Here is a 54118-nt window from a genome sequence, read left to right as displayed (position 1 = left end):
GAACCCTCCGGTGCTGAACCCTGTGCCGTCATCAGCCACCCCTGCCATGCTCCCCACATGACCACCGACACTCCCCAGACCCTCCCCGACGGCCGGCCCATCCCCCTCATGACCGGCGACGAACTCCCCATGCTGGAGAGCTGGCTCGAGTTCCACCGGGCCACCTTGGCGCTGAAGTGCGCGGGGCTGGACGACACACAGGTGCGGCTGGCCCCGGCGGAGCCGTCCGCGTTGACGCTGCTCGGGCTCGTACAGCACCTCGCCGAGGTCGAACGGAACTGGTTCCAGCGGGTGATGGGGGGACTCGACGTGCCGCCGGTGTTCGAGGAGAGGACCGGGTACGCCCTCGACGCCGGGCGCGGCATCGAGGAGGCGCTCACGGTGTGGCGGCACGAGATCGCGCGGGGCCGGGAGGTGTGTGCCGGGCGGGCGCTGGACAGCGTGGGGCGGATCGGGGACGGACCGATGGCCGGGGTCGAGGTCAGTCTGCGGTGGGTGCTCATTCACATGATCGAGGAGTACGCGCGGCACAACGGCCATGCCGACATTCTGCGCGAGCGCATCGACGGAGTTACCGGAGCCTGAATTCCACGTAATTCTCGAATTCCTTTCCAAGGCAGCTTCCCATTCTCTTCTGCCCGCTTTCGCCGGACCTAAACGCAAAGATTCCGCGAACGCGAACCGGGGGAATTCGGGCAGATCTCGTGGGGGTTACACGGCTGTGACGCGTTACACATCACGCCCATTTTGTCCGGGATTACCCGGACAGAAGGTGTGATTCGCCCCCGTCTCGCGCCGCCACTCACGCCCGCGTGATAACACACCCGGCCCCCACACGTAACCCCTCAGGGCCATGCAATTTCGAATTTCCCTCGGTAAATTCAATTCGCATGACTGCCGCACAAGCAGACCTGCAAATCGACCGTCCGGCGGTGGCCGACGGGGCCGCGCTGTGGCGCATTGCCAGAGACTCCGAGGCCCTCGACCTGAACTCGTCGTACAGCTATCTGCTGTGGTGCCGCGACTTCGCCGGCACGTCGGCCGTCGCCCGCGACGAGCGCGGGGAGCCGGTCGGCTTCGTCACCGGGTACGTACGGCCGGAGCGTCCGCGCACCCTGCTCGTCTGGCAGGTGGCCGTGGACGGCGCCCAGCGCGGACGCGGGGTCGCCGCCTCGCTGCTCGACGGGCTCGTCGCACGCGTCGGTGCCGAGTACGGCGTCACCGGCGTCGAGACCACCATCACACCCGGCAACACCGCCTCCGAGCGGCTGTTCCGCTCCTTCGCCGAGCGGCACGGTGCCGCCCTGGAGCGCGAGGTGCTGTTCCCCACGAGCGTGTTCCCGGACGGGCCCCACGACCCCGAGGTCCTGTACCGCATCGGTCCCCTCTCCCTGTGACCTCCCCCACTGACTTCCCCGACTCCCCCCACGCAACGAGGAGCGATTCGTCGTGACCATCACCCAGCCCGACCTCAGCGTCTTCGAGACCCTGGAGTCCGAGGTGCGCAGCTACTGCCGCGGCTGGCCCACCGTCTTCGACCGCGCGCGCGGCAGCCGCATGTACGACGAGGACGGCCACGAGTATCTGGACTTCTTCGCCGGCGCCGGTTCGCTCAACTACGGGCACAACAACCCCGTCCTGAAACGGGCGTTGATCGACTACCTGGAGCGGGACGGCGTCACGCACGGGCTCGACATGTCCACCAGCGCCAAGCGTGCGTTCCTGGAGTCCTTCCAGAACATCGTGCTGCGGCCGCGTGACCTGCCGTACAAGGTCATGTTCCCCGGGCCCACGGGTACGAACGCCGTCGAGTCGGCGCTCAAGCTGGCCCGGAAGGTGAAGGGGCGCGAGGCCATCGTCTCGTTCACCAACGCCTTCCACGGGATGTCGCTCGGCTCGCTCGCCGTCACCGGCAACGCCTTCAAGCGGGCCGGCGCCGGGATCCCGCTCGTGCACGGCACGCCCATGCCGTTCGACAACTACTTCGACGGCACGGTCGAGGACTTCCTGTGGTTCGAGCGGCTGCTCGAGGACCAGGGGTCCGGGCTCAACAAGCCCGCCGCCGTGATCGTGGAGACCGTGCAGGGCGAGGGCGGCATCAACGTCGCCCGCCCGGAGTGGCTGCGCGCGCTCGCCGAGCTGTGCGAGCGGCAGGACATGCTGCTCATCGTCGACGACATCCAGATGGGGTGCGGTCGTACCGGTGCCTTCTTCTCCTTCGAGGAGGCGGGCATCACCCCCGACATCGTCACCGTGTCGAAGTCGATCAGCGGCTACGGACTGCCCATGTCGCTGTGCCTGTTCAAGCCCGAGCTGGACATCTGGGAGCCGGGCGAGCACAACGGCACCTTCCGCGGCAACAACCCCGCCTTCGTCACCGCCACCGCCGCCCTGGAGACGTACTGGACGGACGGGTCCGCGATGGAGAAGCAGACGCGCAAGCGCGGCGAGCAGATCGAGCAGGCGCTCATCTCCATCACCGAGGAGAACCTCGCCGACGTGAAGGAGTACCGCGGGCGCGGGCTCGTGTGGGGCCTGGAGTTCCACGACAAGGAGCGCGCCGGACGCGTCGCGCACCGCGCGTTCGAACTCGGGCTGCTCATCGAGACGTCGGGCCCCGAGAGCGAGGTCGTGAAGCTGCTTCCGGCGCTCACGATCACCCCGGAGGAGCTGGACGAGGGACTCAGTGTCCTCGCCCGTTCCGTCCGGGAGACCATCTGAAACACCACCTAGGAGGCATCGCAGCACCGTGATCGTCCGTTCGTTCAAGGACATCGAAGGAACCGACCGCCATGTGAAATCGGCGTCCGGCACCTGGGAGAGCAAGCGCATCGTCCTCGCCAAGGAGAAGGTCGGCTTCTCCCTGCACGAGACGATCCTGTACGCGGGTACGGAGACGTCGATGTGGTACGCGAACCACATCGAGGCCGTCGTCTGCGTCGAGGGCGAGGCCGAGCTGACCGACCACGAGACCGGGCGGACGCACACGATCACGCCCGGAACCATGTACCTCCTGGACGGGCACGAGAGGCACACGCTGCGGATCAAGGAGGACTTCCGCTGCCTCTGTGTCTTCAACCCGCCCGTGACCGGCCGGGAGGACCACGACGAGAACGGCGTGTACCCGCTGCTCACCGAGCCCGAGGAGGTGTGAGAAACCCATGACCACCGCCATGACCGCGAACGTCACCGATCTCTACCCCAGCCGCGGCGCCACCGAGGTGGCGACCCCGCGTCAGGACCCCGTCGTCTGGGGCTCCCCCGACACGCCCGGTCCGATCACGACCACCGACCTGCAGTCCTTCGAGCGCGACGGCTTCCTCGCCATCGACCAGCTCATCACCGAGGACGAGGTCGCGGTCTACGCGCAGGAGCTGGAGCGGCTGGTCACCGACCCGGCGATCCGTGCGGACGAGCGCTCGATCATCGAGCCGAAGTCCAAGGAGATCCGGTCCGTCTTCGAAGTGCACCGGATCAGTGAGGTGTTCGCCGCCCTCGTGCGCGACGAGCGGGTCGTCGGCCGGGCACGGCAGATCCTCGGCTCGGACGTGTACGTCCACCAGTCGCGGATCAACGTCAAGCCGGGCTTCGGGGCCAGCGGCTTCTACTGGCACTCCGACTTCGAGACCTGGCACGCCGAGGACGGTCTGCCGAACATGCGGACCGTGTCGGTCTCGATCGCGCTGACCGAGAACTACGACACCAACGGCGGGCTCATGATCATGCCCGGCTCGCACAGGACCTTCCTCGGCTGTGCGGGGGCCACGCCGAAGGACAACTACAAGAAGTCCCTGCAGATGCAGGACGCGGGCACGCCGTCCGACGAGGCGCTGACCAAGATGGCGTCCGAGTACGGCATCAAGCTCTTCACGGGCAAGGCCGGTTCGGCGACCTGGTTCGACTGCAACTGCATGCACGGCTCCGGGGACAACATCACGCCGTTCCCGCGCAGCAACGTGTTCATCGTGTTCAACAGCGTGGAGAACACGGCCGTCGAGCCCTTCGCGGCTCCGGTACGGCGGCCGGAGTTCATCGGCGCGAGGGACTTCACCCCCGTGAAGTGACCCTCACCGCCATACAGGCGACGCGGCCGCTCCCGTACGTTCCGTACGGCGGCCGCGTCGCCTGTTGCGTTCCTCGGTGTTCCCTTCGGTGTTCAGGGAGACAGGGCGTCCAGCAGCCGGTCGACGTCGTCGGGGGTGTTGTAGAGGTGGAAGGACGCGCGCAGGTTGCCCGCGCGGTCGGAGACCTCGATTCCGGCCGCGCTCAGCTCGGGCTGGCGGTGGCCGAGTCCGGGCACGGACACGATGGCCGAGCCGGGCGCGGGCACCGGTGCGTGGCCGAGGCGGGCGAGGCCGGCCCGGAAGCGGTCGGCGAGGGCGAGGTCGTGGGCGCGTACGGCGTCCACGCCGAGTTCCTCGAGGAGCTCGAGGGAGCGGCGCAGTCCGGTGAAGCTGAACAGGGCCGGGGGCAGGTCGAACCGGCGGGCGGAGTGGGCGAGTTCGGTCACCGGGCCGTAGCAGCTGTCCCAGGGCTTCTCCCCGGCGACCCAGCCGGCCAGCAGCGGCAGCAGTCCGCCGAAGTCCTCCGGCACGACGAGGAAGCCCGCGCCGTGCGGGCCCATCAGCCACTTGTAGCAGACGGTCACGGTGAAGTCGTACGCGTCGGCCTCCATCGGCAGCCAGGCGCCGGCCTGCGAGAAGTCGATGTACGTACGCGCGCCGTGCTCGCGCGCGGCCTCGCGCAGGGCGGGCAGGTCGGCGATCCGGCCGTCGGCGGACTGGGCGGCGCTGACCGCGACGAGCGCGGTGCCGGGCCGCACGGACTCGGCGAGCCGCTCCAGCGGCACGATGCGCACCTTGAGGTCGCCGCGGACGTGGAAGGGGTTCACGACGGAGGTGAAGTCGTCCTCGGCGGTGAGGACTTCGGCGCCCGCGGGCAGCGAGGCGGCGACCAGCCCGGTGTAGGCGGCGACGGACGAACCCGCCGCCACCCGCTGGACGGGGACGCCGGCCAGCCGGGCGAAGGCGGCCCGGGCGGCCTCCACGTCCGCGTGCAGCGGGCCCAGCGGCCTGCCCTCGGCCCGCATGCGCGCCGCCTCGGCGAGGGCGGCCACGGTGCGGGCCGGGAGCAGCCCGGTGCTCGCGGTGTTGAGATAGACGTTCTTCGGGGCGAACTCGGCACGGACGAGGCTCTCGAAGGTCTCCATGGCTCCACTGTGGGCCCTGGAGACCTCTCGGTCCATTGCGATTCTTTACGTGGTTTCGCTAAGCAACGCTTATAGATCCGCTGTGGACCGGCCCCGACCTGCGGACTCGCTCAGTGCTGCGGTACCGCGCACCCGTCCGGACCGCACCCGTCCGCGTCACCCTGGTCGATCAGCGTCAGCGGCGACCGCTCGCCCCACGCCTGGGTCAGCGCCTGCTGGAAGACCTCGGCGGGCTGGGCGCCGGAGACGCCGAACTTGCGGTCGAGCACGAAGAACGGCACCCCGTTGGCACCGAGCTGGGCCGCCTCGCGCTCGTCGGCGCGGACGTCGTCGGCGTAGGCCTCCGGGTCGGCGAGGACCCCCCGGACGTCGTCGGCGTCGAGCCCGGCCGCGACGGCCAGCTCCACCAGCCGCTCGTCGCCCTCGGAGAAGACGGACCGCTCCTCGGCGAAGTTCGCCCGGTAGAGGATCTGGATCAGCTCGTCCTGCTTGCCGTGCGCCTTGGCGAGGTGCAGGAGGCGGTGCATGTCGAAGGTGTTGCCGTGGTCGCGGCCCTGGGTGCGGTAGTCGAGCCCCTCCGCGGCGGCCTGCGCGCCGAGGTTCTCCTCGCCGGCCTGCGCCTGCGCCGCGCTCATGCCGTACTTCCTGGTGAGCATGGTGATCACGGGCTGGACGTCGCCCTTGGCGCGGCCGGGGTCCAGTTCGAACGAGCGGTGCACCACCTCGACCTCGTCGCGGTGCGGGAAGGCCTCCAGCGCCTTCTCGAAGCGGGCCTTGCCCACGTAGCACCAGGGGCAGGCGATGTCGCTCCAGATCTCGACGCGCATGTCTGTGGCTCTCTCCGGCTCGTACGGATGCGGAGACTCTCCCCGCTCCGGTACGTGAACGTTCAAATAGCCGCGTTCATTCCCCGCTCACGGAGAAGCGCAGGAACAGGTGGTGGTCGCCGTCGGCGGGCGGGTTCTCCGGGTCCGGGATCCAGCCCTGGCGGGCGTAGAAGGACTGGGCGCGCCGGTTGTCGACGTGCACGTCGAGGACGGCTGTGCGCTTGCCGTCCGCCCGCCACTGTTCGACGCAGGCGGTGTGCAGGGCCGTACCGACGCCGCCGCGCCAGTGATCGGGGTCGACGTGGAACTGGAAGAGCTTGACCGTGTCCGCGGAGCCGCCCTCCGGGGTGCGGAAGGAGGCCAGGGCGATGATCCGGCCCTGCTCGACCACGCACAGGACGTGTCCGTCGGGCCGCTCGACGGCGCTGCGCCAGGCGCCGTGCCAGTCGGTCCCGTCGTCCGGGACGCCGTCGGGGTAGTACGTGGCCCGGGCCCGTGCGTGCAGCGTGACGATGGACTCCACCTCGGCGGGCACGGCGGTGCGGATGACTCTGCCCGGCTTGACTCGTTCGCTGATCATGCAACGGAGGACGTGACCGCCGGCGCCCCGGTTCCGAGGCGGCTGAACTGCGCACGGTAGGCGCTGGGCGTCAGCCCCGTACGGCGGACCAGATGCCCCCGCAGCGAGTCGGCCGTGCCCAGGCCGCAGGCGCGGGCCACCTGGTCCATGGGGAGGTCGGTGGTCTCCAGCAGCTCCTTGGCGCGCTCGATGCGCTGGTGGAGCAGCCACTGCAGCGGGCTCACCCCGCTCTCGGCGTGGAAGCGGCGGGTGAGGGTGCGGACGCTGACACCGGCGTGGCGGGCCAGGTCGGTGAGGGTGAGCGGCTTGTCGAGGTTACGCATGGCCCAGCCCCGGGTGTCGGCACAGGCGGTGCCGCGCTCGGGCGGCAGCGGGGTCTGCGTGAACTGGGTCTGGCCGCCCGGCCGTACGGGCGCGACGAGGGCACGCCGGGCGACCTCGTTGGCGACGGCGGCGCCGTAGTCGGTGCGGATGATGTGCAGGCACAGGTCGATGCCGGCGGCGTAGCCGGAGGAGGTGACGTACGGCCCGTCCTGCACGTACAGCACATCGCCGCGCAGGTCGACGTGCGGGTAGCGGCGGCGCAGCTCCTCGGCGTGCGCCCAGTACGTCGTGGCCCTGCGCCCGTGCAGCAGCCCCGCCTCGGCGAGCTGGAAGGCGCCCGTGCACAGGGACGCGATCCGCCTGCCGTCGGCGGCCGCCTCCCGCACGGCGGTGACGATCCGCGACTCCGGCTCGAAAGGTTCCCCGGTCCCCGCGACGAGCACGGTGTCCGCCTCCCGTACGGCGTCGAGGCCGCGGCGCACATACAGGTCCAGGCCGCCGGTGGTGGGCACCGGCCCCGGCTCGGCCGCGCAGATGACCACGTCGTAACCGGGCCGCCCGTCCACCTCGACCTTGCCGAACAGCATCTCCGGGATGGCGAGGTTGAACATCGAGACGGGCGAGGGCGCGACGACGGCGATGCGGTGCGGGGCACGCGACTGGGGCATGGCCAGAACCTCCGGGTGCATGGCATTTCGGCCACTACTGTATGACGGCCCGGATCCGCAGCATGGAGGGCATGTCAACGAACCAGACCCTCAAGGGCGACGAACTCGCCCCCTGGAAGGGCGAGTTGGAACCCAAGAGGTCGTCCGCCGCTCTCACTCTCACCGCCGGGCTCCTCGGCTTCGCGCTGGTCTGCCTGGACGCGTCCATCGTGAACGTGGCCCTGCCCGCGATGGGTTCCTCCCTCGGCGGCGGGATGTCCGGCCTCCAGTGGGTGGTCGACGCCTACACCCTGGCCTTCGCCGCGCTGATGCTGTCCACGGGGGCGTTCTCGGACCGGGTGGGGGCGAGCCGGGCGTACGCGCTCGGCGCCGCCGTCTTCACGCTCGCCTCGGCGGCCTGCGGTCTGGCGCCGAACCTGCCGGCGCTGATCGGCGCGCGGGTGGTGCAGGGCGTGGCGGCGGCCGTCGTACTGCCGGCCTCGCTGGCGCTGGTGCGGCAGGCGTACGCCGATCCGGCGCGGCGGGCCCGGGCGGTGGCCCTGTGGGCGGCGGGCGGTTCCGCGGCGGTGGCGCTGGGTCCGGTGGCGGGCGGTGTGCTGACGACGGGCTGGGACTGGCGCGGGATCTTCTTCGTCAACCTTCCCGTCGGCGCACTGATCCTCGTGCTGCTGCTCCGGGCCCCGCGCTCGGCACGCCGCCCGGCGCCGCTCGACGTGCCCGGCCAGGTGACGGCGGTGGTGGCGCTCACGGCGCTGACGTTCGCGGTGATCGAGGGCGGGACGGCGGGGTGGGCGGCGCTGGCGGTGGCCGTGGTGGCCGCCGTCGCGTTCTTCCGGGTCGAGGCACGCGGGCCGCACCCGGTCGTCCCCCTCGGCCTCTTCCGCAACCGGACCGTCGCGGTGGCGGTGGCCGCGGGGGCGGCGGTCAGCGTGGCCTTCTACAGCATGGTGTTCGTCTTCTCGCTCTTCTTCCAGCAGGTGCAGGGCCGTTCCGCACTCCAGGCCGGGCTGATGTTCCTGCCGATGACGGGCCTGATCGCGGTGACGAACGTGGTGGCGGGCAAGCTCGCGGGCCGCTACGGCGCCCAGGTGCCCATGGTGGTGGGGCAGGGCCTGGCCGTCGTAGGACTGCTCGCGATGCTGTACGTCGACTCCGGCACGTCTCCCGCCCTGGTGGCCCTGCTCCTCGTCCCCATGGCGCTGGGCTGCGCACTGACGGTGCCGCCGCTGACCGCGGCGATGCTGGACGCCGTACCCGCCGAGCGGGCGGGGCTGGCGGCCGGTGTCCTCAACTCGGCGCGGCAGATGGCCGGGGCGCTGGGCATCGCCGCCTTCGGAGCGTTGATCTCCGACGGCTTCGTGACGGGGATGCGGCTGAGCCTGGTGATCAGCGCGGGCCTGCTGGCGGTGACGGGCCTGCTCAGCTTCCGTCTCGCAGGTCCTTCGGCCAGTTCGGCCTGAACTCGATGTGTTCGTACGTCACGACACACCCCTCCCCCATCGGCGACTGGGTCATGAAGCCGACCAGGGCGGCGTCGCTCTCCTTCTCGTCGCCGAGGGTGAAGAGGCGGACGAAGGTCCAGTGCCGGCCGTCACGGGAGGCGTGGAAGGCGAAGGCACGGCCGGTGCGGCTGACTCTGAGCCACACCGAACTCCCCTCCACGGTGAAGGAGTTGGCGTCGTCGGAGTGTCCCCGGGTGACCACCGTGCAGACGGTGGGCACATCCGGGGAGTACTCCAGGCAGAGCTTGGCCCAGGCGCGGTCGCCGACATGGACGTAGAGCACTCCGGCGTCGAAGGCGGCGGCGAACCCGACGGTGACGCGGGCGATGAGCTGGAAGTCGCCCTCGGGCGCCCCGAGGAGACGCGGCGCGTCGGAGGCGGGGTCGAGGGCCTCATCGGTGGGCGGCACGAACCGGTCCTGCCGGGGGCCGGCCCATCCGGAGAGGATGCCGTCCTCGTAGGCCCAGTGGCCGTCGGGGCCATAGGTGCGGAGGGGAAAGGGCAGTTCAGGAAGTTCCACGTCCATCCTCGGAGTCTTTCAGTTTCCCCTCCGCCATGGGGTCCTTAATTCGTTCAGCGTTCGAGCCGACCGTTGAAGCGGCGCGGCAGACCCAGCGGGTTGTCGTCGCGCAGCTCCGGCGGCAGCAGCGCCTCGGGGGCGCTCTGGTAGGCGACCGGCCGCATCCAGCGCTCGATCGCCGTACCCCCCACGGACGTCGACGTCGAGGTCGTCGCCGGGTACGGACCGCCGTGATGCTGGGCCGGCGCGACGGCGACACCCGTCGGCCACCCGTTCACCAGCACACGACCGGCGAGCGGCGTCAGCTCCGCGAGGATCTCCGCACCGCGGCCCTGCCCCGCCGCCTCCTCGGCCGACAGGTGGACCGTCGCTGTGAGGTTGCCGGGCAGCCGGGACAGCACGGCCCGCGCCTGCGCGTCGTCGTCGTAGCGGGCGACCACCGTCACCGGGCCGAAGCACTCCTCCAGGAGCAGGTCGTACGCGCCCTCGCTCGCCAGCTTCTCGGCCGCGACCGTCAGGAATCCGGCGCTGACGGTGTGCTCGCCGCCGGCGCCCGGCGTCACCGGGGTCTCCACCTCGGGCAGCTCGGCGCGCTCGGCGACCCCGGCGACGAAGTTGTCCCGCATGCGGTGGTCGAGGAGGACACCGGCGTCGGTGTCGCTGACGGCGTCCGTGAGCGACTTGACCAGGCCGTCACCCGCGGCACCGGACGGCACCAGCACCAGGCCCGGCTTCACGCAGAACTGCCCGACGCCCAGGGTCATCGACCCGGCCAGCCCCGTACCGATGGCCTCGGCCCGCTCGGCCGCCGCGGCCTCGGTGATCACGACGGGGTTCAGGGAGCCCAGCTCGCCGTGGAACGGGATCGGTACCGGCCGCGCGGCCGCCGCGTCGAAGAGGGCGCGGCCGCCCCGGATCGAACCGGTGAAGCCGGCCGCGGTGACCAGCGGGTGCTTGATCAGCTCGATGCCCGCCTCGAAGCCGTGCACGAGGCCGATGACGCCTTCGGGGATGCCGTGCTCGGCGGCGGCCCGCCGCAGGACGGCCGCGACCAGCTCCGACAGCGCCGGGTGGTCGGGGTGGGCCTTGACGACGACCGGGCAGCCCGCGCCCAGCGCGCTCGCGGTGTCACCGCCGGCGACGGAGAAGGCGAAGGGGAAGTTGGAGGCCGAGTAGACGGCGACGACGCCGAGGGGCACCTTGTAGCGGCGCAGGTCCGGGATCGGCGGGGTCGCGGTGTCGTCGGGGTGGTTGATGACGACGTCGAGGAAGGCGCCCTCGTCGACGATGTCCGCGAAGGACCGCAGCTGGTAGCAGGTGCGGGCGAGTTCGCCGGTCAGGCGGACCGGGCCGAGCGCGGTCTCCGCGTCGGCGGCCTCGACGAGCTGGTCCTTGGCCGCCTGGAGCTTGTCGGCGGCGGTGCGCAGGAAGGCCGCGCGGACCGTGCGGTCGGCCAGGGCGCCGCGCGCGTCGTGCGCGGCGCGGACGGCGGCGTCCACCTCCTGGGCTGTGGCCTCCACCGCAACCTGTTCACGCTGCTTCCCGGTTCGGGGGTCGACACTCCAGACTGGTGCTGCTGCCACCGCGGGTCCCTCCACACATGTATTGCCGCAGTACGGGGTCATCCACCAGGGTCGTTCGATATACTGAACGCTGTCTCTGATGATGAATATGCTTCGGAGACTATTTCCCGTCGAACGAAGGGGTCAAGGGCGATGTCGGCTGGCGAGACGGGCGGCGGGGCGCAGGTCAAGTCCGCGGTGCGGACGGTTGAACTGCTCGAATACTTCGCCGGACGCCCCGGCATGCACTCCCTCGCCTCGGTCCAGGAGGCCGTCGGATACCCCAAGTCCAGCCTTTACATGTTGCTGCGCACCCTCGTCGAGCTGGGCTGGGTGGAGACGGACGCGACGGGCACGCGGTACGGCATCGGCGTCCGGGCGCTGCTGGTCGGCACCTCCTACATCGACGGCGACGAGGTGGTCTCGGCGGCCCGTCCGACGCTGGACCGCCTCTCGGACGACACGACCGAGACCATCCACCTGGCCCGCCTGGACGGCACGAACGTCGTCTACCTCGCCACCCGCCAGTCCCAGCACTACCTGCGCCCCTTCACCCGGGTCGGCCGCCGACTCCCGGCCCACTCGACCTCGCTGGGCAAGGCGCTGCTGAGCACCTACACGGACGAACAGGTCCGCAAAATGCTCCCGGAGACGCTCCCCGCGCTGACCGAGAACACCATCACCGACCGCGAGAAGCTCATCGAGGAGCTCCACCAGGTCCGCGAGCAGGGCTTCGCCGTCGACCGCGAGGAGAACACGCTGGGGCTGCGCTGCTTCGGCGTCGCGATCCCGTACCGGACCCCGGCCCGCGACGCGATCAGCTGCTCGGTGCCGGTGGCCCGGCTGACCCCCGCCCACGAGCAGATGGTGAAGGACGCGCTGTTCGACGCCCGGGACAGGCTGACGCTGGCGACCCGTAGGCTCTGAGGCATGCAGATCGCCCTCCGCGAGGTTCACGACAGCGATCTGCCGGTCTTCTACCGGCAGATGAACGACCCGGAAGCCCTGCGCATGGCGGCCTTCACCGCCAAGGACCCGGCCGACTGGGACGCCTTCGCCGCGTTCTGGCAGCGGATAAGGTCCTCGGCCGACGTGGTGCGCACCGTCCTGGCCGACGGTGACGTGGTCGGCAGTACCGCGGTGTACGGCGTGCCGGGTGAGCGCGAGGTGACGTACTGGGTGGACCGGGCGTACTGGGGCCGGGGCGTGGCCACCGCCGCGCTGCGGCACCTGCTGACCGAGGTGCCGGAACGCCCGCTGTACGCCCGGGCGGCGGCGGACAACGAGGGCTCCCTGCGCGTGCTGCGCAAGTGCGGCTTCCGGGTCACGGCACAGGCCCGGGGCTTCGCGAACGCGCGGGGCGAGGAGATCGAGGAACTGGTCCTGGCCCTGGAGGGCTGAGCCCGCTCTCCCCCGTCCGGCGGAGACGGATCGTCGGCGCGCAGGACGTGGCCCCCGCCTGCCGCGCGGGAGCGTGGACGCATGACGCAGTCACTCGCTCCCGCCGCTCCCGTCACCGGTCCGGTACCGCTCAGCCGGTCACGCCGGATCCTGCGCACCGTCGCCGTCGCCTCCTGCGTGCCGTACCTCTCGCTCAAGTTCGCCTGGCTCGCCGGGAGCCGTGTCGGGATCCCCGAGGGCAGCTCGTTGCTGGAGCACCGGGCCACCATGGCCGTCGCCAACGGCGTCACGGTGCTGATGGACGGCGCCGTGATCGTGCTCGCGCTGGTGCTGACCCGGCCCTGGGGGCTGAGGGTGCCGGCGTGGCTGCTGGCGTTCCCGGTGTGGGTCGCCACCGGGCTGCTCACTCCGATCATGACCGGGTTTCCGCTGCAGCTCGTGGTGCGGGCCTTCGGGGGCACCACCACGGGCTCGCGCGCCCGCGAGCCCTTCCTCGACGAGTGGGTGTTCGCGGTCGTGTACAGCGGGTTCATCGTGCAGGGGATCGCGCTGGGGGCCCTGTTCACGCTCTACGCGCGGGACCGGTGGGGGCATCTGTGGCGGGGCCCGGTGTGGGAGTTGCCGGTCGGTGTCACCGGGCCGGCACAGCGGTTCACGGCCGTCGCCGCCGGCGCGCTGGCGCTGTTCCCGCTCACCGTGCACCTGTTGTGGGCGTGCGGTGCGACGGTGGGGTTGAGCGAGGGCCGGGTGGAGGACCGCGCCAGCGACTTCCACGTCCTGGAGAGCCTGGATGTCGTCTTCCTCCTCACCGCCGTCACCGGCGCTTTCCTGCTCGCCTTCCGCCGGGGCCGGGCCCTGCCCGTGAAGCTGCCGCTCGCCCTGGCCTGGGTCGGCTCGGGTGCCGTCACCTGCTGGGGCGGCTGGCTGGCGCTGGCGTCCCTCGGCGGGCCGGACGACATCGCCGACCGGGCCACACCGCTGATGAGCCTGACCTACGCTGGCCAGATGATCGTCGGCATCCTGGTCGCCACCGTCGGCGCCTACTTCCTGACCGAGCGATCCGCCATGAAGCGGCCGGCGTGAGCGGACATCTCCGGCTGCTGTTCGGGCGGCGGGCGCGCCGGCGCTGGATCCATCTGATCCTCGGCGGCGCGCTCGCCATGCCGTACGTCTTCGTCGGCCAGCTCGTCGTCGGGCCCGCCACCGACTCCCGGTACGTCTTCCAGGACCTGCCCCTGCAACTGCTCTCCTTCACCGTCGGGTTGCCCCTCGCAGCCCTCACCGCCGCCCTGTTCCCGCTGACCCGGTCCATGGAGGCGGGTGCCGTGCGGTCGCTGTGCGGTGTCGACGCGGGGCTGCTCGCCCACGGCCCCGCCCGGACGCGGGCGGCGAAGGGGCGTACGGCGGCCTGGTTCACGCTGCATCTCGGGTTCGGCGGGATCATCTCGGGGATGTCGCTGGCGGTGCCGCCGTTCGCCGGCTTCCTCGCCGCACTTCCGCTGATCGTCTGGCTGGGCGGCGCCGAGGCCGTCGAGTTGCCCGAACCCCTCGACCAGCCCTGGGTGTTGGCGCTCGCGCCGGTCGCGGGCGTGGCGACCCTGCTCGCGCTCGCCGCCTGCGCGGCCGTCTCCGGCGCGCTCCTCGCCCGCTGGGCGCCCGCGCTGCTCGGGCCCACCCCCGAGGACCGGCTCGCGGCGGCCGAGGCACACGCCGCCGACCTCGCCGTGCGCAACCGGCTCGCGCGCGAACTGCACGACTCCGTGGGCCACGCCCTCAGCGCCGTCACCCTCCAGGCGAGCGCGGCCCGCCGGCTCCTCGACACCGACCCGGAGTTCGTCCGCGAGGCCCTCGCCGCGATCGAGGACACCACCCGGCGCACGGTCGGCGAACTCGACGCCGTGCTCGGCGTGTTGAGAGACGGCGACGCTCCCGGTACGGCCCCGGCGCCCACCCTCGGCGCCGACCTCGACTGCCTCCTGCGCCGCACGCGCGCGGGCGGCACCCGGGTGACCGCCACGGTCGGCATCGACCCCGAGGCCCTGGCGCCCGTCCTGTCCCGCGAGGCCTACCGCATCGTGCAGGAGGGGCTGAGCAACGCCCTCAGACACGCCGGTGAGCGGGTGACCGTAACCCTGCGGATCGAGGCCGCCGACGGACACCTGGCGATCACCGTGGAGAACCCCCTGGACCGCGCCCCCGCCTGCCGCCCCGGCGGCGGTCACGGCCTGCGCGGCATAGCGGACCGGGCCCGGCTGCTGGGCGGGACTGCGCAGGCCGGCCCCGCACAGGGAAGGTGGCGCCTGCACGTACGACTGCCCCTGAAGGGACCCGCATGACGATCCGGATCGTCCTCGCCGACGACGAACGCATGGTGCGCAGCGCCCTGCGCGCCATCCTCTCCGCCGAGCCGGACATGGAGGTGGTCGGCGAGGCGGCCACCGGGGCCGAGGCCGTGACCGTCGTACGGGACCGGCGTCCCGACGTCGTCCTCATGGACGTCCGGATGCCCGAGATCGACGGCATCCGGGCCACCGAGCAGATCCTCGGCACGCTCGACGACCCGCCCCGCATTGTCGTCGTCACGACCTTCGAGAACGACTCCTACGTCTACGACGCCCTGCGCGCCGGAGCCGCCGGGTTCCTGTTGAAGCGGGCGGAGGCCGACGCGCTCGTCCAGGCCGTACGGCTGGTCTCGCGCACCGACACCCTGCTGTTCCCGTCGGCCGTCCGCAGCCTCGCGGCCGAGCACGCGCGCGCGTACCCCGCGCCGCCGCCCTGGGTGGCGAGGCTCACGGGCCGCGAGAGCGAGGTGCTGCGGCTGATGGCGCAGGGCCTGACCAACGCGGAGATCGCGCGGCGCATGGAGGTCGGGCCGGCCACGGTGAAGTCGCACGTGGCGGCGGTGCTGGCGAAGACCGGCACGCGGGACCGCACACAGGCCGTGATCGCCGCGTACGAGGCGGGCTTCATGAACGCTCGATGAGAAACAAGGCGGAAGGGAACGTTCCGTCGCATCCTGATCGTCTGCTTGAGTGGGATGAACAAGACGATCAGGCGGGCGTCCGTCTTCGCGCTGCTGCTGGTGTTCGCTCTGCTGGTCAGGGCGACCTGGGTGCAGTTCTACGAAGGCCAGGCACTCGCGGACGACAAGGACAACCGGCGGAACACGATCGCGCTGTACAGCGAGCCGCTCGGCAACATCATCGTGGGCGGCGAGGCCATCACCGGCTCGGCGCGGACGAAGAGCGGTGACCTGCTGTACAAGCGGACGTACACCGACGGCGCGCTGTACTCGGCCGTGACCGGCTACAGCTCGCAGGCGTACGGGGCCACGCAGTTGGAGGGCGTCTACCAGGACCTGCTCGACGGCAGCGACAACCGCCTGAAGAGCGTGATGGACACGGTCACCGGAAAGCGGGCCGATCCGGGCAATGTGATCACGACGATCGACCCGGATGTGCAGAAGGCGGCGTACGACGCGCTCGGCGACAACAAGGGCGCCGCCGTCGCGATCGACCCCACCACGGGGAAGATCCTCGCGGTCGTCTCCACGCCGTCGTACGACCCGTCGCGGATCACCACGGGCGACTCGGCCGCCTGGAAGCAGCTGACCAAGGACTCCGACAAGCCGATGACGAACCGCGCGCTGCGCCAGCCGCTGCCGCCGGGTTCGACGTTCAAGCTGGTGGTGGCGGCGGCCGCGCTGGAGGACGGCCTGTACTCGTCGGTGGACGAGAAGACGGACAGTCCGGACCCGTACCCGCTGCCGCAGTCCAGCGACAAGCTGACGAACGAGAACCCGTCCGCCCCGTGCGAGAACGCCTCGATCCGGGTGGCTCTGCAGTACTCGTGCAACAACGTCTTCGGAAGCATGGCCGTCGCCCTGGGCCAGGACAAGGTCCGGGCGATGGCCGAGAAGTTCGGCTTCAACGACGAGGAGCAGGATGTGCCGGTGCGGGCGTACACCAGCGTGTACCCCTCCGACATGGACGAGGCGCAGACCGCCCTGTCCGGCATCGGCCAGTTCGACGTGACCGCGACCCCGCTGCAGATGGCCATGGTGTCGGCTGCCATAGCCAACGACGGCAAGCTGGTCTCGCCGCACATGGTGTCGCAGATCACCGACGGCGGCGACGACGTCCTGGAGAACTACGACGACAACGCCGAGACCAAGGAGATCGTCAGCTCCGACACCGCCGAGCAACTCCAGTCGGCCATGCAGACGGTCGTCGAGAAGGGCACCGGCACGAACGCGCAGATCTCGGGCGCGACGGTGGGCGGCAAGACGGGCACGGCCCAGCACGGCGAGAACAACAGCAAGACGCCGTACGCCTGGTTCACGTCCTACGGGAAGGCCGACGGCAAGGAGGTCGCCGTGGCGGTGGTCGTGGAGCAGTCGAACGCGGCGCGCTCGGAGGTCAGCGGTAACGGGCTGGCCGCCCCCGTGGCCAGGAAGGTGATGGAGGCGGCGCTCAACAACTAGAGCTGCTCAGGGCTACTTGACGCCCAGGACCTGCTCGATCGGGTTGATGGCGAAGTACACGAGGAACAGCACCGAGGTCCCCCACAGCAGCCAGTGGATCTCCTTCGCCTTCCCGAGCACCACCTTGATCACGACGTAGGCGAGGAACCCCGCCCCGATGCCGTTGGTGATCGAGTACGTGAACGGCATCACGGCGATGGTCAGGAACGCCGGGATGGCGATCTCGTACTTGTCCCAGTCGATGTGCTTGACCTGGGTCATCATCAGGAAGCCGACGGCGACGAGGGCGGGGGCCGCCGCCTGGAGCGGGACGATCGTGAGCAGCGGGGTCAGGAAGAGGGCCAGGGCGAACATGCCGCCGGTGATCAGGTTGGAGAAGCCCGTGCGCGCGCCCTCGCCGACGCCCGCCGCCGACTCGATGTAGGAGGTCGCGGAGGACGACGAGGCCGCACCGCCGGCGGCCGCGGCGGCGCCGTCGATCAGCAGCACCCGGCCGAGGTTCGGCACCTTGCCCCGCTCGTCGAGGAGACCGGCCTCCGCGCTGATGCCGACGACCGTGCCCATGGTGTCGAAGAAGTCGGACAGGATCAGCGTGAAGATCAGCAGGACCACGGTGATGACCGTGGTCTCGCCGAACGCGCCGAACAGGCTGAAGTCGCCGATGAGTCCGAAGTCGGGGGTGTCGACCACCTTGTCGGGCCAGGCCGGTGTGGTCAGGCCCCAGGCCTTGATGTCGGCGATCGAGTTGATGACCATCGCGACGACCGTCATGGTGACGATGCTGATCAGGATGGCGCCCTTCACCTTGCGCGCGAGCAGGGCGATCGTCAGCAGAACTCCGAGGCAGAAGACGAGAATCGGCCACCCGGTGAGCTGGCCGGTGCCGCCCAGCTGAACCGGGACGGTGGTGTTCGCGGCGTCCGGGATGCGGCTGACGAACCCGGCGTCGACGAAGCCGATGAAGGCGATGAACAGGCCGATGCCGACGCTGATCGCCTGCTTGAGCGGCTGCGGGATGGCGTGCATGACGGCCTCCCGCAGCCCGGTGACCACGAGCACGCAGATCAGCAGGCCTTCGAGGACGACCAGGCCCATCGCGTCGTCCCAGGACATCAGCGGGGCGATCTGGAAGGCGACGACGGCGTTCAGGCCGAGGCCCGCGGCGAGGGCGAGCGGAAGGTTGCCGCCGACGCCCATGATGATCGTCATGACCGCGGCCACCAGGGCGGTGGCGGTGGTGAGTTGGACGGCATCCAACTGGTGGCCGAACTTGTCCTTCGCGCTGCCGAGGATGATGGGATTCAGGACAAGGATGTAGGCCATCGTGAAGAACGTGGCGAAGCCGCCGCGTATCTCACGGGCGAAGGTGGACCCCCGTTCGGAGATCTTGAAGAACCGGTCGACGCTGTTCACGCCTGGTGGCGGGGCACTTGGCCGGTCGGTCACCTTCTGGGATTCGGACATGGCGGTCGCTCCTTGTTGCCTGACTGATCGGTGTGCGGATGCTGGCTGGATTGTTCCCGCGTTGAACGCGTTTCAGGTTTTCTCCGTGTTACGGAATCAGGGCTGCTCACCGTACGGCCTGCCATACGGCGTTCGAAGCCTCGTACGAACCAAGCGCTCGATCACTGCTACGCTTCCGGATCTCGTCCGGATGATCTCCGGACCATCACATGTCAGACACATGACACGCACAGGTGCAGAAGGGGTCGCCCGTGGGCACAGTCGTCGACGACGCCGCCTCCGTGGAGTTCCACGCCTTCTTCGAACGCCACTACGCCGAACTGTCCCGCCTCGCCCATCTGTTGACGGGTGAGGCGGACGCCGCCGACGATCTGGCGGCGGACGCGCTGCTGGCGCTGTGGCATCGCTGGGACCGGGTACGCGCGGCCGACCATCCGGTGGCCTACGCGCGCGGGGTGGTCGCCAATCTGGCCCGCACGAAAATCCGCAGCGCGGTCCGGGAACGGCGGCGCATCGCCCTGTTCTGGTCGCAGCGCGAGGAGAAGGCGGAGAACCCGGACGTCGCGGGCGTCGTCGATGTCCAGGAGGCGTTGCGTAGACTTCCGTTCCGCAAACGCGCTTGTGTGGTACTGCGGCACGCCTTCGACCTGTCCGAGAAGGACACCGCCCTCACCCTGGGCGTCTCGGTCGGTACGGTGAAGAGCCAGACCTCGAAGGGCATGGCCGAGTTGCAGCGGCTGCTCGGGGCACAAGGAGCTCCGCTCAGGGTGCACGCGGCGATGGTGCACACCGGTGACTCCGGAGGAAGGGACCGATGACGATGCGGCGGGACGTGCACGACGAGCTGCGCGCCCGGCTGCACGAGGCGGCCGAGGCGCACGAGCCCGACCGGGAGCGGATCCTGGCCCGGATCGAGCGCGGCATGAGCGAACAGACCCGCCCCGACCACCGGGCGACCCGTCCGCCGGTCTACGGCTGGTTCCGGGTGGTGACCGCCACGGCGGCGGTCGCCGGTGTCCTCGCGGTCGGCGGGTACGCGGTCGCGTCCGCCGTGAAGGAGGACACCCCGCAGCAGACGGTGGCGACCTCGCCGACGCCCACGCCGTCACCGGACGCGACGAGCCGCGCGCCGGTGCCGCCCGTGAACCCCACGCCGGACACACCGCGGCAGACGCCCGGGCCGAGCAGGTCCCCCTCGCAGCAGCCGCCCGTGACCGCCCCGCCGCCGGCCGCCGAGGGCGAGGAGGACGGCCCGCTGTGGTCGGACGGCTCGGTAGACCCGCACAGCAACGACTTCTGGGCGCAGAGCAATCTCACCCTCAGGACGAGCGAGCAACTCACCGCGCTGACCGTGCGGTTGAAGGTCGCGCAGACCGGCGGGGTCACCTCGACCGGCGCCTGGCGCTCGCTGCCCGAGGACGACTTCACGCTGACGGTCGAGGAGAAGGACGGCTTCCTCGTCTACACCTGGGTGCTCAAGGAGGGCCGTACGGTCCGTGCGGGCGAGTGGGTGTTCGCGGGGCAGTACGACCATGAGCGCGGCGGCCGGGACGCCAAGGACGACAGCTATGCGATGACGGCGACGGCGGGCGGCGAACAGCTGTCCGTCGCGGGCGACTTCGCAGGCCACGACGGCAACGACGCGTCGGACGAAGGGGATTCGTAAAAGAATCCCGCAGATGCGGCAACCCTTCCTTCACCGGGGGCGACCAAGAGTCGCAAAGATCCCCCACGCAAGGAACGGGTCATGACAGCACGAGCCGAACAGCGCGTCAGCCACCGCCGCAAGGTCACCAAGCGACGGGCGGTGATCGCCGGAGCCGCGGCCCTGGGCATCACGGGTGCGGCGATCGTCACGACGACGATGCTGTCCACCGCCGGTGCCGCCGCGGCCTGGCCGACGGCCAAGGGCAAGCAGGCCGTGACCAGCACGATCAAGGTCTCCGGCACCCTCGACGGTGGCTACAAGGAGTACTACGGCAGCGGAGCCCTGGGCGGCAACGGCCAGGAAGAGGGCCAGGACCCGATCTTCCAGCTGGCGGACGGCGCCGTTCTGAAGAACGTGATCCTCGGCAGTCCGGCCGCCGACGGCGTGCACTGCCTGGGCAGCTGCACGCTGCAGAACGTGTGGTGGAACGACGTCGGCGAGGACGCCGCCACCTTCAAGGGCAAGTCGTCCTCGGCCGTGTACACGGTCTACGGCGGCGGCGCGAAGAACGGGTCGGACAAGGTCCTGCAGTTCAACGGCGCGGGCAAGCTGGTCGTCAGCAAGTTCCAGGTAGCCAACTCGGGTAAGTTGGTGCGCAGTTGCGGAAACTGCTCCACGCAGTACAAGCGCACGATCATCATCAACGATGTCGACGTCACCGCGCCCATGAACTCCATCGTCGGCATCAACGCCAACTACGGCGACACGGCCGCCCTGCGCAAGGTCCGTATCCACGGCGACAGCGGCAAGAAGATCAAGACCTGCGTCCGCTTCCAGGGCAACAGCAGCGGCGACGAGCCGAAGGAGATCGGCACCGGCCCGGACGGAACCTCCTGCAAGTTCTCGTCATCTGACATCACGTACCAGTGAGTGAACGTTCAAGCACCTCCCCCGGGATGTCTCCCGGGCCATCCCCCGGAGCACGACCTGTGAGCACGCACAAGAGAAGCCTCACCCGCAGGCGGGTGCTCGGGGCCTCCGCGATCGGCGTCGCCGCCACCGGCGCCGCCGTCGCGGGCGGCACCGGCCTCCTCTCCTCCGCCTCCGCCGCGACCTTCGGCTACAAGGACGACGGCTCCAACTACGTCATCGACACCGGGGCCTCGCTCGTCTTCAAGGTCTCCAAGTCGACCGGCGACCTCACGTCCCTGGCCTACCGGGGCAAGGAGTACGAGGGGTACGGCGGCAAGCACTCGCACGTCGAGTCGGGGCTCGGCGCGTCCACGGTGACGGTCAAGCAGTCGGGCTCGACGATCCTGGTGAAGGCCGTGCACGGGGCGATCACCCAGTGGTACGCGGCGCGCAGCGGCCAGAACAACGTCTACCTGTGGACGAACAAGGCCGACGCCTCCTTCACCGCGACCCGCTACCTCGTCCGCCTCAAGCCCGGGCTCTTCCCCAACGAGGGGCCGGACAGCTGGATCGAGGCCTCCGACAAGGTGATCGAGGCCGGGGACGTCTGGAAGCGCGCGGACGGTACGACCCACTCCAAGCACTACTCGGGCAAGCGCGTCATCGACTACGACTACGTCGGCTTCACCACCGGCTCGGTCGGTCTGTGGCTGGTGCGCTCCAACCACGAGAAGGCGTCGGGCGGACCGTTCTACCGCTCGCTGCTGCGCCACTCGAACGACCTCGGCGCCGGCCTCTACGAGATCCTGCACTACAACCAGGCGCAGACGGAGCCGGAGCGCTTCGGTCTCCAGGGCCCGTACGTGCTGTCCTTCACGGACGGCGGGGCACCGTCGTCGTCCCTGTTCCACGCCAAGCTCGACACCTCCTGGGTGGACGGCCTCGGCATCACCGGCTGGGTCGGCGCGTCCGGTCGCGGCAAGGTGGCGGGCGTGGGCCTGAAAGGCATGGACGCCAAGTACGCGTACACCGTGGGCTTCGCGAACAAGGACGCGCAGTACTGGGCGAGGGCCGCGGCCGGGTCGGGGGCGTTCTCCTGCAAGGGGATGCTGCCGGGGACGTACACGATGACCGTCTACAAGGGCGAACTCGCCGTGCACACCGGCACGGTGAAGGTGACCGCGGGCGCCGCCACGTCGCTGCACAGCATCACCGTCGCCCGTGACCCGTCGTCCGCCAAGGCCATCTGGCGGCTCGGGGACTGGGACGGCACGCCCCGCGGGTTCAAGAACGCCGAGCTGATGACGTACGCGCATCCGTCCGACGGCCGCGCGGCGAAGTGGACGGGGAACGTCACGATCGGCGGTGGCAGCGAGGCCGCGGCCTTCCCGGCGTACATGTGGAAGGACGTCAACGACGGCGTCCTGGTCTACTTCAAGCTGACCAAGGAGCAGGCCGCGGCGGCGCACACGCTGCGGGTCGGGGTGACGGACGCGTTCCTGAACGGCCGGCCGCGCGTCACCGTGAACGACTGGGTCTCGACCGTCCCCACAGCTCCCACACAACCCTCGACGCGTTCCCTCACCACGGGTTCCTACCGAGGGAACAACCACACGTTCGTCTTCAGCGTCCCTAGTAGTGCGTGGCAGACGGACACGACTCAGTACAACGTCCTGAGGATCAACATCGTCAGTGGTTCGAGCGGCTCGGCCCACCTCAGCCCGGGCACCTCGTTCGACTGTCTGGACCTGCTGACCTGAGCCCCCCTCGGTCAGCAGAACAGAACGCCCCGCCGGTGACGACCGGCGGGGCGTTCTCCTCTGCGCCGAAGGCTAGTTCATGGTCGAGCCGATGGTCGTGGAGCCCGTCGTGAGGAAGGTGGTCGCGGGCAGCGAGCCACTCGACCCACGGGCGCCGTACGCCGTGGTGGCGTCCTTGGACTTGAAGGCCGGGGTCGCCACCCCGCTGTCCCAGTTGTTCGCCGCGCTGACGGTCGACGACCCCAGCTTGGACGGTCCGGCCTTGTTGCTCACGGCGAGATTGCGGGCGAGGCGCGCCTTGCCGGTGGCGAAGTAGAAGCCGGACTCGGTGTTGGCGTAGGCGGTGTTGCGGTTGAGGGCGATCGCCCCGGTGTTGGAGTTCTCCGTGAAGCCGTGCAGCGTGTTGTCCCAGGCCGCGTTGTTGTTGACGACGTGCGCGACGGAGGCCCCTCCGCCGCCCAGCTTGAAGCCGTTGCCGTTGCCCTCGAAGGCGGAGTCGCCCCAGCGGTTCTTGCCGTTGCCGAAGGCCCAGGTGTGCTCGATGGTGACCGGCGAGGAGAACTGCCAGAGGTCGAGACCGTCATCGGAGTTGTTGTAGAGGCGCGCGCCGGTGAGCTTGTTGCCGGTTCCGGAGCCGAACTTGATGGCGATCCCGTCGGCGTTCTGGCCGTGCCCGGACGGGTCGTAGTTGCCGTAACTGTCCAGGTTCTGCACGAGGTTGTTCGTCGTACCGTCGCCGCGCAGGGTGAACCCGGAGTCGCCGTTGTTCGCGGTGACGAGGTTCTTGAAGACGCCGCCCACCGACGAGGTGGCGACGAAGCCCTGGGCCGGGGCGTTGACGAAGGTGAGGTTCTGGACGGTCCAGTAGTCGCCGTAGATTCCGGCCAGCCAGGAGCCGGCGGGCAGCTTCGAACCGTCGATCCTCACCTTCTCGCTGCCGTACGCCTGCAGCGTGATCCGGGCCGAACCGGTGCCGTTCGCCGTGGACTTGAGGGTGGCGGTCGGCTGGTAGGTGCCGCCGCGGACCTGGATGGTCGTACCGGCGGCGGCGTTCTTGACGGCCGACTCCAGCTGAGCGGTGGTGGACACGGTGACCGTCGTCGCGGCGGCCTCGGCACCGCCGTCGGAAAGGCCGACGTAGACGCCGCCCGCCCCCGAGGCGACGGCGATCGCCGCGGCGATGGACAGGGTGCGGGTCCTGCGGTGGCGGCCGGTGCTCAAACGCACGGAGCGTTCCTTTCCTGGGGAATGGGGGCGAAGCGGGCCGGAGGGGCCGCCCCGGCCCGCTTCTGACATCTGGTCGCCGCCGTGACCGGGAAGGTTGCCGCGCCCGTCGAAAGCGAGCGAAAGTTTCGGTCCCCGTCCGTCACCTGCGCACCGATTGACGCCCTGTCCCCCACCGATGACACTCCGAGTCAGCCGAACAAACAGAACCCCCCACCCGAACCCCCAGACTCACACAGGATGTGTCATGCGCCCCCGCACCGCCCGCACGCTCCTGACCCCCCTGATACCCCTCCTGGCTCTCCTGCTCGGCCTGCTGGCCGCACCCCCCAGTACCGCGAACTCCGGAGCACAACCCGTGACACAGCCCGCCGGCCAGCCCAAGTACGCCGGCTATCTCTTCGCCTACTTCACCGGCGAGGGCACCGCCGACGGCGAGCAGATCCGCTACGCCCTCAGCCGCGGCAATGACGCCCTGCACTGGCGCGAGCTCAACGCCGGCAAGCCGGTCCTCACCTCCACGATCGGTGAGAAGGGCCTGCGCGACCCGTTCGTGATCCGCTCCCCCGAGGGCGACAAGTTCTACATGATCGCGACCGACCTGCGGATGTACCAGAACAGCAGCGGCAGTTGGGACCAGGTCCAGCGGCACGGCAGCAAGTCGATCATGGTCTGGGAGTCCACCGACCTGGTCCACTGGACCGACCAGCGCCTGGTGAAGGTCTCCCCCGACAACGCGGGCAACACCTGGGCGCCGGAGGCGTACTGGGACGACAGCCTGGGTGAGTTCGTCGTCTTCTGGGCGTCGAAGCTGTACGCCGACGACGACCCCGACCACACCGGGTCGACGTACAACAAGATGCTGTACGCGACCACGAAGGACTTCCGCACCTTCAGCGCGCCGAAGGTCTGGGACGACCCCGGCTACTCGGTCATCGACTCGACCGTGGTCAAGCACGAGGACACCTACTACCGCTACACCAAGGACGAGCGGGACCCCAGCTCCTCCAGCCCCTGCTCGAAGTTCATCACCGCGGAGAAGTCGACGAGCCTGACCGACACGTCGTACGACTTCGTGGCCGACTGCATCGGCAGCGGCGCGATGGACCGGGGCGAGGGTCCGACGGTGTTCAAGTCGAACACCGAGGAGAAGTGGTACCTGTTCATCGACGAGTACGGCGGCCGCGGCTACGTCCCCTTCGAGACGACCGACCTCGACTCGGGCAAGTGGACCCCGTCCACCGACTACCAGCTGCCCGCCAGCCCCCGGCACGGCACGGTGATTCCGGTGACGCGGGCGGAGTACGACCGGCTGCTGGCCGCGTACCCCGCGAGCCCGGCCTCGGTCGTGGACGCGACGGCGAAGGACCAGAAGGGCTACGCGATCGTCACGGAGAGCTCCTCCAAGGTCGTGCTCCCGATGCAGCCGGACGCCGACCTCGGACGCCTCGCCCCGAAGCTGTGGGTCGGTGAGGGCGCGACGGTCAGCCCGCGCTCCGGCACCCGGCGCGACTTCCGCAAGCCCCAGACGTACACGGTGACCGCGGCCGACGGCACGAAGCGCACCTGGACGGTCGAGGCGGTACGGACCGGCAGTCCCGTCCTGCCGGGCCTCAACGCCGACCCGGACGTGCACTACCTGAACGGCGAGTACTGGATCTACCCGACGACGGACGGCTTCCAGGGCTGGAGCGGGACGAGGTTCAAGGCGTACTCGTCCAAGGACCTGGTCCACTGGAAGGACCACGGCGTGATCCTGGACCTGGGGCCGGACGTGAGCTGGGCCGACAAGTACGCCTGGGCACCGGCGATCGCCGAGCGCGACGGCAAGTACTACTTCTACTTCTGCGCCGAGCAGCAGATCGGCGTGGCGGTGGCCGACTCCCCTGCCGGCCCGTTCAAGGACGCGCTGGGCAAGCCGCTGGTCGCCAAGGGCGGTTCGCTCAAGGGCCAGATGATCGACCCGGCCGTCTTCACGGACGACGACGGAACGTCGTATCTCTACTGGGGCAACGGGCACGGGTATGTGGTCCCGCTGAACGACGACATGGTGTCGTACGACGCGGCGAAGGTGCAGGACATCACGCCCGACAACTTCCGCGAGGGCTCCTTCGTGATCAAGCGGAAGGGCACCTACTACTTCATGTGGTCCGAGGACGACACCCGCAGCGAGAACTACCACGTCGCCTATGCGACGGGACCGTCCCCGCTCGGCCCGTGGACCAAGAAGGGGACGATCCTGTCCAAGCGCCCCGAGTACGGGATCCTCGGCACGGGCCACCACTCCGTGGTGAACACCCCCGGCACCGACGACTGGTACGCCGTCTACCACCGCTTCGCCCTGAACGGCCCCGGGAGGCCGGGCGGTGACGGCATGCACCGGGAGACGACCGTCGACCGCCTGGAGTTCGCGGCCGACGGCACGATCAAGCCGGTGGTGCCGACGCTGGAGGGCATCAGGCCCGTGCGGCGCTAGCTCAGTCCATCGTCGCGCCGATGGTGGTGCTGCCCGTGGTCAGGAACGTGGTCACGGGCAGCGAGCCGTTGGACTGCCGGGCGTTGTACGTGCTCGACGCGTCCGTGGACCTGAACGCCGGGGTCGATATCCCGGAGTCCCAGTTGTTGCCCGCCGACACCACCGAGGAGCCCTTGTTCACCAGGCCCCCGCCGTTGCTCACGGCGAGGTTCTTGCCGAGCCGGGCCGCACCGGTGGCGAAGTAGTAGCCCCACTTGGCGTTGGCGTAGGCGGTGGTGCGGTTGATGACGATCGCGCCCTTGTTGCTGTTCTCGGTGAAGCCGTTGCCGGCGTTGTCCCAGGCGGCGGAGTTGTTGACGACGTGCGCGACGACCTCGCCGTCGCCGCCCAGCTTGTAGCCGTTGCCGTCGCCCGCGAAGGCGGAGTCGGACCAGCGGTTCTTGCCGTTGCCGAACGCCCAGGTGTGCTCGACGGTGACCGGCGAGGAGAAGGACCAGAAGTCCAGACCGTCGTCCGAGTTGTTGTAGAGGCGGGCCCCGGTGATCAGGTTGCCGGTGCCGGAGCCGAACTTCACGGCGATGCCGTCGGCGTTCTCGCCGTGGGTGGCGGCGTCGTAGTGGCCGTAGGAGTCGATGTTGCGGACGGTGTTGTTGACCGTGCCGTCGCCGGTGAGCGTGAAGCCGGAGTCGCCGCCGTTGATGGTCTTGATGTTGTTCCAGTTGGTGCCGGTGCAGGACTGGCAGACGACCGCGCTGTCCGGGGAGTTCTGGAAGGTCATGTTGGAGACGTTCCAGTAGTCGGCGGTCAGCTTGAAGATCCAGTCGCCGTCGGGCAGGTTCGAGCCGTCGATCTTCACGGTCTCCGAGCCGTACGCGGTGAGCGTGACCGGCGACGACGAGGTGCCGTTGGCCGTGGACTGCAGGGTGGCCGTCGGGTAGTAGGTGCCGCCGCGGACCTGGATGACGGTGCCGGCGGTGGCGTTCTTGAGGGCGTTGGACAGGTCGGTGGAGTTGCTGACGACCACGGTCGCGGCCTGGGCCTGGGTGGGGAGGACGGCCAGGCCGGCGCCCAGGGTCAGGGCGGCCAGGGCGGCGAGTGCGGTACGACGAGACATGGAGAGCGGGTCCCTTCTCGTGCGGGTGGGGGGGTGGTGCGGGTTCACAGGACGGTGTCGAGCCAGGTGAAGACCTCGTCCTGCATGCGGTCGACGAAGACATGGCCGAGGTCGGGCCAGGTCGTCAGGTGCAATCGCTCCTCGGCGTGGCGGGAGCGCCAGACGGCGCGCAGCTTGTCGTGGGCGACGCGGACGCCGTCGGCGGGGAACAGCGGATCGAGTCCGCCGTTGAGGAAGAGCATCGGCCTGGGTGCGGCGATGCTCGCCACGTCGGGGAAGTCGAGGAACCGGGGAAGCCCGGGGTGGAGCATGTAGTACGACGACTGCCCGCGCAGCGTGTTGTTGCCGGGCACCATCATCTCCTTCAGGCCGGTCATCCAGCAGACGGCGGCGGTGGCGGCGATGTGGTCGCTGAGCGCGGCGGTCTGCCAGGCGCGGTAGGCGCCCATGGAGAACCCGACGGCCGCGACCCGGCGTGCGTCCACGCGGTCGAGGCCGGCCAGGAATCCGGCGGCACGGGCGTCCTCGCGGGCCATGAGTCCGGCGAGCGAGGAGCCGAGGTTGTAGAAGTTGGAGGCCAGGGCCTGCTGCTGGTCGTAGGTGAGCGGGCCCCGGTCGCCCCAGCCGAGGGCGTCCGCGCACAGCACGACATAGCCGCGCCGGGCCAGCTCGTCGCCGACGAACCGCCCGCTGAAGTACTTCTCCGCCCAGGCCTGCGCGGAGGCGAGCCGGGTGTCGTCGTACCAGGGCCGGACGAGCTTCTCCTTGCCGATGTCGAACTTGGCACCGTGGTCGTGGAGCAGGAGGACGGCGGGGAAGGGTCCGGGTCCCTGCGGGGTGAGGAGGGCGGCGCGCACGCGCTCGTGGCGGCTGAGGGAGAGGGTGACCAACTCCCTTGTGTATCCGTCACTTTGAGGGCCTGCCGTGAACACCGGTGCGTACGGCGTCCCGTCCTGGTCGTCGACGAGGAGGTGCTCCTCGACCTTGGCGCGGGCGGCGCGCCGCCACGCCCGGAAGTCGCGGAGGGGTGAAGTGCCCCAGGCGAGCGGGAAGTTCAGCTCGTCCTTGAGGGCCTGGTGGAAGTCGGGGAGGTTGCCGCCGACGAGGTCGGCCGCCTCGGCGCTGCCGGTGCCCGCCGCGAGGGCCGCGGCGGCGGCTCCCGTCACGAACGTCCGGCGTCCCATCGCGTCAGGCACGCGGCCTCCCCGCGCCGGCATGGGTCAGGACGTAGTGCTCGACCGCCGCCCGGGACGTCAGCGGCCGGTAGGCGTACACGTCGGCCGGGTGCCAGCCGATGTCGTCGGTGAGTCCGAGGCCGTCGGCCACCGCGCTCAGCCGGGCCGGGCGGCCGTTGAACCAGGAGCCGGTGTCGTGGAAGTGCTCGCCTCCGTAGGCGGCGACGGCGAGGGACGGCTCGCCCCCCGGGTAGCCGAAGACGTTGCGCTCCGAGAAGATCGCGGACTCCACGCCGACGCCGAGCGCGTAGAGGGTGTCCTCGGCGCTCCCCCGGTACACGTTGTTGACGACGTGCACCTGCCCGAAGCGGACGCGGGGCCCGCGCTGCACGATGCCGGTGAACAGGTTCCGCACGAACGTCACCTTCAGGTGCCCGCGGTCGCGGTCGCCGCGTCCGTCGCCCGATCCGATGAGGAGCGCCTTGTCGTGGTCGTCGAAGCGGCTGTCGGAGACGGTGACGAAGTCGGAGCCGTCCTCGATGTCGAGCAGCCCGTCGTGGCGCTGGACGTGCTCGCCGTGGAAGCCGAGGGGGGCGTCGCGGTCGGGGAAGCGGCCGTCGGTGAAGGTGCAGTGGTCGATCCACAGGTGCTTGCCGGTGATGACGGTCATCGCGTCGAAGCGGGCGTTCCAGTTGCCCTGGGTGCCGTCGTCCGGTGACCAGCTGGTGAAGTGGTCGACGGGGGCTTCGAGAAGCAGGTTCCGGACGACGATGTTCGTGCCGGTGTTGACCGTCAGGAAGACCCCGAGGAGCCGGGCGTCGTCGCCGATGCCGACGAGCGTGGTGTTGCTCGGCACGGTCAGCTGGATCTGCGCCTTCTCCTTGTTCGACCCGGTCTGGCGGAGCTGACGCTGCTGTTTGCAGTAGTCGTGGCGGGTGTCGGACCAGGTGGCGCCGTCCTCGCCGAAGCAGGACATGTACTTGGCGAGGTCGTAGCCGGGCGCGTAGTCCTGCTCGCCGAGCAGTGAACCGTCGTCCGCCTCATGGCCGCTGATGTCGCCGACGACCCGGATCACCTTGGCCGCGGTGGGGGCGCCGGAGTTGGCCAGGGCCTCCTTGAGCTCGGCGCGGGTGCGCACCGTCCAGGTGGTGCCGCCCGCCCCGCCGGTGGTGCCGGGGCCGGTGGCGGCCCAGCCGACAGGGCCGCGCTGCTCGGCGGCGGAGACGGCGGTGGCGGCCCCGGGCGCCCAGAGCAGGCACGCCCAGGCGAGCAGGACGGCGGCGGCCCTACGCACCGGGCCGCCAGTCGCCGAGATACGTCCGCTTGGTGTGCGCCTCGGCTTCCTGCACCGTCAGTTGCGGCCGGTTCTCCGGAACCGGGATCACCGCACCCGGCCCGGAGTTGCGGTACTCCCGGAACCGCATGGTCTGCCAGGGGTACTGCTCCCGCATGTTGGTGTACGGCGCCACCGGATCGATGCCGGGCCCGATCCGGGTGTCCCGCACGACGAGGGACGGCCAGGCGGTCGTCTCGTACGTCGGCACCCACGGCCGGGCCAGCTTGTACGCCGCGTTCTCGGCGCCGGAGGTGATGCGGGAGCGGACGGCGAGGATGCCGTACGGGTTGGCTCGGGCGGTGGACGGGGCGAAGACCATGCCCTTGGGCGTGAAGTCCACGTTGCGTTGCAGTGTGTGGAAGTGGCAGTCGTCGAAGACCGCCGTGGCCCGCCCGAAGACGAAGTCGACGTCGCCCTCAATGTAGCAGCAGTGGAAGTACTGCCGGTCGAAGGCGTCCAGCGCGCTCGTGTCGACGAAGAGGGTGTCCTGGTGGGCGAGGAAGCGGACGTTATCGAAGGACGACCGGTCACCGGTGATGTACGCGGCCACCGCCTGGGTGCCGGAGATGTCGGGGTGGTCGGCGCGCAGCCAGTCGTTGGCCAGGGTCAGGTCGCGGACGGTCAGCCCCGGGGCGGCCGAGGTGAAGGTGGCGGAGCCCGCGGTGCCGTACGTGGTGCCGTCGGGCTTCTTCGTGCCGTTGGCGTTGTCGTACACGATCACGGTGTCGCGCGGGTCGCGGGTGGCGCCGCGCAGGGTCAACCCCGCCTTCTCCGCCGGGACTCTCACCACCTCGCGATACGTCCCCGGGTGCACGACGATCGTCCAGCCCGGCCCGTCCACAGCGTCCACGGCCGCCTGCGCGGAGTCGCCAGGGCGGACATGCAGGACGCGACCGCGGGCGCCGGCGACGGCGGGGGTGGTGCCGGCGGCCACCAGGCCGCCGGCGATGCCGGTCATTCCGGCGAGCAGCGTGCGCCGCCGCATCTCAGCAGTCCTTCCACGGCGCCCAGTCGCCGAGGTAGGCCTCGCGGGTGTGCGCCGCGGCCTCCTCGTCCGTCAGCTGGGGCCGGTTCTCGGGGACGGTGATCTCGGCGCCGGCGCCGAAGTTGCCGTACTCGGCGAAGCGCTGGTCCTGCCAGGGGTGCTCGGCGCGCATGTTGGCGTAGGGCGCGACCGCGTCGATGCCGGGGCCCAGCCAGGTCTCCCGGACGGTGAGCATCGGGCGGGTGGTGGTGCTGGAGCTGGGCACCCAGGGGCGGGCCACCTTGTAGTAGGCGTCGGGAGCCTCGCTGGTCACCCGGCCGCGCAGGACCAGGTAGCCGTGCGGGTTGGCCCGTTCCGTCGAGGGGGCGAAGACGAAGCCGAACGGGGCCGAGGACGCGTCCGTGCGGTTGAGCGTGCGGAAGTGGCAGTGCTCGTAGACGGCCGTGGCCCGGCCGAAGACGAAGTCGACGTCGCCCTCGACGTAGCAGTGGGAGAAGTACTGGCGGGCGAAGAGAGTGGCGGAGTTGGAGTCGGCGTAGAGGGTGTCCTGGTGGCCGAGGAAGCGGCAGTGGTGGAAGGCGGAGCGGTCGCCCTGCACCTTGATGGCGACGGCCTGGGTGCCGCTGATCCCAGGGTGCTCTTCGCGCAGGAAGTCGTTGGCGAAGGTGATCCGGTGAGCGGTGAAGCCGTCTCCCCGGACGGTGGTGGTGGCCGAGCCGGTGGTGCCGTAGTTGCCGGAGCCGTCGGGCTTCGGGGTGCCGGCCGCGTTGTCGTAGACGATGACGACGTCGCGCGGGTCGTCGCCGGCGCCGAGCCAGGTCATTTCCGTACGGGTGCGGTCGACGGCGACCGTCTCCCGGTACGTCCCCGGGGCGATGACCAGCGTCCAGCCGCTGCCGGTGGCGGCGGTCACGGCGGCCTGGACGGAGGTGTGGTCGCCCCGGCCGGCGGCGTCGACGTAGAGGGTCTGCGGGGTCAGGCGGGCGGCCGGGGAACCGTAGCGGCCGAAGGGTGGGCGTGGCCGGGCGGCGGCCTGTGCGGGACCGGAGGCGAGGGTGAGCGCGGCGCCCGCTGCGGCGCTCGCGGCGAGGAAGGCCCTGCGGGAGAGGGGACGGTGGGGTTGCGAGAGCATGCGACGGCTCCTTCGCGGTGCGGCAGGTGCGGCTGGTGCGAGGTGCGAGGTGAGGGGTGCCCAGGTCAGGCAGGGTTCTGGGGGACCGGGTCGGGCGCACCTCGTGGTGTGGGCCCGACCCGGCCCGTTCCAGGGAGGGGGCGTCAGCAGATGCGGCCGGCGCCCGCGCGGTGGTCGACGATGCCGGGGATCGCCTTGGGCGGGTCGACCTTGGCGCGCAGGGTCGGCGTCCACCCGGCGCCCGACCGGAGGGTCTCCTCGGGGATCTCCGCGTTGTGGACGGCGATCAGGTCGACGCGCTTCCCGTTGACGTAGTTGTCGGCGGCGGTGAGCGGCGAGTCGATCCACCTCTTGAGGATCTTCGCCGGGCTGATCCCGGCCGGCAGTGTGAAGGCGTTGTGCTCGGCGACGAGCTGGGACTCCTTGCCGATGCCGTAGCTGTAGACGTAGTTCTGGCCGACCACGAAGTGGTTGTTGTACGAGTCGACCTGCCCGAAGCGGACGCGCGGCGCGCGCTCGAGGACGTTGCGGAACTGGTTGTGGTGGAGCGTCACCTTGAGCTTGCCCCGGTCGATGACGGCCGTCGACTCGCTGTCGCTGTTGCCGATCATGAGCGTCTTGTCGTGGTCGGCGAAGACGTTCCAGGAGGCGGTGACGTAGTTGGAGCCCTTGATGATGTCCAGCTGACCGTCGTGCTGCTGGAACACGGTGCCGAAGTAGGTCGGTGCCTCGCTGTCGGGGTGGCTGCCGTCGGTGAAGGTGTTGTGGTCCATCCAGACATGGGTGGAGCCGTTGATGACGGCGGTGTCGTACTCGGAGTTCCAGGCGCCTGTGTCGGTGTCCGTCGGATCCCACTGCGGGAAGCAGTCCAGGGGGCTCTCGAAGGTGAGGTTGCGGATGATGACGTTGTCGACGCCCTGGATCTGGAGGCTGGCGCCCTTGAAGCCGGCGTTCCTGCCGACCCCGATGATGGTGGTGTTGGCGGGCACCTTGGCCTTGATGGCCTCGTCCTGGTTGTCGGAGGAGAGGCGCCGCAGTCCCTCGGGGCTGTCGGCGGGTTCGTCGCTCAGGTCCTTGTCCATGCCCCAGGTCTCGGGGGCGTACTTCTTCAGGTAGGCGTCGAAGTCGTAGCCGGGGGCGGCGAAGGCGTCGCACCCTTCCGAGACGGCGTCGATCACGCCCTTGACCTTGATGATCTTGGGTGCGCTGCCGCCGTCCTTGAGGGCGGCCTTGAACTGCGCCCACGTCGTCACGGTGTAGACGTGCGCGGCGTCGGCGGCCGAGCCTCCGGTCGTGCCGGTCCCCTCCGACCCCCACCCGTCGTTGGCGGCGAGCACCTGACGTTCGAAGTCCCGGGGCGCCGCCTGGGCGCTGGTGCCGGTGACGCCGAGGAGGAGGGCGGTGCAGCCGATCAGGGAAGCCACTCTGCGGGCCACCATGACATGCTCATGCCATACCTGTGCGTTCATTGTGCGGCTCTCTTCTCTACAGACAGAGTTGTCGCCCGTCCTTGCGGACAGGAGTTGTTACGCGTCTTGGCGAGCGGCAGCGGTTACGCGGCGGACCGAGGCCAGGTGATCCAGGACTCGGGAATCGAATCGTCCAGTCGATGCAGGTCGCTCGGCGCGAGCACCCGCGTGCGCAGCAACTCCCGCGCGACGAGCCGCGCCACGGCGATCGCACCGGGCGGGTTGAAGTGCGTGTTGTCCTGCTCGGTCGAGGTCCAGTTGAAGTACTTCTTCGTCTCCTCGACACCGAGCCGCTGCCACAGCGCGATCGACAGCGCCTGGATCTCGAGCAGCGGCACGCGCTCCTGCTGGGCGAGCGCCTTCATCGCCGCCGGGTAGTCGCCGTGCGTCGGCCGGGCCGTGCCGCTCGAGTCGAACTTGCGGCGCTCGACGGAGGTGGCGAGGACGGGCCGCGCACCGCGCGCTCGAGCCCCGCTGATGTACATGCGCAGGTAGTCCTGGTACGTCGACCACGGCTCGGTGTACCGGGTGGGGTCCTCGGACTTCTCGTCGTTGTGCCCGAACTGGATGACGAGGAGGTCGCCGGGCTGGATCACGGAGAGGATGGCCTTGAGCCGGCCTTCGTCGACGAAGCTCTTCGAACTGCGCCCGTTCTGGGCATGGTTGGCGACGACCCAGTCCTTCAGGAAGAACGGGAGCGCCATGCCCCACCCGGTCTCCGGGGCGTTGCTGGTGAACTTCTGGGCGGCGGTGGAGTCACCGGCGATGTAGAGGGTGCGGGTACGGCGGCCGCCGGGGGCGGCGTCCGCGGTACCGGTGGCGGTGAAGCTGAGCGGCGCGGCGGCCAGAGCTGCCAGGCTGACCTGTCTGCGGGTAAGTGACACGGGGACTGCCTTTCTCCACAGCATTACCTGAGTGGTGTTTCGGGTGGTGCCTTTCCTATGGGGGTGCACCGCGCCCCCGCTCCTCGGCGGGGAACCAGTTCAGGGACGCGGGATTCTGCGCGATTCGCGGCTACCGCCGCGTGGGCCCGCCGGCCGCGGACAACCCGCGGCCGGCCGGTCACGGAAGGGGGCGGGCTCGTTCAGCCCTTCTGCTCGTTCCACTCGGCCTGAGCCTCGTTCAGCTGCTCGGCCATGGTGTCCAGGAATTCCTTGGCACTCATGTCCCCGAGCAGCACCTTCTGGAAGTTCGGCTCGTTGTCGGCCTTGGAGATGGTGTTCCAGTCGGGCAGGTAGTACGGCAGCTGGACGATCGTGGTGGAACCGTCGTTCAGCGCCGCCGCGGCCAGTTTCGTCGGCTCGGCCTGGGAGATCCACGCGTCCTGCGCGGCTTCCTTGTTGGACGGGATGGCGCCGGCCGACTCGTTCCACTGGGAGTTCGCCTCGTGGGAGACGGCGAACTCGATGAACTTCCAGGCGGCGTCCTTGTTCTTGGAGCTCTTGAACAGCCCCAGGCCGTCGACCGGGTTGGAGACCTGGACCCGCTTGCCGCCCGGACCGGTGGGCTGTGGGATACCCCGGAACTTGTCGGTGCCCAGAGCCTTCACGTGGTCCTGGTACGACCCCAGGTTGTGGTTCAGCATTCCGATCGTGCCGGAATCCCACTGGGACACCATCTTGGTGAAGTCGTTGTTCAGATCGGCCGCCGGCGTGTCCTTCTTGTACAGGGCGGCGTACTTCTCCAGCGCGTCGACGTTCTTCGGGTCGTTGAGCGTGGTCTTCTCACCGCTGGAGTCCCAGAAGGACGTGATGCCGGACTGCCCGTACATCGCGTCCAGGGCCTGGGCTATGGAGCCGGCACCGCCGCGGATGGTGTAACCGAACTCGTTCTTCTTGGCGTCGGTGAGGTCGTCCGCGGCCTCGTAGAACCTCTCCCACGTCGACGGCTCGTCCAGGCCCGCCTTCTTGAACAGGTCGGTGCGGTAGTAGAGCGTGCCGTTGTTCGCGGACGTCGGGACCGTGTACATGTGCTCGTCCGAGCCGCCGGCGACCTTCACGGACTCGACCATGCCGTCGTTCAGCTTGCCGTTCAGCGAGGACTTGGCGAGGCGGTCCTCCAGGGGCTCCAGTGCGTCCTGGGCGGCGATCCCGGCGAGCATCGCCGCGCCCACTCCGCCGACGTCGGGCAGACCGCCGCCCTGGATGGCGGTGTCGTACTTCGACTGGACGTCGGTGGAGGGGATCCCCACGTACTCGACGTCGATCTCCGGGTTCGCCTTCTCGAAGTCGGCGATGATCTTCTTCCAGATGTCGGTGCGGACACCGCCGTTGTTGTCCCAGAAGACGATCTTTCCCTCGCCGCTGCCCTCGGCGCCGCTCCCGCCGCTGCCGTCGTCACCGCATGCGGTGGCGGTCAGCGCGAGCACGGCCCCCAGGGCGACGGCGGCCGACGTGCGGCGCCCGCCTCTGCTGCTTCCGAGATTGCTGATCTTCATTGGTCGGCTCTCTTCTTCTGGATCAGACGGAGATATGAAGTTGTGGGGGGCTGAGGGGAGCGCTCGGGCTCAGCGGCAGTCGTACGGCTTCCAGCCGTCGGTGCCCTGGAGGTAGCGGGCGATGGTGTGGGTCCGCGCGTCCTCGTCGCTCATCTGCGGCCGGTCCGCGGTGACGGCCGCACCCGGCCCGTAGTTCTGGTACTCGGTGAACCGGGCGTCGCGCCAGGAGAACCCGCTCATGTCGGTCCAGGGCGTGCCCTTGATCGCGGCAGGCAGCTTGGTGTTGCGGATCAGCACCTGGGCGATCGCGTCGGGTTGGCCGCCGGGGTGCCACGGCCGCCCCAGGTGGAAGGACCCGGCCGGCGCGTCGCTGACGATCTCCGAGTCGGTGATCAGGAACCCGTAGGGGTTGTCCTTCCAGGTCGAGGCGGCGGTGATCCAGCCGTTGTTGGTGGTGGAGCCGCGGTTGAGGGCGCGGATGACGGACTTCTCGATGACGGTGGTCGCCCGGCCGTAGATGAAGTCGACGTCGCCCTCGATGTACGAGTCGCGGATGTAGACCCGGCTGACGGTGGTCAGCTTGGGGCTCTCGGTCATCAGGGTGTCCTGGTTGCCCAGGAAGGCGGTGTTCTCGAAGACGATCCGGTCACCGGTCGTCTTCATCGCCAGCGCCTGCTCGCCCTTGAGCTCGACCGCGGCCTCGTCGAAGTCGTTGCTGAAGGTGAGGTTGCGCGCGGTGACGTCGTTCGCGGCGATCCGGACGGTGGCGCTCCCCGTCGAACCCCCGTACTCGGCAGGCGTGTCGAAGACGATGACAGTGTCGGAGCGGTCCCGTCCAGTGCCCTGCAGCAGGATGTTCGGCTTGCTCGCGGGGATGAGGACCTTGGCGCGGTACGTCCCCGGAGCGACGGCGATCGTCACGGGCAGGGCGTTGCCGTCGGGCACCGCGTCCACGGCGGCCTGCACGGTCGGGTACTCGCCCGGGACGTGCAGCGTCACCGCGTCACCGACCTGCTTCTGCGGCCCGGAGAACCGCTTCACCAGCGCGGGCACGGCGGCCGCCGGATCCAGCCGGTACCGGTAGAACTTCCGCGGGTCGAAGGCCGCGCCCCACGCGTCCTGCCGCCCGCTGACGTTCTTCACGATCGACCCGCGCTGCACCAACTCCGCGGTCGTGTCCGCCTGATAGGGATGCTGGACACCGTCGTAGTAGCTGTTCTCGATGACCATCCTGGTCTTGCCGCGCGCCCAGTTCCCGTACGTCCACACCGGGTCGCCGTCGGCCACCTGCGCCGACAGGTAGTTGTTGTAGAGGTGGGCGTAGGCGCAGTTGTCCGCGGACGGGTTGCGCTGCTTCGTTCCCTCGAACCAGTTGTGGTCGATGGTGATCTGCGTCTTGACGTTGTCCGTCCAGCCGATCCCCAGCGCCTTGTTGTGGTCGGCGAACTGGTTGTTGGAGACGGTGATGTACTGGCTGTCCTTGCGGATGTCGAGCAGCCCGTCGCCCATGTGCGTGAAGCGGTTGTGGTCGATCCAGACGTGGTCGACGCTGTCCATCTGGATGGCGTCGAAGTCCTGTGTCTTGCCGTCCCAGTCGCCCTCGACGTACGAGTCGCGGATCGTCAGGTTGCGGATGATGACGTTGCGCGTGCCGGGGTTGAGGTGCAGTTCGCCGTGCACGATCTCGCCGGTGTCGCCGACGCCGATGATGGTCTTGTTCGAGGTCACGACGATGTTCGAGCCGAAGGGCTCGACGGCGACCGACCCCGACACCCGGATGATGTACGGCTCCTCGGCCGCCGCGTACTTGGCCAGCGAGGCCTGGTCCGTGACGGTGACGACCTTGCCGCCCGCTCCGCCGGTGGTACCACCGGCGAGGGAGGCGAAGCCGTGCGGCTGGTCGGTCCATCGGTCTGCGGACGCCGAGGATGCGAGGGCGGCGGCCGTCGGGTCCCCGGCGACGGCGTTCGCCTGCCCGACCGACCCGAGTACCAGGGCGGCCACCAGGCCCACAACGGTGGCCAGGGTTCTGCCGGACTTCGGCAAGCGCTTGCTACGGAGGTGCGTCATTGCGGCTCCCAACAGGCTTCACAAGTGGGGGTGAGTAAGGGGTGTGAGTGTGGGGGTACGGGGTGAGTTACGCGGCGCTGATCCTGAAGTGGGTGAAGGTCGCCGCGCCGGCCTGACCCGGGCCGGCGGGCACGAGCGCGAACAGGCCGAGCAGCGCGCCGACCCAGCGCCAGGGGGTGGCGGCGAAGACCTGACCGGAAGGTCGCAAGCCCTCTCCGATGTCGTAGAGGAAGCGGCAGCGGGCCCCGGCGCCGATCTCGATCCGCAGCCGCGCCCGCCCCTCGGGCGCGATCCGTGGGTGATCGGCGTCCCGCTCCCGATCGGCGACGGCCTCCGCGAACCGGTGCACCAGGTGGACCGTCCCGTCGCTCGCCCGTTCCAGTCCGATCCAGCTGAACGCGTCCCCGAGCACCGTGAGCCCGGCCCGCGTCCCCTCCTCCTCGCTGTCCAGCCGCAGCTCGACCTCGACGGCGCACGGCGTGCCGGGCAGTCGCTGCGTGAGGACGTTCGGCAGTTTGCGCAGGTCGTGGGCGTCGGCCGAGCGGACGCAGGCCAGCTTCAGGCCGTCGCCGGAGTGCTGGGTGGCCCAGCCGTCCTGCGGGTTGGCGGTCCACGACCACTGGCGGCCGAAGCGTCCGCCGGGGAAGTCGTCGTCGGTGGCGGGCGCGGCGGGCGGCTGCGGCGGCAGCTCGGGGACTCGGTGTACGGCGACGGGGGCGCCGTCGTCGCCGAGCACCGGCCAGCCGTCGGCGTCCCAGCGCATCGGCTGGAGGTGGACGACCCTGCCGTACGCGCCCCGCTGCTGGAAGTGCAGGAACCAGTCCTCACCGGACGGGGTGCGCACCCAGCCGCCCTGGTGGGGTCCGTTGACGTCGGTGTCCTTCTGTTCGAGGACGATCCTCTCCTCGTACGGTCCGAAGAACTCGCGCGAGCGGAAGGCGCCCTGCCAGCCGGTCTCCACTCCCCCGGCGGGCGCCAGGATCCAGAACCAGCCGTCGTGCCGGTAGAGCTTGGGTCCTTCGAGGGTGAACCAGCCGGGGATGCGGTCGCCGTCGACGATCAGCTTGCCCTCGTCGAGGAGTTCGGTGCCGTCGGGGTGCATACGGTGGCCGGTGAGGCGGTTCTTCACTCCGGACCGGGACTTGGCCCAGGCGTGCACCAGGTAGGCCTCGCCGGTCTCGTCGTCCCACAGGGGGGAGGGGTCGATCAGGCCCTTGCCCTGCTTCACCAGGTGCGGGCGGGTCCAGGGGCCGCGGATCTCGGGGGCGTTGACCTGGAAGATGCCCTGGTCGGGGTCGCCCCAGAAGATCCAGAAGCGTTCGTCGTGGTGGCGCAGGGACGGGGCCCACACTCCGCAGTCGTGCCGGGGCACCGCGAACTCCTCGGCCGGTTCGAGGTGGTCGACGGCGTGCCCGACCAGGGTCCAGTTGACCAGGTCGCGGGAGTGCAGCAGGGGCAGGCCCGGGGCGCGGCCGAAGCTGGAGGCGGTGAGGTAGAAGTCGTCGCCGACGCGGACGACGTCCGGGTCGGACCAGTCGGCGTCGAGGATCGGATTGGTGTAGGTGGTCACGGGCTCACCGCCTTGCGGACCAGGGCCGCCGCTTCGAGCCGGCTGACGCGGCCGTCGGCGACGACCGTGACGATCCGGCGTACGGCGGTCTCGCCGGGCGGGATCGGCAGCCGTTCCTCGGCGGCGAGGGAGGAGCCGACCCCGGGGTACTCTCCGGCGCGCACGAACCACGGGTCCCGGCGGGTCTGTTCGGTGGCGCCGGCGAAGATCAGGGTCCAGGTGGAGCCGGTGAGCGCCACCCAGGGGGCGTGGGTGCCGTGGACCTCCTGCTCGCCCTCGCGGTCGAGGGTGAACACGTCCGGCGCCGAGGCCTCCTTGCGGGCCCGCCAGAAGAAGCCGCCGTACGCGGCGCCGGGGCGGCCGTTGGTGGCGGGGCTGCCGATCGACAGCGGGCCGGAGGTGACGTTGGTCAGGGAGAAGGTGAAGTCCAACGCCCAGGCGAAGTCGGTGAGTTCGGTGGTCGCGACCGTACGGCGCTCGCGCAGCAGCTCGGCCCCCGCCGCCACCCAGCGCAGTTCCTCGACGAAGCCGTCGGGGTCGCGCAGCTGGAAGGCGGTGTGGCGCTGGGCGCCGTGGTTGTCGAGCTCGGTCGGGCCCTGGTCGCGGACGTAGGTGCGTCCGCCCCAGAAGTTGTGCCCCTCGACGTCGGGAACGGCGACACCGACGCCGAGGTGGTGTATGTGGTCGGCGGGGCTGAGCTCGGTGACCGCCGTGCCGGCCAGGGTGGTGACGGGGTGCAGATACGGGCGCGGGGAAAGCCGGGCCGGCAGTTCGGGCCGGGTGACGTAGCGGCCGACCGGGCGGCCCGCGACGCGCAGCACCGCGGTGTCGTGGGGGGTCATCAGGTGCTCACCTCTTTCGTTCGTGCCTCGGGCGTCCAGGGGGCGCCCAGCTCGGAGTAGAGGGCGAGGGTGTCGGCGGCGGCCGCGACGAGGCCGTCGATGCCGGGCACGACCCGGCGCTGCTCGTCGGGTTCGCCGGGGAGCAGCTGCCAGGCCTCGTCCGGCAGCGGGGCCGGGTCGGGGGCCAGCCGGATCGCTTCGACGACCTTCATGAAGGCGCCGGTCGCGTCGGGGGTGACCAGCAGGGCGGTGCCGTCGGTGAGGTGCTCGACGAGGTTCTCCAGCAGGTCGGTGCGGCCGTACTCGTACTCCTCGGGGCCGTGGTTCGCGCGCTGGAGCAGGACGCGGTCCTGCTTGTACCAGAAGGTGATCCGGCCGTGTTCGCCGTGCACGACGACGTACGGATCGTCCGGGTCCTCGGCGCAGAGCGTCGCGGCGACGACGATCTGCGGGCCGTGCGCGGTGGTGACGCGGACGCAGGAGGTGTCGTCGGACTCGATGGCGTTGGCGCGCAGCAGTTCGGTCTCGATGGCGGTGACGTCCTCGGCGTGGACCGTGCCGCCCAGTGCGAGGGCGGTGGCCACGGTGTGCGCGAGCGGGTTGGTCAGCACACCGTCGATCACGTCGACGCCGTTCAGGCGCCGCTTGCCCGCCCAGGGCGCCCGCCGGTAGTACGCCTCGGTCCGCGCCCAGGCCCCGGCCCCGCCGATGCCGACGATCTCCCCGATGGCGCCCTCGGCCATCAGCGTCCGGATCGCCGGCACCGCGCCCGAGCCCAGCGACTGGAAGCCGATCTGGCAGACGACCCCGGCCTCGGCGACCCCGTCGGCCATCCGCCGGAACTCGGCGTACGACGGGGCGGGCGGCTTCTCCAGCAGGATGTGCACGCCCCTGCGCGCGGCCGTCAACGCCAGGTCGGTGTGGGTCGGGATCGGCGTGCAGATCACGGCCACGCTCGCGCCGGTGGCGTCGAGGAGGGCGCCGAAGTCGGCGGACTGTTCCGGCGATCCCAGGCCTTCGGGGAGTTCGTCCGCGCCCAGCGGGGTCAGCTCGCAGATCCCCGCCAGCCGGACGATCCCCTTGTCCTGGAGCCGGCGGATGTTGTCGAGGTGCCAGCGACCGTGGCCGCGCGCGCCCGCCAGGACGATGGGTACGGCAGTGCTCATGGGGTCCTCCCTGCGCCCGCGCCGCGTGCCACCTCTCGGTCGGCCGTGGCAGCGCTGTCGATCTTTGTGTGCAGGGTAGGTGTCCAGCCGACGTCGGCCGTGAGATCACGCTCGCTGCCGGAGTTGTACGCGTTGTAGACGGCGAGCAGGTCCACCGGATACCCGTTGAAGAGGGTGCCGGTCTGGTGGAGGGCGGTGCCGTTCCAGCTCTTGACCAGGTCGGCGACCTCGACGTGGCCGGGGGTGGTGAAGGCGTTGTTCTCGGCGTAGAGGGCGGACTCGGTCGACACGCCGAGGGAGTAGCGGTAGTCGTGGGCGTCGGCCGGGACGACGTACCGGTTGTTGTAGAGGTGCACCTGCCCGAAGCGGACGCGGGGCGCGCGCTGGACGACGGACTCGAACTCGTTGTGGTGCAGGGTGACCCGGAGCTTCCCGCGATCACCGCTCGCGGTGTCGCCGTTGCCGATGAGGATCGCCTTGTCGTGGTCGGCGAACCGGCTCCAGGAGACGGTGACCAGGTCGGAGGCGTTGGTGATGTCCAGCAGGCCGTCGTGGCGCAGGTAGTTGCGGCCGAAGTAGGTGGGCTCCCGCTCGTCCAGGTGGCCCTTGTCGCTGAGGGTCACATGGTCGATCCACACATGTGTGGCACCGCGCAGCCATATGTTGTCGTACGCCGTCTTCCAGTCACCGAGGCCGCCTGTGTTGGGCTGCCACACAGGGAAGCAGTCGTAGGCGTCGCGGAGTTCCAGGTTGCGGACGATGACGTTGTCCGCGCCCTTGAGCTGGAGGCTGGCGCCCTTGAGGACCGCGCTGTCGCCGAGTCCGACGATGGTGGTATTGGAACCGACGGCCAGCTCGATCCGCTCGGCCTGCCGGGCCGCCGAGGCCTGGCGGGCCTCCTCCAGGGGGCCGCTGGGCTTGGCCGAGCCCCAGGTGCGGGGGTCGTAGGCGGCCAGGTACTTCCTGGTGCTGTAGCCGTCGGTGGCGTAGTCGGCGCAGTCCAGGTGGTCGCCCTCGTCGTCGGTGTTGGCGTCGATCGTCCCCGCGATCTTGATGATCTTCGGGGTGGCGCTGCCGCCGTCGAGGGCACGGACCAGCTCACTGCGGTTCCGTACGGTGAAGACGTGGGCGTCGGCGGCGGTGGAACCCCCCGTGGTACCACCGCCGGCCGCCGCCCAGCCGTCGTTCGGGGCGAGGGTGTCGCGGCTGATGTCGCGAAGCGGTTCGGCAGCGCCCAAAAGGGGCGCGGGGCTGTATCGAAATGCGGCTCCGCCGCGATGGGGGTCCCCCCGCTCGAGCGAAGCCGAGAGTGGGGGAGCGACCAGCCACGACGGCGCCGCAGACGATCCACCGCCCATCACGGCACTTCCAGCGGAGCGCTCGGCGGTGGAACCCCCCGTGGTACCACCGCCGGCCGCCGCCCAGCCGTCGTTCGGGGCGAGGGTGTCGCGGCTGATGTCGCGGGCCTCGGCCCCGGCCGGGGCGCTGAACGCGAGGCCCAGCATCCCGGCGACGACGGCCAGTTGCAGTCCCCTTCGGCTCCTCATCCCTTCACCGCCCCCGCGCTGAAGCCCGTGATCAGCCACTTCTGGATGAAGGCGAACACGATCACGACGGGTACGGCCGCGATGATGCCGCCCGCGGCGAGCGCGCCCAGGTCGACGCTGTCGGCGCCCATCAGGGTGTTGAGGCCGACCGGGATGGTCTGCTTCTCCTGGTTGTTGAGGAACATCAGGGCGAACAGGAAGTGGTTCCAGGAGTGCACGAAGGCGAAGGAGCCGACGGCGATCAGACCGGGCCGCAGCAGCGGCAGGACGACGATCCGGAAGGCGGTGAAGCGGTTGCAGCCGTCGACCCAGGCCGCCTCCTCCAGGGAGTACGGCACGTTCTTGATGAAGTTGCTGATCAGGATCATCGACAGCGGCAGCTGGAAGACCGTCTCGGCGATGATGACGCTGCCCAGCGAGTTGATCATCTGCAGCTCGGCGAAGATCTCGAACAGCGGCACCAGGAGCAGCGCGCCCGGCACGAACTGGGAGCACAGCAGGGCGAGCATGAAGGCGCGCTTGACCTTGAAGTTGAAGCGCGCGAGGGCGTAGCCGCCGGCCAGGGCGACGAGGGTCGTCATCAGCAGGGTGGCGACGCCGACCAGCACGCTGTTCTGGAAGTAGGTCCCGAAGGCCCGCTCCGTCCAGACCTTCTCGAAGTGGTCGAAGGTCATCGGCCAGGGCACGAGCGAGGTCGAGCCGGCCGGGCGCAGGGAGAAGAGCAGGATCCAGTAGAAGGGGATGAGGGTGAAGACCAGGTAGATCGACAGCGGGAGGTAGATCTGCCAGCGCGGAGCCTCGTCCCAGGAACGGTTCTTCTTCGACGGACGCGGCGGCTCGGGGGCGGCACGCACGGGGGCGGGCACGGCCTTGGTGGCTTCCTTGACGCTCACTTGTCCTCACCTCCGAACTTGCTCAGCCGCAGATAGACCATCGAGCAGAAGAGCAGGATCACGAACGCGACCGTGGTCAGGGCGGACGCGTAGCCGAAGTTGTGTGCGTCGACGCTGGTGTTGGCGATGTAGAGCGGGAGCGTCGTGGTCTCACCGGCCGGCCCGCCGCCGGTGAGCGTGTAGAGCAGGTCGACGTTGTTGAACTCCCACACCGCGCGCAGCAGCGTGGACAGGACGATGGCGTCCTTCAGATGGGGCAGCGTGATGTGCCAGAACTGCTTGATCCGGCTGGCCCCGTCGACCTCGGCGGCCTCGTACAGGTCCTTCGAGACGGACTGGAGGTCGGCGAGGATGAGGATCGCGAAGAAGGGCACCCCGCGCCACAGATCGGCGACGACCGCCGCCGGGAACACCGTGGAGGTGTCGGACAGCCAGCTGGTGCCGTAGGACCCGATGCCCACGTCCGCGAGATAACGGGTGATGCCGGTCTGGGAGTTGTAGAGCAGCACCCAGATCGCCGAGGTCAGTACGCCGGAGACGGCCCACGGCGAGAACACGAGCGCCCGGCCGAGGGCGCGGCCCACGAAGGTCTGGTTGACGATCAGGGCGAGCGCGAGCCCGAACAGCAGTTGGAGCCCGACCTCGACGAACACCCACTTGGCGCTGAAGACCAGCGTGTCCCAGAACAGCGGGTCCTCGGTGAAGGCGTGGACGAAGTTGTCGAGGCCCGCGAAGCCGTTCCGCCAGGGCTTGGTGGGGTTGTACTCCTGCAGGCTGTAGTAGAAGACGCTGATGACCGGGTAGGCGATGAAGCCCAGCATGAGCAGGGCGGCCGGGGCGATCAGCAGATACGGGAGCCTGCGCGGCGTGGCGGAGGCACGGCGTCGCCGGGGTGGCGCGGGCGGTTTCGCCACGGCTGCGGCTTGGGCCATGACTGGTCTCCGTTCTTGGTACGTCGTGCGTGCGGCTTGCGTTGGTCGTGCCCTCGTAATGCAGGAAGCGCTTTCTCGTTGGGTAGAGGTGGGCCGGATTACGCGATACGAGGTGCCTCTTGCGGTGGTGTGGCGGGTGCGGACTCGTTGTGGCTGGTCGCGCAGTTCCCCGCGCCCCTTGGGGCGTTGTTGTCAGCCTGCGTAAGGGTCTGGGGATTTGCCCGGGCGGGCCAGGAACTCGAAGTCGCAGCCGGTGTCGGCCTGGGTGATCTGTTCGTTGTAGAGGGCGCCGTAGCCGCGTTCGTAGCGGGTGGGCGGTGGGGTCCACTCGGCCCGGCGACGTTCCAACTCCCCGTCATCCAAGTTGAGTTGGAGGAGGCGGGCCTCGACGTCCAGGGTGATCGTGTCCCCGGTCCGTACGAGGGCCAGCGGGCCGCCGACGTACGACTCCGGCGCCACGTGCAGCGCGCACGCGCCGTAACTGGTGCCGCTCATGCGGGCGTCGGAGATCCGCACCATGTCCCGTACGCCCTGCTTGAGCAGGTGGTCGGGGATCGGCAGCATGCCGTACTCGGGCATGCCCGGACCGCCCTTGGGCCCGGAGTTGCGCAGTACCAGCACGCTGTCGGCGGTGATGTCGAGGGACGGGTCGTTGATGGTCCGCTGCATCGTCTTGTAGTCGTCGAAGACGACGGCCGGACCGGTGTGCTTGAGCAGGTGCCGCTCGGCGGCGATGTGCTTGATGACGGCGCCGTCGGGGCAGAGGTTGCCGCGCAGGACCGCCACCCCGCCCTCGCGGGCGACCGGGTTCTCGCGGGTGCGGATGACGTCGTCGTTGTGGACGACGGCGCCCTCGATCCGCTCCCCCAGGGTGCCGGCCACGGTCGGCCGGTCCAGGTGCAGCAGGTCGGTGATCCGCGAGAGGAAGGCGGGCAGGCCGCCGGCGAAGTAGAAGTCCTCCATGAGGTACGTCTGTCCGCCGGGCCGGACGTTCGCGAGCACCGGCACGGTACGCGCGATGCGGTCGAAGTCGTCGAGGGTGAGCTTGACGCCCGCGCGGCCGGCCATGGCGATCAGGTGGATGACCGCGTTGGTGGAGCCGCCCAGGCCCAGCACGGTGGTGACGGCGTCCTCGAAGGCCTCGCGGGTGAGGATCTCGGACGGCTTGAGCCCGGTCCAGGCGAGGTCGACGGCGCGGCGCCCGGAGGCGGCGGCCATCCGCTCGTGTCCCGAGTCGACGGCCGGGATCGAGGAGGCACCGGGCAGGGTCATGCCGAGGGTCTCCGCCGCGGCGGTCATCGTGGAGGCGGTCCCCATGGTCATGCAGTGACCGGGCGAGCGCGCCAACCCGCCCTGGAGTTCCCGGAGTTCACAGTCGGTCAGGTTGCCGGCGCGGTGCTCGTCCCAGTACTTCCACATGTCGGTGCCGGAGCCAAGGGTCTCCCCGCGCCAGTGCCCCGGCAGCATCGGCCCCGCGGGCACGAAGATCGACGGTACGTCGGCGGAGGCGGCACCCATGAGCAGCGCGGGCGTCGACTTGTCGCAGCCGCCGAGCAGCACCGCCGCGTCGATCGGATACGACCGCAGCAGCTCCTCCGTCTCCATCGCGAGGAGGTTGCGGTAGAGCATCGGGGTCGGCTTCTGGTACGTCTCCGAGAGAGTGGAGACCGGGAACTCGAGCGGGAAGCCCCCGGCCTGCCACACCCCCCGCTTGACCGCCTCGGCACGCTCACGCAGGTGCACGTGGCAGGGGTTGATGTCGGACCAGGTGTTGAGGACGGCGATCACCGGGCGGCCCCGGTACTCCTCCGCCTCGTATCCCAGCTGGCGCATACGGGCGTTGTGCGACCAGGTGCGCAGTTGGCCCTCGGTGCCGTACCACTGATGGCTCCGAAGCTCCTCGGGGCGCTTTCGCTGCCTGTCGGTCATATCGACCACCCGGCGGCTATCGCGGCGACCTCGGCGCGCTCGTCCTCGGGCAGGTGCCGGCTCGGCGGGCGGACGTCGCGGCGGCACAGGCCGAGGGAGGCGAGGGCCTCCTTGACGACGGTGACGTTGTTGGCGGAGCCGTTCGCGGCGCGCAGTTCCTCGAAGCGGCGGATCTGCTCCCAGACCTTCATGGCGGCCGGGTAGTCGCCGGATCGAAGCGCTTCGATCATGTTCAGCGAAACGGCCGGGGCGACGTTCACGAGTCCGGAGGTGAAGCCGGTGGCGCCCGCGGAGAAGTACGAGGGCGCGTAGGGCTCGGCGAGCCCGGCGACCCACACGAAGCGCTCCAGCCCGGCGTCTCGGGCGAAGGCGGCGAACTTGGCGGCGTCCGGTACGGCGTACTTCACGCCGATGACGTTCGGGCAGTCGTCGGCGAGTTCGGCGAGGCGGGCGCCGCTGAGCTGGGCGTTGCGGATGTACGGCACGACGCCGAGCTCGGGCACGGCCTCGGCGATGGCGCGGTGGTAGTCGACCCAGCCGTTCTGGGAGACGTACGGGTGGACGGGCTGGTGGACCATCACCATCTGGGCGCCGAGCTCGCGGGCGTGCCGGGCGGAGGCGATGGCGGTGGGCACGTCGTGACCGACGCCGACGAGGATGACGGCGCGGTCACCGGCCTCGTCGACGGTCCACTCGGTGACGAGGCGGCGCTCTTCCGGGGTGAGGGCGTAGAACTCGCCGGTGTTGCCGTTGGGCGTCAGGGTGGTGATGCCCCCGTCGAGGAGACGACGCAGCAGGGCCCGGTGGACGTCCTGGTCCACGCGTCCGTCCTCGGCGAACGGGGTCACCGGGATCGCCACCACGTCGGCCAGGGCCGTCCGTTGGGTCTCGAACGTCGTGGTCATGCCGGACCGTCCTCTCCCTGGGCCTCGGAACCCGCTTCGGGGAAGGCCCGCTCGACGAACGACGCGATGTGGGCGTGCAGGGCGCGCGCGGCGCCGTCCGCGTCCCCTTCGAGCGCGAGCCGCAGGATCTCCCGGTGCTCGCCGGCCTCCCGCTCCCAGGAGGGCGAGGCGGCCCAGGCGACGGCGGACACCAGGGCTGCCTGGTCGCGGACCTCGTCGAGCATCCGGCCGAGCAGCGGGTTGCCGCACGGCAGGTAGAGGGCGCGGTGGAACTCCCGGTTGGCGAGGGAGCGTTCGGCGGTGTCGTCGGCCGCGTCGGCGCGGGTCAGGGCATCCCGGGCGGCGTCGAGGGAGGCCCCCCGCCGGACCGCCCGCTTCAGGGCCTCGGGCTCCAGCAGCAGCCGTACGTCGTAGACCTCGCGCGCCATGTCCGCGTCCACCATGCGCACCGTGACGCCCTTGTACTGGCTCATCACGACCAGCCCGGTCCCGGCCAGCGTCTTGAGCGCCTCGCGCACCGGGGTCTTCGACACGCCGAACTGCGCGGCGAGCTCGGTCTCGACCAGGGCCTGACCTGGTGTCAACTGCCCGGTGAGGATGCGGCGTTTGATCTCCTCCAGCACGTACTGCGTGCGGGAGGGGATCGGCGTGGGCACAGAGGTCATGCGCGCCTCTCGGATCTTCGCGGGATCGGCAGGGATCTCGCGTATGGGATCTCAGGTATGGGATCTCACGTATCGCGTCTCATATATGACGTACGAAGTACGACGCGATGAAGGTAAGAGGGGGCGCATGTTTCGTCAATGCTTCTGGCAAAGGAAGTTGAGACTGCCTCAGAGACTGAGTACGTGACCTTCGCGGGCGGTGAGGGTGGGTCCGCCGAAGGTCTCGGCGGCGCGTACGGTCGCCGACTCCGGTGTGAGCGTGGGCCCGACATGCGTGACGACGAGCTGCCGTACACCCGCCCGGCGGGCGGCGGTTCCGGCGTCCTCGGGCGTCAGGTGAACCTGTTCGCCATCGCGATGCTCGTCGATGTCGGCCTCGCACAGGAACAGGTCGGCGTCGCGGGCGAGTTCGGTGAGCGCGGGGCAGGGACCGCTGTCCCCGGAGTACGCGAGGGCCCGCCCGCCGCCTTCCACCCGCAGCCCGTAGGCCTCGACGTCATGGACGACGGCACGCGAGGTGAGGAGCAGGTCACCGTGCTGGACGGTGTGGCCGTCGTGCAGGGCGTGGAAGTCGAAGATGCTGCTCAGGAACCCGGCGTCCGGCCGCCCGAAGAACCCGGCGAGGCGCTGTGCGCAATCCGCGGGGGCGTAGACCGGAATGGGCGCGTCCGGAGTGAGCCCGCCATGGGCCAGGCCGTAGAAGGCGGCGATCAGATCGGCGTTGTGGTCGGCGTGCAGGTGGGAGATCCAGATCGCGCTCAGCCGCGCCGGATCGGTGTGCCGCTGCAACTCCGCGAAGGTCCCGGTGCCGGCGTCCACCCACACCTCGGCCCCTCCGCCGCGCACCAGGTAGCCGGAGCAGGGGCGGCCGGGGCCGGGGTGCGGCGACGCGGTGCCGAGGACGGTGAGGGTGAGGGTGAGAGGCATGGGGGCGGACATGCGGGGAGCGTATGTCCCGGCCGCCTCGGCGCGCCCGGGATTACGGCGCCCAGCCGGGCTCCCGCCCACTGAGCCCCACGGCCCGGTCCAGCAGCGGCGCGCCTTCCGGCACCGGTACGACCGGGCCGAAGATGCCGCCGCCCCGGTCGCCCTCGTCGGCGGCGGCGCGGAGGAAGTCGTGCGACGCCTGCAACGCGGTGGGGTCGGGGGCGTACTCCTGGCCGGTCGACCGGGCCAGATCCCAGCCGTGGATCAGCAGCTCGTCCACGGCCACCGCCGCCGCCACCGCGCCGGGCAGGTCCACGCCGCCCGCACGGGTCATGCCGGCCCATGCCTCCGGGGCGCGCCACGCCTCGGCCAGTTCGTCGAGCACCTTGGGCAGCTCCTCGCGCCAGCCCGGCCCGATGTCCGGTACGGCCTCCTCGGGGCTGGTGTCGGTCGTGACGCCCAGATCCTTGCGCCCGGCGTCACGGAAGGCGACAGCCAGGCCGATCAGGTGGCCCAGCAGATTGCGCACCGCCATGTCGGGACAGGGCGTCGGCGCCGAGAGCTGATCGTCGGTGACGCCCTCCGCGAGACGGGCCACGATGCGGGCCTGCGGTCCGAGGTCGAGGGTCGTGTCGGTCATGGGCCGGCTCCTCACAGATGTGTTCCTGAGAGGTGGACCGTCGGGGGCCGCGAAACTCATCGGTGGCGCTGACGGGTGGGGCGGGCCGCTCATTGCGTCCAGTCGGCGCTCGTGAAGCCGTCGGGATGTCCCGTCGGCCATTGGACCAGCTCGATCCGGTTGCCGTCCGGATCGGTGAGCCATGACGTCAGGAAGTCGTCGGATCCGTCCGGCGAAACGGGCGCCTCGGCGTCGATTCCCCGCGCGGCGAGTTCGCCGAGAGTGGCCGTCATCGACTCCACCTTGATGACGAAATGGTTGAGGACGCTTCTGTCACCGGCGTCGGCCTCGGCCTTGTTTCCCCCCGCGGCATCGTGGACGAGTTCGATGCTGACGAACTCGTCACCGGGGAGCTTCAGCATGGTCAGGCTTCCGAACGGGGTGTCGGGGACGCTCCCGATCACCTCATAGCCGACGGCCGTGTAGAACGCGAGCGATCGTTCGAGGTCGGTGACGCGCAGGCCGAAGTGCAAGGTCCTCATCGATTTCCCTCTCCGGACAGCCAAAACGGCCCGCCGGGAATCCGACGGACCGTCACCGTACTGCGAGCGGGCTGTCAGCCGACCGGCTCCGCGGCAATGGCGGCCGACGTCTCCATGGTCGTGGACTCTTCGGACTCGACACCCTCATCCCGCTGCTTCTTCAGAGCGAGTTCCCGGGCCGTCTTTTCCGAGAACAGCCTCATTTCCGCCTCGGTCCGGAGATCGAACACCATTGCCTCCTTCGAACTTTGTCCGGTCGCGGCTCTCTTGGCCGCCGCGAACACCTCTTTGCCTGCACATTACCTTGCCACCCACCCGCTGGCCACGATCAAATTACGCTCGCACACAGGGAATTGGCGCATTGTTCACCTCGCACGCCCACCCGGCCCCGGTGGGCGGCCCTACTCGCCGCGGCCCTCCGCGAGCGTGTGCGCGACGAGGGCGTTGGCGTGGCCGTGCCCCAGGCCGTGCTCGGTCTTGAGCCAGCCCACGAGCTCCATGTGCTTGGTCAGGGGCGAGGAGCGGATGAGGTCCTTCCACTCGGCGATCGGGCGGCCGTACTTCTTCTCGATGGAGGGGAAGTAGCTGGCGGGACCCTTGACGGCGTCAGTCATGTCGGCAGCATCCATTCGTTTGCGGGGCAGCGTGTCGTCACCACCTATGACCAGTGGGCGCCACAGAACTCATCGCCCGGCGAAGGTGTGCTGCGTCACGCTGACGGTCTCGGGAAGCCCTGCCTCGCGAGCCGGCTTCGAGACCGTTCACCCTCCCTGCCGCCTACACCCACCGAGCGGCACACGCTCCCGGGCCTCGACGACTAAGGCACTTCCCCGATCCGCACACCCCCGCCTCAGACGCACGATGGCGTGCCATGACGACGATCACCACCTGGGCACTCGCGCGTGTCCTGCGCGACCGCAACTCCGCCCTCTACCTCGCCGGAGTCGTGGTCTCCGGCTTCGGCACCTCGGCGTTGTGGCTGGCGTCCGGCGTATGGGTCAAGGACCTCACCGGGTCCGACGGCCTGGCCGCGCTGTGCATGCTCGCCATGTGGGCGCCCACCCTGGCCGGCCCCCTCCTCGGCACGCTCGCCGACCGCACCCGCCGCAAACCGCTGCTGATCGGCGCGAACCTCCTCCTGGCCGCCCTCCTGCTCACCCTCTTCACCGTCGACTCCCCGGACCGCCTCTGGCTCCTCTTCGCGGTCCTGTTCGTCTACGGCGCCGCGGGCGTGGTGCACGACGCCGCCGAGTCCGCCCTCGTCGCCGGCGCGGTCCCCGCGCCTCTGCTCGGCGACTTCAACGGGCTGCGCATGACGGCGACCGAGGGCATGAAACTCCTCGCCCCGCTGGCCGGCGCGGGCGTCTACGCGGCGTACGGCGGTGCGAGCGTCGCCCTGCTCGACGCCGTGACGTTCGTGGTCGCGACGGGCCTGTACGCCTGCCTCCGCGTCCGTGAGAGCACACCCGAGCCGCCGGCCGACGGCTGGCGGGCGCGGACCGCCGAGGGCGCCCGCCACCTGTGGACCCACCCCCGGCTGCGGCCTCTCGTCCTGGCCGGCGGCACCACCATGCTCTTCGCCGGGCTCAACGGCGCGTTGATCTACGCCGTGATCGACGGCCTCGGGCACGCCCCGGCGTACTCCGGTGTGCTGTACGCCGTCCAGGGCGCCGGCTCGGTGGCGATCGGCCTGCTTTCCGGCCCCGCGCTGCGCCGCCTGGGCGAACGCCGTTTCGCCGCGTACGGCATCGCTCTGACGGCCCTCGCCACGAGCCTGCGGGCGATCCCGTCCGACCCGGTGGCCCTGGCCTGCAGCGCGGCGATCGGGGCGGGGCTGCCCTGTGTGCTGATCGCCGCCCTCACCGCCGTGCAGCGCGAGACGCCGGACGCGCTGCTCGGCCGTACGTCCGCTACGGCCAACACCCTCCTCTTCACGCCGAACGTCATCGGGCTGGCGGCGGGGGCGGCGCTGGTCGAACTCCTCGACGTGCGGCTGCTGTCGGCCGCGACGGGCCTGGCGTTGCTGGTGTCCGCGCCGGCAGCGCTTCAGAGCGCGGCGAGCTCCTCGCGCACCGCCACCAAGTCGCCGTCCGACGCCAACCCCGCGTGATAGAGCCGGATTTCCGTGGCTCCGAGCTCACGCGCGCGTGCCGCGTCCGACGCCAGCGTGCCCGGGCTGCCGCCCATCCCGGAGACCACACCGAAGTTGGCGGCGATGACCGCGCCCTTGCGGTCCTGCGCGGCGAAGGGCGTCAGCAGGCCGGGGCCGCCCGCGCAGGGTACGACCACGCCGTCCGCGACGGAGAGGATGTGCTCGGGGTCGACGCCCGGGTTGGCGCCGACGTGGTACGTCACCGGGTCGGCGTGCAGCAGGATCTGGAAGCCGTCGGGGGCGGCGGCGCGGACCGCCCGGACCGCCGACTCCTGGAGGGTGCGGGCGGTTTCGTCCCGCCACGCGCGCGTGGCCGCCGCGTTCGACTCGCCGAGCAGCTTCTCGACCCCGGCCCAGCCCTCGTCGGCGACCGTGCCCTGCCACAGCGGTTCGAGGGCGGCGCGTACGGCGGCGGCCAACCGGTCGGCGTCCAGGCCCTGGTCGCCGTAGCCCTCCTTGCACGTGGGGCAGAAGCAGAGCGCCATCAGGTACATCCCGGCGTCGCCGAGCGGGACGCCGCCGGTCTTGTCGTGCGCGTGCAGATGCTGGAGGCCGTACCAGCCGAGGGACTCCAGTTCCGTGCCGCGCGCCCCGGGGCGTACGGCGGCCTCGGCGGCCAGGTCGACGAGGTACGCGCGCGAGGCGGGCTGGGCGATGCAGGGGGCCCAGGGGTAGCGGTCGCCGTAGGCGTTGACGACCGAGGTGTCGGGGTGCTCGGCGCCCAGGCGGGAGTTGTGCGCGAGGACCACCCAGGTGTGCACCTCCAAACCGGCGTCGGCGAGCGCGGCGGCGGCCTCGCCGTACGCGTCCCCGGGCGCCCAGTCCCCCGCCGGGTACGGGCGCAGCTCGCGGCCCGTCCAGCGGTCGCCCGTCGGGTAGAGCACGGCGGCGTGCTCGGCGGTGACGATGCGGTGGCGCGGGTGGCGGGGGGTGAGGGCGCGGGTGGAGTGGTAGGCGGCGGCGAGGGTCGCCTGCCGTACGCCGAGGGCGGCGATTCTCGCGGGTGCCTCCGGGTCTCCGTTGACGTCCCAGGGGTAGACGAATGTCGACGCCTTCACTTGGTTTCCTCCGGCTCCTTCTCCAGCAGCGCGTAGCCGCGCTCGATCACCTCGGCGAGCTGCTTGACATGATCCTCGCTCGGCTCGTGCAGC

The 54118-nt window shown here is 70.2% G+C and carries 51 protein-coding genes (1 of these 51 cut by a window edge); 18 read left to right on the top strand and 33 right to left on the bottom strand.

Annotated features, from left to right (window positions below; translation table 11 throughout):
- Positions 1-57 precede the first annotated feature (57 nt).
- From ACIREI_RS42715 to thpD, 5 genes are all read left to right on the top strand, one after another.
- A complete protein-coding gene (locus tag ACIREI_RS42715) occupies positions 58-585 on the top strand; it encodes a DinB family protein (RefSeq protein ID WP_403345332.1) in 528 nt (175 codons plus the stop codon).
- A 305-nt stretch (positions 586-890) separates the two neighbouring features.
- On the top strand, positions 891-1397 hold the full coding sequence (ectA, locus tag ACIREI_RS42710; RefSeq protein WP_403345330.1) for a diaminobutyrate acetyltransferase: 507 nt from the start codon (positions 891-893) through the stop codon (positions 1395-1397).
- A 52-nt stretch (positions 1398-1449) separates the two neighbouring features.
- The gene (gene ectB, locus ACIREI_RS42705; protein WP_403345329.1) at positions 1450-2721 is read left to right on the top strand and encodes a diaminobutyrate--2-oxoglutarate transaminase; all 1272 of its coding nucleotides are present in this window, start codon (positions 1450-1452) and stop codon (positions 2719-2721) included.
- 28 nt (positions 2722-2749) lie between these two features.
- Positions 2750-3154, top strand: coding sequence for an ectoine synthase (locus tag ACIREI_RS42700; RefSeq protein WP_128436646.1), 405 nt, complete (start codon positions 2750-2752; stop codon positions 3152-3154).
- A 7-nt stretch (positions 3155-3161) separates the two neighbouring features.
- Positions 3162-4064: an ectoine hydroxylase gene (gene thpD, locus ACIREI_RS42695; RefSeq protein ID WP_403345328.1), complete on the top strand. Its 903-nt coding sequence runs from the start codon at positions 3162-3164 to the stop codon at positions 4062-4064.
- A gap of 92 nt (positions 4065-4156) precedes the next feature.
- On the opposite strand, the gene ACIREI_RS42690 is transcribed toward thpD, so the two are convergent.
- The 4 genes from ACIREI_RS42690 to ACIREI_RS42675 all read right to left on the bottom strand — a co-directional run bounded on the left by ACIREI_RS42690 (position 4157) and on the right by ACIREI_RS42675 (position 7608).
- Complete coding sequence (locus ACIREI_RS42690; protein WP_403345327.1) at positions 4157-5209, bottom strand: aminotransferase class V-fold PLP-dependent enzyme; 1053 nt, start codon at positions 5207-5209, stop codon at positions 4157-4159.
- A 110-nt stretch (positions 5210-5319) separates the two neighbouring features.
- Positions 5320-6036, bottom strand: a complete 717-nt coding sequence (locus tag ACIREI_RS42685; RefSeq protein WP_403345325.1) for a DsbA family oxidoreductase — start codon at positions 6034-6036, stop codon at positions 5320-5322.
- Between the two features lie 76 nt (positions 6037-6112).
- Positions 6113-6616: a GNAT family N-acetyltransferase gene (locus tag ACIREI_RS42680; RefSeq protein WP_403345323.1), complete on the bottom strand. Its 504-nt coding sequence runs from the start codon at positions 6614-6616 to the stop codon at positions 6113-6115.
- Positions 6613-7608 (bottom strand): GlxA family transcriptional regulator, encoded by a 996-nt coding sequence (locus ACIREI_RS42675; protein WP_403345321.1) that lies wholly within the window; start codon positions 7606-7608, stop codon positions 6613-6615. Before ACIREI_RS42675 ends, ACIREI_RS42680 begins: the two co-directional genes overlap by 4 nt.
- Before the next feature lie 71 nt (positions 7609-7679).
- On the opposite strand from ACIREI_RS42675, the gene ACIREI_RS42670 reads away from it, so the two are divergent.
- Entirely contained in the window at positions 7680-9068 is a 1389-nt protein-coding gene (locus ACIREI_RS42670; protein WP_403345319.1) for an MFS transporter, read from the top strand.
- Here ACIREI_RS42670 and ACIREI_RS42665 read toward each other — a convergent pair.
- Together ACIREI_RS42665 and ACIREI_RS42660 are read right to left on the bottom strand one after the other, a co-directional pair.
- Positions 9028-9636, bottom strand: coding sequence for a DUF1349 domain-containing protein (locus ACIREI_RS42665; protein WP_403345317.1), 609 nt, complete (start codon positions 9634-9636; stop codon positions 9028-9030). The genes ACIREI_RS42670 and ACIREI_RS42665 overlap by 41 nt on opposite strands.
- A gap of 47 nt (positions 9637-9683) precedes the next feature.
- The gene (locus ACIREI_RS42660) at positions 9684-11213 is read right to left on the bottom strand and encodes an aldehyde dehydrogenase (NADP(+)) (protein ID WP_403345316.1); all 1530 of its coding nucleotides are present in this window, start codon (positions 11211-11213) and stop codon (positions 9684-9686) included.
- Positions 11214-11345: 132 nt separating this feature from the next.
- Between ACIREI_RS42660 and ACIREI_RS42655 the strand changes: the two genes are divergently transcribed.
- The 6 genes from ACIREI_RS42655 (at position 11346) to ACIREI_RS42630 (ending at position 17076) form a co-directional block, all read left to right on the top strand.
- Entirely contained in the window at positions 11346-12119 is a 774-nt protein-coding gene (locus ACIREI_RS42655) for an IclR family transcriptional regulator (RefSeq protein WP_403345314.1), read from the top strand.
- Positions 12120-12122: 3 nt separating this feature from the next.
- Positions 12123-12593 (top strand): GNAT family N-acetyltransferase, encoded by a 471-nt coding sequence (locus ACIREI_RS42650; protein WP_403345312.1) that lies wholly within the window; start codon positions 12123-12125, stop codon positions 12591-12593.
- 81 nt (positions 12594-12674) lie between these two features.
- Entirely contained in the window at positions 12675-13676 is a 1002-nt protein-coding gene (locus ACIREI_RS42645) for a hypothetical protein (RefSeq protein ID WP_403345310.1), read from the top strand.
- Positions 13673-14929, top strand: coding sequence for a sensor histidine kinase (locus tag ACIREI_RS42640; RefSeq protein ID WP_403345308.1), 1257 nt, complete (start codon positions 13673-13675; stop codon positions 14927-14929). Before ACIREI_RS42645 ends, ACIREI_RS42640 begins: the two co-directional genes overlap by 4 nt.
- On the top strand, positions 14926-15576 hold the full coding sequence (locus ACIREI_RS42635; protein ID WP_403345306.1) for a response regulator: 651 nt from the start codon (positions 14926-14928) through the stop codon (positions 15574-15576). Before ACIREI_RS42640 ends, ACIREI_RS42635 begins: the two co-directional genes overlap by 4 nt.
- 54 nt (positions 15577-15630) lie before the next feature.
- Positions 15631-17076: a penicillin-binding transpeptidase domain-containing protein gene (locus ACIREI_RS42630; RefSeq protein ID WP_403345304.1), complete on the top strand. Its 1446-nt coding sequence runs from the start codon at positions 15631-15633 to the stop codon at positions 17074-17076.
- A gap of 12 nt (positions 17077-17088) precedes the next feature.
- On the opposite strand, the gene ACIREI_RS42625 is transcribed toward ACIREI_RS42630, so the two are convergent.
- On the bottom strand, positions 17089-18540 hold the full coding sequence (locus ACIREI_RS42625) for an NCS2 family permease (RefSeq protein WP_403345303.1): 1452 nt from the start codon (positions 18538-18540) through the stop codon (positions 17089-17091).
- A 251-nt stretch (positions 18541-18791) separates the two neighbouring features.
- Between ACIREI_RS42625 and ACIREI_RS42620 the strand changes: the two genes are divergently transcribed.
- The 4 genes from ACIREI_RS42620 (at position 18792) to ACIREI_RS42605 (ending at position 22860) form a co-directional block, all read left to right on the top strand.
- Positions 18792-19358 carry a SigE family RNA polymerase sigma factor gene (locus tag ACIREI_RS42620; protein ID WP_403345301.1) on the top strand — a complete coding sequence of 189 codons (567 nt, stop codon included), beginning with the start codon at positions 18792-18794 and terminating at the stop codon, positions 19356-19358.
- Complete coding sequence (locus ACIREI_RS42615; RefSeq protein WP_403345300.1) at positions 19355-20206, top strand: hypothetical protein; 852 nt, start codon at positions 19355-19357, stop codon at positions 20204-20206. The genes ACIREI_RS42620 and ACIREI_RS42615 overlap by 4 nt, the downstream gene beginning before the upstream one ends.
- Before the next feature lie 81 nt (positions 20207-20287).
- Positions 20288-21118, top strand: coding sequence for a pectate lyase (locus ACIREI_RS42610; protein WP_403345298.1), 831 nt, complete (start codon positions 20288-20290; stop codon positions 21116-21118).
- A gap of 59 nt (positions 21119-21177) precedes the next feature.
- On the top strand, positions 21178-22860 hold the full coding sequence (locus tag ACIREI_RS42605) for a rhamnogalacturonan lyase B N-terminal domain-containing protein (RefSeq protein WP_403345296.1): 1683 nt from the start codon (positions 21178-21180) through the stop codon (positions 22858-22860).
- Between the two features lie 72 nt (positions 22861-22932).
- Here the strand turns inward: ACIREI_RS42605 and ACIREI_RS42600 are convergent, their stop codons facing one another.
- Positions 22933-24087 carry a right-handed parallel beta-helix repeat-containing protein gene (locus ACIREI_RS42600; RefSeq protein WP_403345294.1) on the bottom strand — a complete coding sequence of 385 codons (1155 nt, stop codon included), beginning with the start codon at positions 24085-24087 and terminating at the stop codon, positions 22933-22935.
- Between the two features lie 244 nt (positions 24088-24331).
- On the opposite strand from ACIREI_RS42600, the gene ACIREI_RS42595 reads away from it, so the two are divergent.
- Positions 24332-26560: a family 43 glycosylhydrolase gene (locus ACIREI_RS42595; RefSeq protein ID WP_403345292.1), complete on the top strand. Its 2229-nt coding sequence runs from the start codon at positions 24332-24334 to the stop codon at positions 26558-26560.
- Position 26561: 1 nt separating this feature from the next.
- On the opposite strand, the gene ACIREI_RS42590 is transcribed toward ACIREI_RS42595, so the two are convergent.
- From ACIREI_RS42590 to ACIREI_RS42480, 23 genes are all read right to left on the bottom strand, one after another.
- Positions 26562-27674: a chondroitinase-B domain-containing protein gene (locus tag ACIREI_RS42590; RefSeq protein WP_403345290.1), complete on the bottom strand. Its 1113-nt coding sequence runs from the start codon at positions 27672-27674 to the stop codon at positions 26562-26564.
- Positions 27675-27718: 44 nt separating this feature from the next.
- Positions 27719-28858: a dienelactone hydrolase family protein gene (locus ACIREI_RS42585; protein WP_403345338.1), complete on the bottom strand. Its 1140-nt coding sequence runs from the start codon at positions 28856-28858 to the stop codon at positions 27719-27721.
- Between the two features lie 4 nt (positions 28859-28862).
- Positions 28863-30143: a polysaccharide lyase family 1 protein gene (locus ACIREI_RS42580; RefSeq protein ID WP_403345289.1), complete on the bottom strand. Its 1281-nt coding sequence runs from the start codon at positions 30141-30143 to the stop codon at positions 28863-28865.
- On the bottom strand, positions 30136-31170 hold the full coding sequence (locus tag ACIREI_RS42575) for a pectinesterase family protein (protein ID WP_403345287.1): 1035 nt from the start codon (positions 31168-31170) through the stop codon (positions 30136-30138). The genes ACIREI_RS42580 and ACIREI_RS42575 overlap by 8 nt, the downstream gene beginning before the upstream one ends.
- A 1-nt stretch (position 31171) precedes the next feature.
- Positions 31172-32302 (bottom strand): pectinesterase family protein, encoded by a 1131-nt coding sequence (locus ACIREI_RS42570; protein ID WP_403345286.1) that lies wholly within the window; start codon positions 32300-32302, stop codon positions 31172-31174.
- A gap of 143 nt (positions 32303-32445) precedes the next feature.
- Positions 32446-33771: a polysaccharide lyase family 1 protein gene (locus tag ACIREI_RS42565; protein WP_403345284.1), complete on the bottom strand. Its 1326-nt coding sequence runs from the start codon at positions 33769-33771 to the stop codon at positions 32446-32448.
- 83 nt (positions 33772-33854) lie between these two features.
- Entirely contained in the window at positions 33855-34655 is an 801-nt protein-coding gene (locus ACIREI_RS42560; protein WP_403345282.1) for a rhamnogalacturonan acetylesterase, read from the bottom strand.
- Positions 34656-34855: 200 nt separating this feature from the next.
- Entirely contained in the window at positions 34856-36208 is a 1353-nt protein-coding gene (locus ACIREI_RS42555) for an ABC transporter substrate-binding protein (RefSeq protein WP_403345280.1), read from the bottom strand.
- A 69-nt stretch (positions 36209-36277) separates the two neighbouring features.
- Positions 36278-38278 carry a pectinesterase family protein gene (locus tag ACIREI_RS42550; protein ID WP_403345279.1) on the bottom strand — a complete coding sequence of 667 codons (2001 nt, stop codon included), beginning with the start codon at positions 38276-38278 and terminating at the stop codon, positions 36278-36280.
- Positions 38279-38345: 67 nt separating this feature from the next.
- A complete protein-coding gene (locus ACIREI_RS42545) occupies positions 38346-39848 on the bottom strand; it encodes a family 43 glycosylhydrolase (RefSeq protein WP_403345277.1) in 1503 nt (500 codons plus the stop codon).
- Positions 39845-40690: a PmoA family protein gene (locus ACIREI_RS42540; RefSeq protein WP_403345276.1), complete on the bottom strand. Its 846-nt coding sequence runs from the start codon at positions 40688-40690 to the stop codon at positions 39845-39847. The genes ACIREI_RS42545 and ACIREI_RS42540 overlap by 4 nt, the downstream gene beginning before the upstream one ends.
- Entirely contained in the window at positions 40690-41856 is a 1167-nt protein-coding gene (locus ACIREI_RS42535; protein WP_403345274.1) for a Gfo/Idh/MocA family protein, read from the bottom strand. The genes ACIREI_RS42540 and ACIREI_RS42535 overlap by 1 nt, the downstream gene beginning before the upstream one ends.
- Positions 41853-43403, bottom strand: a complete 1551-nt coding sequence (locus ACIREI_RS42530; RefSeq protein ID WP_403345272.1) for a polysaccharide lyase family 1 protein — start codon at positions 43401-43403, stop codon at positions 41853-41855. The genes ACIREI_RS42535 and ACIREI_RS42530 overlap by 4 nt, the downstream gene beginning before the upstream one ends.
- Complete coding sequence (locus ACIREI_RS42525; RefSeq protein ID WP_403345271.1) at positions 43400-44296, bottom strand: carbohydrate ABC transporter permease; 897 nt, start codon at positions 44294-44296, stop codon at positions 43400-43402. Before ACIREI_RS42525 ends, ACIREI_RS42530 begins: the two co-directional genes overlap by 4 nt.
- Positions 44293-45228, bottom strand: a complete 936-nt coding sequence (locus ACIREI_RS42520; RefSeq protein WP_403345270.1) for a carbohydrate ABC transporter permease — start codon at positions 45226-45228, stop codon at positions 44293-44295. Before ACIREI_RS42520 ends, ACIREI_RS42525 begins: the two co-directional genes overlap by 4 nt.
- Before the next feature lie 192 nt (positions 45229-45420).
- Positions 45421-47157 carry an L-arabinonate dehydratase gene (gene araD / locus ACIREI_RS42515; RefSeq protein WP_403345269.1) on the bottom strand — a complete coding sequence of 579 codons (1737 nt, stop codon included), beginning with the start codon at positions 47155-47157 and terminating at the stop codon, positions 45421-45423.
- Positions 47154-48062 (bottom strand): dihydrodipicolinate synthase family protein, encoded by a 909-nt coding sequence (locus ACIREI_RS42510; RefSeq protein WP_403345267.1) that lies wholly within the window; start codon positions 48060-48062, stop codon positions 47154-47156. Before ACIREI_RS42510 ends, araD begins: the two co-directional genes overlap by 4 nt.
- The gene (locus ACIREI_RS42505) at positions 48059-48727 is read right to left on the bottom strand and encodes a GntR family transcriptional regulator (RefSeq protein ID WP_403345265.1); all 669 of its coding nucleotides are present in this window, start codon (positions 48725-48727) and stop codon (positions 48059-48061) included. Before ACIREI_RS42505 ends, ACIREI_RS42510 begins: the two co-directional genes overlap by 4 nt.
- 168 nt (positions 48728-48895) lie before the next feature.
- Positions 48896-49666: an MBL fold metallo-hydrolase gene (locus ACIREI_RS42500; protein WP_403345263.1), complete on the bottom strand. Its 771-nt coding sequence runs from the start codon at positions 49664-49666 to the stop codon at positions 48896-48898.
- Positions 49667-49706: 40 nt separating this feature from the next.
- Entirely contained in the window at positions 49707-50294 is a 588-nt protein-coding gene (locus ACIREI_RS42495) for a TIGR03086 family metal-binding protein (RefSeq protein ID WP_403345261.1), read from the bottom strand.
- Positions 50295-50383: 89 nt separating this feature from the next.
- Positions 50384-50815, bottom strand: coding sequence for a VOC family protein (locus ACIREI_RS42490; RefSeq protein WP_403345259.1), 432 nt, complete (start codon positions 50813-50815; stop codon positions 50384-50386).
- Between the two features lie 74 nt (positions 50816-50889).
- Positions 50890-51048 carry a hypothetical protein gene (locus tag ACIREI_RS42485; protein ID WP_403345257.1) on the bottom strand — a complete coding sequence of 53 codons (159 nt, stop codon included), beginning with the start codon at positions 51046-51048 and terminating at the stop codon, positions 50890-50892.
- A 168-nt stretch (positions 51049-51216) separates the two neighbouring features.
- Positions 51217-51429 carry a DUF4287 domain-containing protein gene (locus ACIREI_RS42480; protein WP_403345255.1) on the bottom strand — a complete coding sequence of 71 codons (213 nt, stop codon included), beginning with the start codon at positions 51427-51429 and terminating at the stop codon, positions 51217-51219.
- A gap of 257 nt (positions 51430-51686) precedes the next feature.
- On the opposite strand from ACIREI_RS42480, the gene ACIREI_RS42475 reads away from it, so the two are divergent.
- Positions 51687-52925 (top strand): MFS transporter, encoded by a 1239-nt coding sequence (locus ACIREI_RS42475; protein ID WP_403345253.1) that lies wholly within the window; start codon positions 51687-51689, stop codon positions 52923-52925.
- Here ACIREI_RS42475 and ACIREI_RS42470 read toward each other — a convergent pair.
- Positions 52862-54025 (bottom strand): hypothetical protein, encoded by a 1164-nt coding sequence (locus ACIREI_RS42470; protein ID WP_403345252.1) that lies wholly within the window; start codon positions 54023-54025, stop codon positions 52862-52864. The genes ACIREI_RS42475 and ACIREI_RS42470 overlap by 64 nt on opposite strands.
- A protein-coding gene (locus ACIREI_RS42465; protein ID WP_403345250.1) for a 5-dehydro-4-deoxyglucarate dehydratase crosses the window boundary here: on the bottom strand, positions 54022-54118 show its 3' portion. It continues 857 nt past the right edge of the window; only the last 97 of its 954 coding nucleotides appear in the window; its start codon lies off the right edge, out of view — the gene reads right to left on this strand; it ends in the stop codon at positions 54022-54024. Before ACIREI_RS42465 ends, ACIREI_RS42470 begins: the two co-directional genes overlap by 4 nt.

The organism is Streptomyces sp. NPDC093591 (assembly GCF_044764885.1).
In the GTDB taxonomy this organism is placed as follows: domain Bacteria; phylum Actinomycetota; class Actinomycetes; order Streptomycetales; family Streptomycetaceae; genus Streptomyces.
The sequence above is the reverse complement of the archived record's forward strand: the minus strand, read 5'-3'. Positions and strand labels throughout refer to the sequence as shown.

Coding starts and splice junctions, on each gene's coding strand:
- ACIREI_RS42715 (WP_403345332.1), top strand. CDS start 58: ATGACCACCGACACTCCCCAGACCCTCCCCGACGGCCGGCCCATCCCC.
- ectA (WP_403345330.1), top strand. CDS start 891: ATGACTGCCGCACAAGCAGACCTGCAAATCGACCGTCCGGCGGTGGCC.
- thpD (WP_403345328.1), top strand. CDS start 3,162: ATGACCACCGCCATGACCGCGAACGTCACCGATCTCTACCCCAGCCGC.
- ACIREI_RS42690 (WP_403345327.1), bottom strand. CDS start 5,209: ATGGAGACCTTCGAGAGCCTCGTCCGTGCCGAGTTCGCCCCGAAGAAC.
- ACIREI_RS42685 (WP_403345325.1), bottom strand. CDS start 6,036: ATGCGCGTCGAGATCTGGAGCGACATCGCCTGCCCCTGGTGCTACGTG.
- ACIREI_RS42680 (WP_403345323.1), bottom strand. CDS start 6,616: ATGATCAGCGAACGAGTCAAGCCGGGCAGAGTCATCCGCACCGCCGTG.
- ACIREI_RS42675 (WP_403345321.1), bottom strand. CDS start 7,608: ATGCCCCAGTCGCGTGCCCCGCACCGCATCGCCGTCGTCGCGCCCTCG.
- ACIREI_RS42670 (WP_403345319.1), top strand. CDS start 7,680: ATGTCAACGAACCAGACCCTCAAGGGCGACGAACTCGCCCCCTGGAAG.
- ACIREI_RS42665 (WP_403345317.1), bottom strand. CDS start 9,636: ATGGACGTGGAACTTCCTGAACTGCCCTTTCCCCTCCGCACCTATGGC.
- ACIREI_RS42655 (WP_403345314.1), top strand. CDS start 11,346: ATGTCGGCTGGCGAGACGGGCGGCGGGGCGCAGGTCAAGTCCGCGGTG.
- ACIREI_RS42650 (WP_403345312.1), top strand. CDS start 12,123: ATGCAGATCGCCCTCCGCGAGGTTCACGACAGCGATCTGCCGGTCTTC.
- ACIREI_RS42645 (WP_403345310.1), top strand. CDS start 12,675: ATGACGCAGTCACTCGCTCCCGCCGCTCCCGTCACCGGTCCGGTACCG.
- ACIREI_RS42635 (WP_403345306.1), top strand. CDS start 14,926: ATGACGATCCGGATCGTCCTCGCCGACGACGAACGCATGGTGCGCAGC.
- ACIREI_RS42630 (WP_403345304.1), top strand. CDS start 15,631: ATGAACAAGACGATCAGGCGGGCGTCCGTCTTCGCGCTGCTGCTGGTG.
- ACIREI_RS42625 (WP_403345303.1), bottom strand. CDS start 18,540: ATGTCCGAATCCCAGAAGGTGACCGACCGGCCAAGTGCCCCGCCACCA.
- ACIREI_RS42615 (WP_403345300.1), top strand. CDS start 19,355: ATGACGATGCGGCGGGACGTGCACGACGAGCTGCGCGCCCGGCTGCAC.
- ACIREI_RS42610 (WP_403345298.1), top strand. CDS start 20,288: ATGACAGCACGAGCCGAACAGCGCGTCAGCCACCGCCGCAAGGTCACC.
- ACIREI_RS42595 (WP_403345292.1), top strand. CDS start 24,332: ATGCGCCCCCGCACCGCCCGCACGCTCCTGACCCCCCTGATACCCCTC.
- ACIREI_RS42590 (WP_403345290.1), bottom strand. CDS start 27,674: ATGTCTCGTCGTACCGCACTCGCCGCCCTGGCCGCCCTGACCCTGGGC.
- ACIREI_RS42585 (WP_403345338.1), bottom strand. CDS start 28,858: ATGGGACGCCGGACGTTCGTGACGGGAGCCGCCGCCGCGGCCCTCGCG.
- ACIREI_RS42575 (WP_403345287.1), bottom strand. CDS start 31,170: ATGCGGCGGCGCACGCTGCTCGCCGGAATGACCGGCATCGCCGGCGGC.
- ACIREI_RS42570 (WP_403345286.1), bottom strand. CDS start 32,302: ATGCTCTCGCAACCCCACCGTCCCCTCTCCCGCAGGGCCTTCCTCGCC.
- ACIREI_RS42565 (WP_403345284.1), bottom strand. CDS start 33,771: ATGAACGCACAGGTATGGCATGAGCATGTCATGGTGGCCCGCAGAGTG.
- ACIREI_RS42555 (WP_403345280.1), bottom strand. CDS start 36,208: ATGAAGATCAGCAATCTCGGAAGCAGCAGAGGCGGGCGCCGCACGTCG.
- ACIREI_RS42550 (WP_403345279.1), bottom strand. CDS start 38,278: ATGACGCACCTCCGTAGCAAGCGCTTGCCGAAGTCCGGCAGAACCCTG.
- ACIREI_RS42540 (WP_403345276.1), bottom strand. CDS start 40,690: ATGACCCCCCACGACACCGCGGTGCTGCGCGTCGCGGGCCGCCCGGTC.
- ACIREI_RS42535 (WP_403345274.1), bottom strand. CDS start 41,856: ATGAGCACTGCCGTACCCATCGTCCTGGCGGGCGCGCGCGGCCACGGT.
- ACIREI_RS42530 (WP_403345272.1), bottom strand. CDS start 43,403: ATGAGGAGCCGAAGGGGACTGCAACTGGCCGTCGTCGCCGGGATGCTG.
- ACIREI_RS42520 (WP_403345270.1), bottom strand. CDS start 45,228: ATGGCCCAAGCCGCAGCCGTGGCGAAACCGCCCGCGCCACCCCGGCGA.
- araD (WP_403345269.1), bottom strand. CDS start 47,157: ATGACCGACAGGCAGCGAAAGCGCCCCGAGGAGCTTCGGAGCCATCAG.
- ACIREI_RS42510 (WP_403345267.1), bottom strand. CDS start 48,062: ATGACCACGACGTTCGAGACCCAACGGACGGCCCTGGCCGACGTGGTG.
- ACIREI_RS42505 (WP_403345265.1), bottom strand. CDS start 48,727: ATGACCTCTGTGCCCACGCCGATCCCCTCCCGCACGCAGTACGTGCTG.
- ACIREI_RS42500 (WP_403345263.1), bottom strand. CDS start 49,666: ATGTCCGCCCCCATGCCTCTCACCCTCACCCTCACCGTCCTCGGCACC.
- ACIREI_RS42495 (WP_403345261.1), bottom strand. CDS start 50,294: ATGACCGACACGACCCTCGACCTCGGACCGCAGGCCCGCATCGTGGCC.
- ACIREI_RS42490 (WP_403345259.1), bottom strand. CDS start 50,815: ATGAGGACCTTGCACTTCGGCCTGCGCGTCACCGACCTCGAACGATCG.
- ACIREI_RS42485 (WP_403345257.1), bottom strand. CDS start 51,048: ATGGTGTTCGATCTCCGGACCGAGGCGGAAATGAGGCTGTTCTCGGAA.
- ACIREI_RS42480 (WP_403345255.1), bottom strand. CDS start 51,429: ATGACTGACGCCGTCAAGGGTCCCGCCAGCTACTTCCCCTCCATCGAG.
- ACIREI_RS42475 (WP_403345253.1), top strand. CDS start 51,687: ATGACGACGATCACCACCTGGGCACTCGCGCGTGTCCTGCGCGACCGC.